53 protein-coding genes and 1 riboswitch (2 of these 54 cut by a window edge) are annotated in these 57671 nt (G+C 38.2%); of the genes, 36 read left to right on the forward strand and 17 right to left on the reverse strand.

Going from position 1 to position 57671, the window contains the following annotated elements; translation table 11 throughout:
- A protein-coding gene (locus T8I65_RS09845; protein ID WP_322300439.1) for a DEAD/DEAH box helicase crosses the window boundary here: on the forward strand, positions 1–1304 show its 3' portion. The gene continues 484 nt to the left of window position 1, outside the view; 1304 of the gene's 1788 nt are visible here — the last part of the coding sequence; its start codon lies beyond the left edge, outside the window; its stop codon occupies positions 1302–1304.
- A 75-nt stretch (positions 1305–1379) separates the two neighbouring features.
- The gene (locus T8I65_RS09850; protein WP_322300440.1) at positions 1380–2138 is read left to right on the forward strand and encodes a carboxypeptidase-like regulatory domain-containing protein; all 759 of its coding nucleotides are present in this window, start codon (positions 1380–1382) and stop codon (positions 2136–2138) included.
- On the opposite strand, the gene T8I65_RS09855 is transcribed toward T8I65_RS09850, so the two are convergent.
- On the reverse strand, positions 2135–2665 hold the full coding sequence (locus T8I65_RS09855) for an SRPBCC family protein (RefSeq protein ID WP_322300441.1): 531 nt from the start codon (positions 2663–2665) through the stop codon (positions 2135–2137). The genes T8I65_RS09850 and T8I65_RS09855 overlap by 4 nt on opposite strands.
- Positions 2666–2698: 33 nt before the next feature.
- Positions 2699–3352 carry an RNA methyltransferase gene (locus tag T8I65_RS09860; RefSeq protein ID WP_322300442.1) on the reverse strand — a complete coding sequence of 218 codons (654 nt, stop codon included), beginning with the start codon at positions 3350–3352 and terminating at the stop codon, positions 2699–2701.
- A gap of 220 nt (positions 3353–3572) precedes the next feature.
- Here T8I65_RS09860 and T8I65_RS09865 point away from each other — a divergent pair, with 220 nt between their 5' ends.
- From T8I65_RS09865 to purB, 3 genes are all read left to right on the forward strand, one after another.
- On the forward strand, positions 3573–4250 hold the full coding sequence (locus T8I65_RS09865; protein WP_322300443.1) for an NAD-dependent deacylase: 678 nt from the start codon (positions 3573–3575) through the stop codon (positions 4248–4250).
- Entirely contained in the window at positions 4250–4786 is a 537-nt protein-coding gene (locus tag T8I65_RS09870) for a hypothetical protein (RefSeq protein WP_322300444.1), read from the forward strand. The genes T8I65_RS09865 and T8I65_RS09870 overlap by 1 nt, the downstream gene beginning before the upstream one ends.
- 61 nt (positions 4787–4847) lie before the next feature.
- Positions 4848–6185 (forward strand): adenylosuccinate lyase, encoded by a 1338-nt coding sequence (gene purB / locus T8I65_RS09875; protein ID WP_322300445.1) that lies wholly within the window; start codon positions 4848–4850, stop codon positions 6183–6185.
- Positions 6186–6272: 87 nt separating this feature from the next.
- Here purB and T8I65_RS09880 read toward each other — a convergent pair whose 3' ends face one another.
- The 4 genes from T8I65_RS09880 to T8I65_RS09895 are packed head-to-tail and all read right to left on the reverse strand — an operon-like array spanning position 6273 to position 8358.
- Positions 6273–6866: a DUF4252 domain-containing protein gene (locus T8I65_RS09880; protein WP_322300446.1), complete on the reverse strand. Its 594-nt coding sequence runs from the start codon at positions 6864–6866 to the stop codon at positions 6273–6275.
- 4 nt (positions 6867–6870) lie between these two features.
- Positions 6871–7398 carry a DUF4252 domain-containing protein gene (locus T8I65_RS09885; protein WP_322300447.1) on the reverse strand — a complete coding sequence of 176 codons (528 nt, stop codon included), beginning with the start codon at positions 7396–7398 and terminating at the stop codon, positions 6871–6873.
- A gap of 11 nt (positions 7399–7409) precedes the next feature.
- Entirely contained in the window at positions 7410–7862 is a 453-nt protein-coding gene (locus tag T8I65_RS09890; RefSeq protein WP_322300448.1) for a hypothetical protein, read from the reverse strand.
- A complete protein-coding gene (locus T8I65_RS09895) occupies positions 7849–8358 on the reverse strand; it encodes a sigma-70 family RNA polymerase sigma factor (RefSeq protein ID WP_322300449.1) in 510 nt (169 codons plus the stop codon). The genes T8I65_RS09890 and T8I65_RS09895 overlap by 14 nt, the downstream gene beginning before the upstream one ends.
- Positions 8359–8493: 135 nt before the next feature.
- Between T8I65_RS09895 and T8I65_RS09900 the strand changes: the two genes are divergently transcribed.
- Positions 8494–9999, forward strand: coding sequence for a S41 family peptidase (locus tag T8I65_RS09900; RefSeq protein WP_322300450.1), 1506 nt, complete (start codon positions 8494–8496; stop codon positions 9997–9999).
- A 71-nt stretch (positions 10000–10070) separates the two neighbouring features.
- Here the strand turns inward: T8I65_RS09900 and T8I65_RS09905 are convergent, their stop codons facing one another.
- On the reverse strand, positions 10071–11147 hold the full coding sequence (locus T8I65_RS09905; RefSeq protein WP_322300451.1) for a YncE family protein: 1077 nt from the start codon (positions 11145–11147) through the stop codon (positions 10071–10073).
- A gap of 2 nt (positions 11148–11149) precedes the next feature.
- The gene (locus T8I65_RS09910; protein WP_322300452.1) at positions 11150–12979 is read right to left on the reverse strand and encodes a TonB-dependent receptor plug domain-containing protein; all 1830 of its coding nucleotides are present in this window, start codon (positions 12977–12979) and stop codon (positions 11150–11152) included.
- Between the two features lie 31 nt (positions 12980–13010).
- A riboswitch (cobalamin riboswitch) is annotated at positions 13011–13223 on the reverse strand.
- A gap of 69 nt (positions 13224–13292) precedes the next feature.
- Between T8I65_RS09910 and T8I65_RS09915 the strand changes: the two genes are divergently transcribed.
- Genes T8I65_RS09915 through T8I65_RS09955 form a run of 9 tightly spaced genes read left to right on the forward strand, consistent with a single transcriptional unit; the run spans position 13293 to position 21230 of the window.
- Positions 13293–14426 carry an ABC transporter substrate-binding protein gene (locus T8I65_RS09915; RefSeq protein WP_322300453.1) on the forward strand — a complete coding sequence of 378 codons (1134 nt, stop codon included), beginning with the start codon at positions 13293–13295 and terminating at the stop codon, positions 14424–14426.
- The gene (locus T8I65_RS09920; RefSeq protein ID WP_322300454.1) at positions 14426–15457 is read left to right on the forward strand and encodes an iron ABC transporter permease; all 1032 of its coding nucleotides are present in this window, start codon (positions 14426–14428) and stop codon (positions 15455–15457) included. The genes T8I65_RS09915 and T8I65_RS09920 overlap by 1 nt, the downstream gene beginning before the upstream one ends.
- Positions 15457–16251, forward strand: a complete 795-nt coding sequence (locus tag T8I65_RS09925; RefSeq protein ID WP_322300455.1) for an ABC transporter ATP-binding protein — start codon at positions 15457–15459, stop codon at positions 16249–16251. Before T8I65_RS09920 ends, T8I65_RS09925 begins: the two co-directional genes overlap by 1 nt.
- Before the next feature lie 58 nt (positions 16252–16309).
- Positions 16310–17707, forward strand: coding sequence for a DNA recombination protein RmuC (gene rmuC, locus T8I65_RS09930; RefSeq protein WP_322300456.1), 1398 nt, complete (start codon positions 16310–16312; stop codon positions 17705–17707).
- A 13-nt stretch (positions 17708–17720) separates the two neighbouring features.
- Positions 17721–18854, forward strand: coding sequence for a serine hydrolase (locus T8I65_RS09935; protein ID WP_322300457.1), 1134 nt, complete (start codon positions 17721–17723; stop codon positions 18852–18854).
- A 1-nt stretch (position 18855) separates the two neighbouring features.
- Positions 18856–19221, forward strand: a complete 366-nt coding sequence (locus tag T8I65_RS09940; protein WP_322300458.1) for a 6-phosphogluconate dehydrogenase — start codon at positions 18856–18858, stop codon at positions 19219–19221.
- Between the two features lies 1 nt (position 19222).
- Positions 19223–19774, forward strand: a complete 552-nt coding sequence (locus T8I65_RS09945; RefSeq protein ID WP_322300459.1) for an acyl-CoA thioesterase — start codon at positions 19223–19225, stop codon at positions 19772–19774.
- Positions 19771–20727 carry a bile acid:sodium symporter family protein gene (locus T8I65_RS09950; RefSeq protein WP_322300460.1) on the forward strand — a complete coding sequence of 319 codons (957 nt, stop codon included), beginning with the start codon at positions 19771–19773 and terminating at the stop codon, positions 20725–20727. The genes T8I65_RS09945 and T8I65_RS09950 overlap by 4 nt, the downstream gene beginning before the upstream one ends.
- A gap of 23 nt (positions 20728–20750) precedes the next feature.
- The gene (locus T8I65_RS09955) at positions 20751–21230 is read left to right on the forward strand and encodes a hypothetical protein (RefSeq protein ID WP_322300461.1); all 480 of its coding nucleotides are present in this window, start codon (positions 20751–20753) and stop codon (positions 21228–21230) included.
- Here T8I65_RS09955 and T8I65_RS09960 read toward each other — a convergent pair whose 3' ends face one another.
- From T8I65_RS09960 to rpmH, 3 genes are all read right to left on the reverse strand, one after another.
- Positions 21231–21629, reverse strand: coding sequence for a DUF423 domain-containing protein (locus T8I65_RS09960; protein WP_322300462.1), 399 nt, complete (start codon positions 21627–21629; stop codon positions 21231–21233).
- Positions 21630–21697: 68 nt separating this feature from the next.
- The gene (gene carB, locus T8I65_RS09965) at positions 21698–24550 is read right to left on the reverse strand and encodes a carbamoyl-phosphate synthase large subunit (RefSeq protein WP_322300463.1); all 2853 of its coding nucleotides are present in this window, start codon (positions 24548–24550) and stop codon (positions 21698–21700) included.
- Positions 24551–24665: 115 nt separating this feature from the next.
- Positions 24666–24824, reverse strand: a complete 159-nt coding sequence (gene rpmH / locus T8I65_RS09970) for a 50S ribosomal protein L34 (protein WP_011708966.1) — start codon at positions 24822–24824, stop codon at positions 24666–24668.
- 145 nt (positions 24825–24969) lie between these two features.
- Between rpmH and T8I65_RS09975 the strand changes: the two genes are divergently transcribed.
- Entirely contained in the window at positions 24970–25485 is a 516-nt protein-coding gene (locus tag T8I65_RS09975) for a DUF2892 domain-containing protein (RefSeq protein WP_322300464.1), read from the forward strand.
- A gap of 116 nt (positions 25486–25601) precedes the next feature.
- The gene (locus tag T8I65_RS09980) at positions 25602–26309 is read left to right on the forward strand and encodes a TlpA family protein disulfide reductase (RefSeq protein WP_322300465.1); all 708 of its coding nucleotides are present in this window, start codon (positions 25602–25604) and stop codon (positions 26307–26309) included.
- Here T8I65_RS09980 and T8I65_RS09985 read toward each other — a convergent pair.
- Together T8I65_RS09985 and T8I65_RS09990 are read right to left on the reverse strand one after the other, a co-directional pair.
- On the reverse strand, positions 26306–27268 hold the full coding sequence (locus T8I65_RS09985; protein ID WP_322300466.1) for a lytic transglycosylase domain-containing protein: 963 nt from the start codon (positions 27266–27268) through the stop codon (positions 26306–26308). The two genes, T8I65_RS09980 and T8I65_RS09985, sit on opposite strands and share 4 nt — an antisense overlap.
- 10 nt (positions 27269–27278) lie before the next feature.
- The gene (locus T8I65_RS09990; protein ID WP_322300467.1) at positions 27279–27959 is read right to left on the reverse strand and encodes an alpha/beta hydrolase; all 681 of its coding nucleotides are present in this window, start codon (positions 27957–27959) and stop codon (positions 27279–27281) included.
- Between the two features lie 110 nt (positions 27960–28069).
- Between T8I65_RS09990 and T8I65_RS09995 the strand changes: the two genes are divergently transcribed.
- Both T8I65_RS09995 and T8I65_RS10000 read left to right on the forward strand, forming a co-directional pair.
- Positions 28070–28783, forward strand: coding sequence for a pirin family protein (locus tag T8I65_RS09995; protein ID WP_322300468.1), 714 nt, complete (start codon positions 28070–28072; stop codon positions 28781–28783).
- A gap of 10 nt (positions 28784–28793) precedes the next feature.
- Complete coding sequence (locus tag T8I65_RS10000; RefSeq protein WP_322300469.1) at positions 28794–29090, forward strand: GNAT family N-acetyltransferase; 297 nt, start codon at positions 28794–28796, stop codon at positions 29088–29090.
- On the opposite strand, the gene mtaB is transcribed toward T8I65_RS10000, so the two are convergent.
- From mtaB to T8I65_RS10015, 3 genes are all read right to left on the reverse strand, one after another.
- The gene (gene mtaB, locus T8I65_RS10005; protein WP_322300470.1) at positions 29087–30415 is read right to left on the reverse strand and encodes a tRNA (N(6)-L-threonylcarbamoyladenosine(37)-C(2))-methylthiotransferase MtaB; all 1329 of its coding nucleotides are present in this window, start codon (positions 30413–30415) and stop codon (positions 29087–29089) included. The two genes, T8I65_RS10000 and mtaB, sit on opposite strands and share 4 nt — an antisense overlap.
- Positions 30416–30526: 111 nt before the next feature.
- Positions 30527–31699, reverse strand: coding sequence for a GlmU family protein (locus tag T8I65_RS10010; RefSeq protein ID WP_322300471.1), 1173 nt, complete (start codon positions 31697–31699; stop codon positions 30527–30529).
- 105 nt (positions 31700–31804) lie between these two features.
- On the reverse strand, positions 31805–32059 hold the full coding sequence (locus T8I65_RS10015) for a type B 50S ribosomal protein L31 (RefSeq protein WP_026916023.1): 255 nt from the start codon (positions 32057–32059) through the stop codon (positions 31805–31807).
- A gap of 150 nt (positions 32060–32209) precedes the next feature.
- Here T8I65_RS10015 and T8I65_RS10020 point away from each other — a divergent pair, with 150 nt between their 5' ends.
- The 7 genes from T8I65_RS10020 (at position 32210) to T8I65_RS10050 (ending at position 39202) form a co-directional block, all read left to right on the forward strand.
- Complete coding sequence (locus tag T8I65_RS10020; RefSeq protein WP_322300472.1) at positions 32210–32740, forward strand: DUF4199 domain-containing protein; 531 nt, start codon at positions 32210–32212, stop codon at positions 32738–32740.
- A 3-nt stretch (positions 32741–32743) separates the two neighbouring features.
- A complete protein-coding gene (locus T8I65_RS10025) occupies positions 32744–33703 on the forward strand; it encodes a glycosyltransferase family 2 protein (protein WP_322300473.1) in 960 nt (319 codons plus the stop codon).
- 49 nt (positions 33704–33752) lie between these two features.
- Positions 33753–35483 (forward strand): phospho-sugar mutase, encoded by a 1731-nt coding sequence (locus tag T8I65_RS10030; protein ID WP_322300474.1) that lies wholly within the window; start codon positions 33753–33755, stop codon positions 35481–35483.
- Positions 35484–35493: 10 nt separating this feature from the next.
- Positions 35494–37317: an ABC transporter ATP-binding protein gene (locus T8I65_RS10035; protein ID WP_322300475.1), complete on the forward strand. Its 1824-nt coding sequence runs from the start codon at positions 35494–35496 to the stop codon at positions 37315–37317.
- A 316-nt stretch (positions 37318–37633) separates the two neighbouring features.
- Positions 37634–38188: an RNA polymerase sigma factor gene (locus tag T8I65_RS10040; protein ID WP_322300476.1), complete on the forward strand. Its 555-nt coding sequence runs from the start codon at positions 37634–37636 to the stop codon at positions 38186–38188.
- A 31-nt stretch (positions 38189–38219) separates the two neighbouring features.
- Complete coding sequence (locus T8I65_RS10045) at positions 38220–38741, forward strand: hypothetical protein (RefSeq protein WP_322300477.1); 522 nt, start codon at positions 38220–38222, stop codon at positions 38739–38741.
- Positions 38742–38743: 2 nt separating this feature from the next.
- On the forward strand, positions 38744–39202 hold the full coding sequence (locus T8I65_RS10050; protein ID WP_322300478.1) for a hypothetical protein: 459 nt from the start codon (positions 38744–38746) through the stop codon (positions 39200–39202).
- 57 nt (positions 39203–39259) lie between these two features.
- Here the strand turns inward: T8I65_RS10050 and T8I65_RS10055 are convergent, their stop codons facing one another.
- Positions 39260–40327, reverse strand: coding sequence for a WD40/YVTN/BNR-like repeat-containing protein (locus T8I65_RS10055; RefSeq protein ID WP_322300479.1), 1068 nt, complete (start codon positions 40325–40327; stop codon positions 39260–39262).
- Between the two features lie 72 nt (positions 40328–40399).
- Here T8I65_RS10055 and T8I65_RS10060 point away from each other — a divergent pair, with 72 nt between their 5' ends.
- The 10 genes from T8I65_RS10060 to T8I65_RS10105 all read left to right on the forward strand — a co-directional run.
- Positions 40400–41614 carry an RsmB/NOP family class I SAM-dependent RNA methyltransferase gene (locus tag T8I65_RS10060; protein WP_322300480.1) on the forward strand — a complete coding sequence of 405 codons (1215 nt, stop codon included), beginning with the start codon at positions 40400–40402 and terminating at the stop codon, positions 41612–41614.
- A 130-nt stretch (positions 41615–41744) separates the two neighbouring features.
- Positions 41745–45404 carry a phosphoribosylformylglycinamidine synthase gene (gene purL / locus T8I65_RS10065; RefSeq protein ID WP_322300481.1) on the forward strand — a complete coding sequence of 1220 codons (3660 nt, stop codon included), beginning with the start codon at positions 41745–41747 and terminating at the stop codon, positions 45402–45404.
- A gap of 451 nt (positions 45405–45855) precedes the next feature.
- Positions 45856–47637, forward strand: a complete 1782-nt coding sequence (locus T8I65_RS10070) for an AMP-dependent synthetase/ligase (RefSeq protein WP_322300482.1) — start codon at positions 45856–45858, stop codon at positions 47635–47637.
- A 163-nt stretch (positions 47638–47800) separates the two neighbouring features.
- On the forward strand, positions 47801–48256 hold the full coding sequence (locus T8I65_RS10075) for a MarR family winged helix-turn-helix transcriptional regulator (RefSeq protein WP_295179317.1): 456 nt from the start codon (positions 47801–47803) through the stop codon (positions 48254–48256).
- Positions 48257–48306: 50 nt separating this feature from the next.
- A complete protein-coding gene (locus T8I65_RS10080) occupies positions 48307–50712 on the forward strand; it encodes a 3-hydroxyacyl-CoA dehydrogenase/enoyl-CoA hydratase family protein (protein WP_322300483.1) in 2406 nt (801 codons plus the stop codon).
- Between the two features lie 36 nt (positions 50713–50748).
- Positions 50749–51936: an acetyl-CoA C-acyltransferase gene (locus T8I65_RS10085; protein ID WP_322300484.1), complete on the forward strand. Its 1188-nt coding sequence runs from the start codon at positions 50749–50751 to the stop codon at positions 51934–51936.
- A gap of 111 nt (positions 51937–52047) precedes the next feature.
- Entirely contained in the window at positions 52048–53856 is a 1809-nt protein-coding gene (locus tag T8I65_RS10090) for an acyl-CoA dehydrogenase family protein (protein ID WP_322300485.1), read from the forward strand.
- A gap of 155 nt (positions 53857–54011) precedes the next feature.
- Complete coding sequence (locus T8I65_RS10095; RefSeq protein WP_322300486.1) at positions 54012–55070, forward strand: zinc metalloprotease; 1059 nt, start codon at positions 54012–54014, stop codon at positions 55068–55070.
- Between the two features lie 83 nt (positions 55071–55153).
- On the forward strand, positions 55154–56983 hold the full coding sequence (locus T8I65_RS10100) for a mechanosensitive ion channel family protein (RefSeq protein ID WP_322300487.1): 1830 nt from the start codon (positions 55154–55156) through the stop codon (positions 56981–56983).
- 80 nt (positions 56984–57063) lie between these two features.
- Positions 57064–57671: the 5' portion of a mechanosensitive ion channel family protein gene (locus T8I65_RS10105; RefSeq protein ID WP_322300488.1), read on the forward strand. 442 nt of this gene lie beyond the right edge of the window; only the first 608 of its 1050 coding nucleotides appear in the window; the start codon lies at positions 57064–57066; its stop codon lies off the right edge, out of view.

Raw genomic sequence — 57671 nt, forward strand, 5'->3', positions numbered from 1 at the left:
GATTCTATGAAGACATCAAAAGCATTCTTTCACACACTCCAAAACATAAAAAGACCTGGTTGTTTTCAGCTACCATGCCTAAGGAAGTTGCGAAGATCGCTAAGAAGTTCATGACAGATCCTGTTGAGATCACGGTAGGATCAAAAAACATGGGGACTTCTAACGTGACTCATGAATACTACCTGGTAAATCACAGAAATAGATATGATGCTTTAAAAAGACTAGCAGATGCTAATCCTGATATCTTCTCTGTAATTTTTTGTAGAACAAAAAGAGATACTCAAAAGGTTGCTGAAAAACTAATCGAAGATGGCTACAACGCTGCTGCACTGCACGGTGATCTTAGCCAGAATCAACGTGACCTGGTTATGAAGAGCTTCAGAAGCAGACAAATCCAAATGCTGGTAGCTACAGATGTTGCTGCCCGTGGAATTGATGTAGATGATATTACTCACGTAATCAACTACCAGTTGCCAGATGAAATAGAAACCTATACTCACCGTAGTGGTAGAACAGGTAGAGCCGGTAAAAGTGGTGTATCTATGGTGATCATTTCCAAAAGTGAGGTTCGTAAGATCCGTACTATTGAAAAGATTATTCAGCAGAAATTTGAAGAAAAGCAAATTCCTGATGGAAAAGAGATCTGTAAGATCCAGTTATTCCATTTAGCGAATGATATTAAGAAAACTGAGATCAATCATGATATTGATCCTTATCTTCCAAATATCAATGAAGCTCTGGAGGATTTCACTAAAGAAGAATTGATCAAAAAATTCTTTTCGGTTGAGTTTACTCGTTTTTTTAATTATTACCAGAAAGCTCCAGATCTTACTTCAGAATCTGCGGGAGGTAGACCAGAAGTTTCAGAAGGAAATACAAGATATTTCATTAATGTTGGTTCGAAAGACGGTTATGACTGGAAAAGTCTTAAAGATTTTCTTACAGGCGAACTAAACCTTGACAGGGATGATATCTTCAAAGTAGATTGTAAAGCAAGTTTTTCTTTCTTTAATACAGATGAGAAGCATGCTGATCTAATTCTCAAAACATTTACAGAATACCAGCAAAATGGTAGATATGTGAATGTAGAGATCACCAAAGATCAGAAGTCTGATGGCGGCGGTGGTCGTAGAAGAGAAAGAGGCGGTGGCGGTCGTAAAGGCGGCGGAAAAAGCTTTAACGATAAAGGCAGCTTCGGAAAAAGACGTAGTAGCTCAGATCGAGGAGACAAAAAAGGCAACCGGAAAGGAAGCCGAAACAAAAATGTCGAGAGTTCTATAAAAAGAAGAAGATCGAAAGCATAAAATAAAAGGTGCCAAACTTAGTTTAAGTTTGGCACTGTTTTTTATGAAGATTTTCTATTTTTAGGCTCGATTGCTATGAAGACTTATTTACCCCTATTATTTTTTCTAATTACAGGTATCTTATCTGCACAGGAAGTGGATATCGTTGCCGGTACGGTAATGAACGCGGCTAATGACAAGCCAATTGAAAATGTACATATTGTGAACCTTAACCAGGTTAAAGGTTCCACTACTGGTGAGGAAGGGGAATTCAAACTTCAGGCAACCGTTAATGACACTTTATATTTCTCTTACCTGGGATTTAGATCGATTAGAGTTCGAGTCACCAATGACTGGCTTAAGTACGGAAATGTAAAGGTTAAGATGACCGAGCTGGGTTTTGATCTTGAAGAAGTAACGGTTACTTCCAATAATCTAACAGGTTACCTCGAAATCGACGCTAAGAACATTCCCATATATGATAATTACCGCTATAGCATTTCTGGTTTAAATTCTGGATATGAAGGTGGTGACAAATCTCCTAATGCTGTAACAAAGGCATTACGCTCCCTTTCCAATCCTGCAGATCTTGTCTATAATATATTTGGCGCGAGACCAAAACAGATGCGGAAACTCAGGGAGATGAAGAAGGATGAAGATATTAAAGATCTCCTTCGGAATAAGTTTGATCGGGAAACCTTAATGGCTTTATTACAGGTAAACCGGGCTGAAATTGATGAGATCCTGAATAATTGTAACTATTCTGAAGATTTTATGCGTACAGCAAATGATCTGCAAATTTTAAATGCAATCAACGGGTGTTACGAAGAATACAAAGTTCTTCAGAAGAATTAGCGATTTTCTAGAATTTGTTTTAATTCCTTTAATCCCAGATCCAGGTTATTTCCCATAGCTTTTTCAGGAGAATAAAAAATACTAATGATTGTAAGCGGGAATGCAAGGTTTCCTCTGGTTCCCCATACCATCTTGGTCTTCTCACTGTCCAGTTCCTTAACACCTATATACGTAAGAGCATTGACCTTGACCGGTTTAATAAAAAGTATCTTGGTTTCAAAAACCCTACCCTGCTTGGTCTTTACTATCTTCTGTATTCCTTCTCCTACTTTATTATTACCTTTCCAGTAGAAAGAGGCACCTTCCTTACCGTCTGGTCCTTTATATTTTAATACTGCATTCGGATCACGCTGAAACAAGGGATTCCATAAAGGTTGATTTTTCAGCTGACGAACAAAACCATAGACTTCTTCTCTTGACTTATTGATCACCACAGTCCTGCTAACATCAAAGTCTTTTTTAGCCCATGCGTGCAGAAACGCGAAAAAAGTAATTAAGGCAATAATTAAGTAGAAAAACAGGGTCATTGTTCAGCTTTAGGATTTAAAAGTTACGAATATTTACTGATTACGGAAACGTTCAATAATCTCCTCTGAATTTTTAATGGTTTTCTTTGTCCATGCCATTCTGACCTCCTGCATTCGTTCTTTAGAAAACTGCCAATCTACATTAGAAACATCAAGCTTTTCCCTTAGAGACTGAAGTATGATCGCAGCAGAAACTGAAATATTAAGACTTTCAGTAAACCCGTACATAGGAATTTTAATACTTGTATCTGCCTCTCTAAGAATTTCTTCTGAAAGTCCATTTTGTTCTGTTCCAAAAAATATGGCGGAAGGTTTTGTAATATCAAAATCTGCCAGCATTGTTGAATCATTATGAGGTGTGGTGGCTACGATCTGGTAACCCTGTTGCCTTAATTCATGCAGGCATTCCCGAGAAGTATTATATCGATGCACGTCTACCCACTTCTGCGCACCCATGGCAATTTCCTTGTCGATTCGCCTGGGCAGGTTCTCTTCTATAATATGTAAGTTCTGGATCCCGAATACATCACAACTGCGAACCACTGCACTGGTGTTATGTAATTGATATACATCCTGGGCTACTACGGTAAAATGATCTGTTCTTTGATTCAGAACTTTTTCGAAGAGATCGATCCTTCGATCGGTCAACAATCCCTGTAGATGTTCAAGTAATTTCTGGTCGGTCATGGCCGTACTAAATTATAAAAACTGCGCTCTTTTTGGAGCTTTTCGCCTTCATTTATCTTTGCTACCTGAATTATTTCTGATAACACCTGATTTTCAATAATTAATAATTGAATAATTCAAAGTTAGCTGGAGTTACAGAGCAATTATCAGGATGCTTAATTAAATATTCTTTGTATTTTATAAATTGAAGCTGGCATCATCAGTCAGAAACCTAAAAAAAATGAAGAAAATAGTTGTTTTAAGCGGAGCTGGAATAAGTGCTGAAAGTGGCTTAAAAACTTTCAGAGATGAAAACGGTTTATGGGAAGGTCATGACGTTATGGAAGTTGCCTCACCAATGGCGTGGGAAAATAATCGAGAATTAGTGCTGGATTTTTATAATCAAAGGAGAAGACAACTTCTTCAAGTAGAACCGAATGCCGCTCACTATGCTCTAGTAGAGCTTGAAAAGAAATATGAAGTACAGATCATTACACAAAATGTTGATGATCTACATGAACGAGCCGGCAGCTCGAATGTTTTACATCTTCATGGAGAATTGCTAAAAGCCAGAAGTACTTTCGATGAAAACCTGGTCGTGGACTGGAGAAAAGATATTCGAAATGGAGATTTCTGCGAGCATAATAAACAACTAAGGCCTCATATTGTTTGGTTTGGTGAAGCCGTTCCAATGTTTGAAAAGGCGGTAGATCATTGTACGACGGCAGATATTCTTATCATTGTAGGTACTTCCATGCAGGTCTACCCCGCTGCCGGACTTGTTGACTTTATTCCGAAGAAATGTCCTGTATATTTTGTCGATCCCAAACCTAATATTAGTGAAAATGCATCACTTCAAATTATAAGTAAGAAGGCCGTTGAAGGTATTCCAAAGGTTGTAGCACAATTATTAGCTTAATGCAAAGAGTTGAGAAAATTCTGGAAAACACCAGTTTGAAACTTGCTTCCCGTAAGCATGCTGCAGAATTAGTACTAACTAATAATCTTTTACCACAAACCATAGAATTCATCAAGCTCCCTCAGGAATTATCAATGAAGGCATGGATGATAATTGAGATAATTGGACGTGATAATGTTGAAATACTGGGTGAATTTATTCCTGACATTGTTAATAATGGGAAAATGTATTCAGATAGCTCTTCCAAAAGATGTATTATGAAAATAATCAGTTTTCTGGTTGATTCACATTTCCATAGTAATTCTTCAATTCATTTTCATCATGCTGAAAAAAAAGAAGTTATTCGGCTTTCCTTCCAATATTTAATGAACGATGAGAAAACTGCAGTAAAAGTTTTTGCCATGCAGAATATTTATGATCTCAGAAATGAAAAAAAATGGATTGAAACTGAATTAAAAGCGCTTCTGGAAAAGAATATTTCTACCTCAACTCCGGGGTATAGATCACGGGCTTTGAAGATCCTGAGGAAATTGTAGCATCTGTTTTTTAGTCAATCAGGAAGAAGTATCTTTATGCTTTAATTTTTAAAACCAAGAAATGACATCGCTCTCTGCAGTATCTCCAATAGATGGAAGGTACAGATCCAAAACCAAGCAACTTTCAGCATACTTTAGTGAAGAAGCATTGATACGTTATCGTATCCTGGTCGAAGTAGAATATTTTATAGCACTGTACGAAGAGGGCTTACCTCAACTTCGGGATGTAAATTCCGCACACTTCCCAAAGCTAAGAGAGCTGTATCAAAATTTCACTTCGATCGATGCTCAGGCTATCAAGAAAATCGAAAAAGTGACTAATCATGATGTGAAAGCAGTAGAATATTTCTTGAAAGAGGAATTCGAAAAACTGGGAATGCAGGATTCGAAGGAATTTATTCATTTCGGTCTTACCTCACAGGATATCAACAACACGGCGATTCCGTTGAGCTTAAAGGAGGCTACGGAAGAAGTGTATCTACCAGAACTGGATGAAATTGTAAAAAAACTGGAATCCCTGGTTGAAGAATGGAAAGATATTCCACTCCTGGCCCGTACTCACGGTCAACCGGCTTCACCTACCCGACTTGGAAAAGAAATTCAGGTTTTTGTCGTTCGAATCAAAGAGCAGCTAAAATTTTTAAAAAATATTCCACACGCAGCTAAATTTGGAGGAGCAACCGGGAATTTCAACGCTCACAAAGTAGCGTACCCAAATACCGACTGGAAAGCTTTTGGACAGAATTTTGTCGAATCGAAACTGAAGCTTCACCACTCCTTCCCTACTACACAGATAGAACATTATGATCATGCGGCATCATTATTTGATGCTTTCAAACGCATTAATAATATTCTGCTGGATCTCGATCGCGATATCTGGACTTATATTTCGATGGATTACTTTAAACAGAAGATTAAAAAAGGTGAGATTGGTTCTTCAGCTATGCCACATAAAGTAAATCCTATAGATTTTGAAAATTCCGAAGGAAATCTTGGAATTGCCAATGCGATATTCGAACATCTTTCAGCAAAATTACCGGTAAGCAGACTACAACGTGATCTAACCGATAGTACAGTTCTAAGGAACATTGGAGTTCCAATGGGTCATACGATCATCGCTTTTAAATCGACTTTGAAAGGGCTTAACAAATTGCTTTTAAATGAAGATAAACTACATGCAGATCTTGAGAATAACTGGGCGGTTGCTGCTGAAGCGATTCAGACGATCCTAAGAAGAGAAGGTTATAAAAATCCTTATGAAGCTTTAAAAGGTCTTACGAGAACTAATGAAAGAATTACTAAAGAAAGTATTTCCAGATTTATAGACGAGTTGGACGTCACTGAAGAAGTTCGAACTGAGCTTTATAAGATAACACCACAGAATTACACTGGAATCTAAATTATTCATTTTAAATCATAAAAAAAGCCTCCGGACGTTCCGGAGGCTTTTTCTTTCAACTAACTAAAAAAATTACTGTTTAGTAATCTACAATGTGTCTGCAGATGTTTCCATTTCAACTTCAGTCGTATCTTTTTGCTTCGGTTTAGAATTCCCGAAGATATCGATCACTCCTTTTATTCCGCCAGTATTGATATCTTCAGATTTTAATGATCTCATCATTTCCATGATCTTTTCAGGATCCATATTTTCGCCTAATACCCGAGCAACTCCCAGTCCTTTGTCATTATCATATCCATATACAATGAGTTCATCAATAGCATCTTCCTCACCAATGAAGTAAAGCGCCGCCTTGCGATCACTACCACCATATCGCATTAATAACTGGTATTTCTCATCCTGGAAGATCTCATCCAGTTTAAGTTTTTCTTCTTCAAATTTTTGAGGATTCTCATCTTTTTCAAGAGCCAGTACATTTATTTTCTTGATAGTTTCCATGGTAGACTTTTGCTCTTCATCAAGTGCATCTGCATTGGTAAATAAGCTGGTAGGAACATCTACAGCGAGAAAGTCGGTGTCCTGCTGATTCTCTACATAATATTTCTGTAAAGATTTTTCGTTATTACAGGATACTGCAAGTAAGGTAATGGTGCTTAAGACTAATAATTTGATTGATTTCATAAGATTAAGATTTTTTGTTCGCTTTCTTTAATTCTTCGGCTCCCGGAACTTTCAGGTCTGCTGTTAATTTTGACAATTGTGAAAGATCGATCTGGCCCGTAATGCTAAGAATAATGTTCATAGGTTCCGATCCTTCTGTTCCTTCAAGAAACATAAAAAGTTCGCTTACATAATTATCGTTCTTCCCAGGTAGAGAATAAAATTTTATATTCTTGCCATCGTCATTCACTCGCATTAACTCTTCAAGACTTCCTTTAGCCAGGTAAGATTTAACATCACTTGACATTTGAGACATCACCTTAGGGTTTGATGACTTATAGATCTGGATTCTTTCGAGATTCTCTATAAGCTTCATATACTGCTGTGATTCAGGATCATTTTCACTGAGATCTACTTTAGCCAGCATTTTAAACATTTTACTGGTCATCACCATCGCATCAACTTCTTTCATATTTTCATACTTCTCGAAGTTTTGAGCCTGGGTAAACATTGGAGCTGCAGCTAACAGCAGGGCAATTACTAACTTATTCATGATTTATAGATTTAGTTTAATTCAATTATTTGATTCTTAGTTTTATTAAATTCCTGCAAGTAAACAAGGTCTGAGGTGCCTTCATTCATCATTGCTGAAACCATTTTCAAGGTTTGCTTCGTCTTTTCCAAAGCTTGCTCCTGTTCGGTAACAGAACTCATTTCCGTAGTTGTTAATGAGGGTTGTGACTGGTTGAAGTAAAAAAGACCCAAAGCAACGATAATCACCGCAGCTATTGAAGTCCATGCAAACCTGTAGTTTTTCCTTTCTAGTTCTATAGGCTCATTCTCCGTAAATGTTGTTTTAATCTGTTGTGATTGAAATTTGAAAAGCAATGCATACGCTTCCAAATGTTCAGGAATTTCTTCCTGACTAAAATATTCTCTTAATTCCCTTTCTTCGGCAAGAGTTGTCTCACCTTGCTCATACCGACTGAGTAATCTTTCTATTTTATTTAATTCCATAGTTATGTTTTTTTATCAGCTTTTCTCTTATCGCTTTCCTGGCTCTTGAAAGCGAAACGCGTATCGCTGTTTGATTCATATTTGTAATTTTAGCGATTTCATCGTAGTCATATTGTTCCACATCTCTTAGCTGAAAGATCAATTTTTGTTGTTCAGGCAAACTGTCAACAATCCTGCCCAACCATTGCATTTCATCATTTAATTCGATTTCTGTATGTAATGGTATTTGTTTGCTCTCGTAATTTTGATGTACGATTCTCAGATTATTATTCTGTTTAAGTTTCAATTGATCCAGACAGTAATTCTTAGTAACCGTCATTGCAAAAGCTTCTACATTGGCATAATGCTTGATCTTATTCTTTCGGCTCCATAGTTTTAAAATAACTTCCTGGGTAGCATCCTCGGCCGCATCTCTTGATGTGAGAAGCCTCAACGCCAATCGATATATTTTATCCTTTACAGGATTAATATGGCTCAAAAAGATGCGCTCTTGCATTGATTGATGGTTAGTTTATACTGCCTTGTTATACTTACGACGAATTGGTAACAGATTTGTTACAATAAATTTTTTATTTGCCCGTATGTGAGTATTTTTAGAAAAAATTTAGAAAAATTAATCCTTAACTATATTATGAAAATAAGTAAATACTTAATGCTTTTTGCTGTTGCAGGAAGTTTACTTACCGGTTGTTCCAGTGATGATGATGGATCTGGTGTAACTGAAAAGCCCGTAGAGCCACCAGTAACTGGTGAAACTCCTGAAGAAAATCTTGAATTGGAAATCAAAGATTTCGTTTGGAAAGGAATGAATGAGATTTATGTTTATAAAAGTCAGGTTCCTGAACTTGGAGATAATTTCTTTGCCACTCAGGATGATCTAAATGAATACCTAATGGGCTTCGATTCTCCTGAAGACCTTTTTTATGATGGTTTAGTGATCGACCAGGATCGATTTAGTTTTATTACTGATGACTATATAGCCCTTGAGAATAGTTTTGCGGGTATTTCTGAAACAACCGGTGTGGACTTTAGACTTTACAGATTTTCCGGTAGTGATGACCTTTTTGGTGTGGTTCGCTATATCATTCCTGGATCAAATGCAGAAAACGCTGATATTGAAAGAGGAGATTTATTTACCACTTTAAATGGGCAAACGCTAACCGTCGCTAATTACCGCGGATTATTAGAGGAAACGACTCTTACCTTTGGCCTTGCGACTATCGAGGATAATACTGTCACTTCAACAGGAGAAGAAGTAACTATCGATACTCAGGTATTAACAGAAAACCCGATCCTCGTTACCAATGTACTTGATGTAAATGGAACAAAGGTTGGATACATGCTTTACAATAGCTTTGTAGCCGACTTTGACGATGAAATGAACGCTGCTTTTGCAGATTTTAAAGCCGAAGGAATTACAGAATTGATTCTTGACCTACGTTACAATGGCGGTGGTCGTGTGAGTTCTGCTACCAGACTGGCCAGCATGATCACAGGACAATTTACCGGAGAGGTTTTTGCCAAGCAACAATGGAACGCAGATTATCAAAATTACTTCCTGAATAATGACCCAGATAGATTATTTAATAGATTCACTACGACTCTGGAAGGCGGAGAAGCGATCAACAGCCTGAATCTTACAAGATTGTACGCTATTGTATCCAGTTCTACGGCTTCTGCTAGTGAACTTGTGGTTAATGGGCTTGCTCCATATATTGATGTGGTAACTGTGGGAGATCAAACTGTAGGTAAATCTCAGGCATCTGTAACTTTATACGATTCAAGCAACTTTGGAAGAACTGGCGCCAATTCAGATCACACATACGCCATTCAGCCATTAGTATATGAATCTGTAAACTCCAATAACGTAGGTGTTCCGTTTGACGGAATAACTCCAGATACTGAAATTGTTGAAAGTATATCAGATCTTGGTGTTCTGGGAGAACCTTCAGATCCATTACTGAATGCTGCTTTAAATGTGATCGCTGGAAACAGAAGTATGATTTCAAGTCAGAAAGAATACTGGTATAATGAATTCAGCGAGTCTGGAGTGCAAAAGGCCACCTATCAGAAAATGTATATTGACGAATTACCTGAACTTCCAGGTCAGAATAAAAGATTGGAATTCTCTAAATAATAGAGATCTTAAATTATTAAAAAACCCAGCTCATTGAGCTGGTTTTTTTGTTTTAGATAGAGATGTAAGAATTAATTAAAATAGACTCCGTTAGGGTTAATTCCAACTTCGTAAGAGTTGAGAAGACTGCCATTAGAAGCATCATAAACAAAAACCTGCCCGTTACCAGTGAAACTCGCATTCGCTGAAGCAGCATATAACATCCCGTTTCTGGCATTAAAACCATATAAAGACTCCACATCTTCCAGTCTGAACTTTGGTCCGGAAGGAAGGTCTCCTCCACTTAAGTATTCGTAAACAGCCTTACCTACAGTAAAATAAAACCTGTCATCACTTTGTACAAGGTTACCCGGATGAATGCTCGATGTAGGGAATTCTGCAGAATTCAATACAGCATTCACATTCATATCGACTACACTAATACTTCCCGCAGTCTCTACATCTGCATAGGATGGTTTCCCTGCAGATAATACAATTAAGTTCGAACCATCAACAATCATTGAAGTTGGAACGTCTCCTACTACAATTTCAGTAGACACCTCATTTGTAGAGGTATTGATCACCGAAATGATATTATTGAAATTATATCCGCCTTTATGCGCAGTATAGATCGAACCATTATTAGCTAGTATTTTCTCCGGTCCTTCAGCAACCTCAATCGAAGAATCAAAAGAATAGTCAGATAAATTAAAAACAGCAACATAATCATCATCTGGATTGGTAGCATCTCCCCAATTACTAACGTATAGAGAATTTCCTGAAACCGTCGCAAATCGTGGATTTTGTAAGTTTTCTGAAATCTGCCCAACAGTTTCGAAAGTATTTCGATTTACGATCTCAATTGTATTGGATACATTTAAAATTACGAATGCCAGCTCTTCAGAAAGGTAAATACTTTGCGCGGTATCCCCTAATGAAGTTCCGTTCACTGAATTGAATATTTGAGACTGAACTTCTCCGGTCTCTTCATCTATAAAGGATACAGTAGAATTTCCAGAACCAAAGTTACCTTCGTTCAATACAAAAATGCCTTCTTCAAATGCTTCTTTATCCTCACCTGGAGGAATTACACAACAATCCTCATCGTCGCTACAGGAGTTCAGTAAAAAAATTAGTGCCAGCAGGCTGAAATAGTGTTTAAAATTCATGGTTAAAATTTAATAGTTAGAAAAGTTTTAAATGATCTCCCTGGCATATATCTGCCTGGAAGACTTTGGTAGTCTTTATTAAAAAGGTTATTGACATCAGCACCTATTCGAATTGCAGGTTTGGTTCTCAACTGCCGGGAAATTCCAAGATCAGCTATGATGTAAGAATCGAGCTCATAATTATTATCGGCTGAAGTGAAAATCTTCCCATTGTATAATCCCCGAGTAAATAGATTCCAATTTGAGAATGTGTACGAAGCTTGCGCAGTCGCTTTATGATAAGGAGTATAGATTAACTGATTTCCATTAGATCTATCTATAGATCTAGTATAGGCGTAATTTCCTGTAAGCTTTAAGTTTGAGGATTTAAAATCTTTCTGCCAGGTTGCAAAAAGTTCCAGACCGTAATTGTAAGCAGATTCTGTATTAACAGGTTGCCAGACTCCAGTCTCATTAGGTATCCAGCGTATAAGATTTTCAAGGTCTATATAGAAAACGGTCGCATTGAGTTCTAGCTTTTTCTTTCTGAAATCCACTCCAATTTCAGATTGCACTGAATTTTCTGGTTTCAGATCCTCGTTTCCACCTTGTAACCAGAATAGATCATTCAAGGTTGGAATGCGATAATTCTTTGAAAAGTTGAATCTTAGCAGGTAATTCTCGGTTAGTTGATATTTAGATCCTACAGAGAATAATATAGGTGATTCAAAATCTGAAGTTTCTTCGATACGAAGACTTATATCATATTGAAAATCTCTCAAGGATTGATTGTAAAGTAGTGCAACTCCTGAAGTTTCTCGTTTCTGGTCTACAATCCCTGAGCCTTCAGCATCGATTTCAGTATAGTCTGCAATCAAATTCAGAAAAGCATCTTCAAAAATTTCATACTTCAGATCATATTTTATAATTCCTGTTTCAGCTGAACCAAAGGAATGATCTAGTGAATTTCTATTCTCATAATATTTGAACTCCTCTTTTAACAACGCAAACTTAAGGCTACTGGTGAATTTTCCGAAGAAAGCCTTGTACTCCAGTAAATTCCGAAAGTTTCTATCTTCATATTTACTATTTGAATCTATGAATACAGTACCAGAAAAACCGCGATTTCCCTGATATAAATTAGAATAGAGTTTCAGTAAGTGGTCTTCTGCAAGCCAGTGCCCTATGGAGGCATTCAAAGCGATATTATCATAATCTCCATTTTCATTTTTAAAATTATCCACTGGATAATCATAATCATTCTCTGATCGTATACCGGATAAAGAGATATTCAGAGCTGTTTTGTCGCTAGAAACCTGAGCATTTGCGCTAGCCTGATAAGTATCAAAACTACCTGCACCAGCATATACAAAAACAGAACTCGTATTCTTGAATCTTAAAGAATTATTTAGATGAATGGTACCTCCAATTGCACCACTTCCGTATAGAACACTACCACCGCCTGGCCTTAGACTTATATCATCAAAAGCTTTGGAATTGATAGTATTAAAGTCGGTTTGCCCGGTGAACTGAGAGTTTATATTGATCCCATTCCATACCACAGCAGTTTGGGAAGCACCGGTGCCTCTCACAGATGCCGAAGAAACCATCCCAAAACCATTTTCTCTAAAGAAAAAAGGAGAATTAAATTTAAGAACGTTGGTCAAAGCTGGATCACTGTACTGCACGATAGAATCGGCGATCGAATGCAAATGCTGACCTGAAGAGTTACTCTTAAGTTTGCTGTCGCTGAGCTCTACCTCCTGTAACCAGCGAATGGAATCAGTTTGAGCACGAGCTGAAATACAGCAAATGCCAATAAGTATAAAAAAAATGTAGTTAGTTCTGTTCATAATCTGCCGACCTTTATCCCGAAAGTCACTCGATACTAGTCGAAATTCGGGCAGGTCTCCTGGCTTACGTACTACAATTTACCTTCCCGCCTGTTGGCAGTGGTTTGAAGAATAATTGCAGCCACCCAATCGGGCTAAGCTTACAGTTGCGGGAACAGCTCAGGCTATTGATAAAATCTCTCCTGATTCCCTTTTAATTAACGCAGAAATAAATCGACGTCAAACCAAAATTTCGAGGCAAAAATAAACAATTAAGTTTGGTAAGTCTTTCAAAAATTTAAATAATCTTACTTTTGGTGACCAAATTACATTTGTGAAGCAATTAACATTCATTATCATTTTTATAGCATTCATTTCCTGTAAGGATAATTCATCCCGGCAGGAACCTGGAAACCAGCAAGGTGAAACTATCTCCATGAAATATGCCCAGGAATTTAGCATTAAATCCTATGAAACTTATAAAATTCTGGAAGTTACAACTCCATGGCCTGGAGCTAAAGAACCTTTTAAATATCTACTCCACTCTGCTAATTCCACGATTCCCGATAGTATTGACTTTGATGAAAAACTGGAGATTCCTGTAAAAAATATTGTGGTAACCTCTACGACCCATATTCCTGCCCTCGAAGCGCTAGGTCTGGAAGATAAATTAAGCGGGTTTCCCGGAACTCGTTATATATCTTCAGAAAAAACAAGAAAACTAATCGATTCAGGCGAAGTACACGAACTTGGTCAAAATGAGAACATTAATACAGAGATTCTTATTGATCTATCACCAGATGTGGTTGTTGGATTCGCAATCGATGCTTCTAATAAAAGTCTTGAAACAATTAAAAATATCGGAATTCCCGTAATTTATAACGGAGACTGGACAGAAAAAACACCACTAGGTAAAGCTGAATGGATCAAATTTTTTGGCGTGCTGTTTGACAAAAATAAGGAAGCAGAAAAAATATTCGATGATATAGAAACTTCCTACCTCGAGGCTAAAGAATTAGCTTCCTTATCTAAAGATAAACCAGTGATCATAGCCGGTTCCATGTATAATGATAAGTGGTACATTCCTTATGGAAATAGCTGGCAGGCGCAATTTATTGACGATGCAAATGGCAATTATCTATATTCTGATACTAAAGGAGAAGGCAGTCTGGCGCTTTCTTTCGAAAGTGTACTGGAAAAAGCTGGTGACGCAGATATCTGGATAAGTTCCGGACAGTTTGAGAGTTATGCTCAACTTGCTGAGAACTCGGTTCACTACGATAAATTTAAGGTAGTACAGGATAAAGAGGTTTATACCGTGAGCTTATCAAAAGGCGCAACTGGCGGAGTTCTTTTCTATGAACTTGGTCCACAACGGCCTGATCTCATTCTAAAGGACCTGATCACAATTTTTCATCCTGATCTTCTTCAGGATCACGAAAATGTATTTTTCAAACCCCTCAACTAATGTGGAGCAGGAAAAAGTATAGTTTAACCATCGTCTTACTGGGAGTTGCGCTACTGTTCTGCCTGCTACTGAATATTAGTCTGGGATCGGTTAGCATACCCTTTTCTGAAGTAATTGCCTCTCTTACTGGTCTTGCGGTAGAAAAAGAAACCTGGAGATATATTATTGTGGAATTCAGATTACCGAAGGCGTTAACAGCGATCATCACAGGATCTGGACTGGCAGTTAGTGGTTTGCTTATGCAAACATTATTCAGGAATCCGCTAGCCGGACCATATGTTCTGGGTTTAAGCAGTGGTGCCAGCCTGGGAGTTGCCATCGTATTTATGGGATCTGCACTATTTGGTGCCGGTTTTGCCGCTATATTATTATCAAAATGGAGTCTCGTCATAGCTTCGAGTTTAGGTAGCTTACTTGTGCTACTAGCTGTTATCGTCGCATCACTGCGACTGAGAGACACTATGGCGATATTGATCATTGGCCTTATGTTTGCCAGTTTTACTGCTGCGATTGTTAGCGTTCTGGCCTACTTTAGTCCAGCTGCAGATCTACAGCAATATATATTCTGGTCCTACGGAAGTCTGGGAAACCTAAGTTGGGAAGAAGTAAGTATCCTGGCCATTTTCTGGACCGCAGGCATTCTGATAACTCTGGCTTCCATTAAAAATCTCAATTCCTTACTTCTTGGTGAACAGTACGCAAAAAGTATGGGGACTAATATTAAAAGAAACAGATTCCTGGTAATTTTGGCGACCAGCCTGCTCGCTGGCAGCATTACCGCATTCGCTGGTCCAATTGCATTCATAGGGCTGGCGGTACCGCATTTAATAAGACAGATCATCCCTTCTGCTAACCATATTATTTTGTTCCCGGCGATAATTTTTGGTGGAGCTATCTTAATGTTATTGTGTGATATTGTTTCTCAGTTACCCGGTAGTGAATTTAGTTTACCAATAAATGCCATCACTTCGCTTATTGGAGCACCCGTTGTTATTTGGCTTCTAATAAGAAAACGTAGATTTAATTTCTAATGGAGAACAAAAACTCAAATAGCATTTTAAAAACTAGCGAACTCTCCATAGGTTATTCTGTAAGATCTAAAGCTAAGATCATTGCTGAGAATATTGAATTTAAGATCGGGGCAAATGAACTTACTGCTGTTATAGGAGTAAATGGAGCTGGCAAATCTACTTTACTTAAAACATTAAGTAGATCACTTGAACCTATTAAGGGTGAAGTCATAATAAACAATAAAAGCATAAGTAATGTTAGTTCCGAAGAGCTTTCAAAACAGCTTAGCCTTGTTCTTACTGAACAGCATGTTTCAAGAAATTTAAGCGCACGCGAATTGATCGCCCTGGGTCGGCAACCATACACGAACTGGATCGGGAAACTGGATCTGGAGGATAAAGAAGCCGTGCAAAAAGCAATTGAGCTTGTCAATATTAAAGAACTCGCAAACAAAAAGTGCTATGAACTTAGTGACGGGCAGTTTCAGAAGGTCTTAATAGCCAGAGCAATTGCACAGGACACTTCTTTGATCATCCTGGATGAACCCACCACTCATCTTGACATTTACCATAAAGCCTTTATGCTGAAGTTACTAAAGCAACTTACAGAAAAAACCGGTAAGGCGATCATTTTTGCCACTCACGAGATCAACCTGGCCATACAACTATGCGATAAACTAATCATTTTAAAGGATGGCAAATCATTTACTGGTACACCGAAGGAATTGATGGCCTCTGGTGTATTTGATTCTTTATTTCCTTCTGAACTTATTACCTTCGACAGGCAATCGGCCAGCTTCAGAATAAGTAGCTAAAACCGATAAAAATCTGAAAGAATTTCCGAATTAATTAAATTTAGTAAAACCTCAATTTATGCCTGAACCAGTCTACCTGATAATTATCTGTGTATTCATTTTCACTTTAGGTTTCGCGCTTGCATACTTTTTGAAAGCTTCAAAATCAAAAGAGGTTATAAAAAACGCTGAATATCAAATTAATCAACTTAAACTTCAGATGGATGATATTAAGAGGTTTTATGACAGTCAGTTGAATGATAAAAAAATAAACATAGAACTACTCAAAAAGGAAAGCACGGAGAAGCTTCAGAAGAAGGAAGAGCAATTAGAAACTCTTAGAAATGAACGTGGAAAATTACAGATTCAACTTACACAGAAAGAAGCAGAAAACGAGCACCTGTTAGAAAAAAGTAAGACCCTTAAACTCGAAATTGAGAAGCTGCACGAAAAATTAAATGAGCAATTTGAAAATCTAGCCAATCGCATCTTCGAACACAAATCTGAAAAATTCACGGATCTAAATCAGAAGAATATTGCTGCAATTTTGAATCCGCTTGACAAAAAGCTAAAAGAATTTGAAGATAAAATTAATGATAGTAACCTGGCTTCAGTAAAGAGACATGCAGAACTTGGAGAAAAATTAAGGTTTCTAAATGAGCAAAATATCAAAATAAGTGAGGAGGCGAACAATCTCAGCAAAGCTTTAAAAGGGAACACCAAAATGCAGGGAAACTGGGGTGAAATGATCCTAGAGCGTGTTCTGGAAAAGAGCGGACTTACCAAAGGCAACGAGTATGATGTACAGCAAAGTTTTACCACAAAGGAAGGAAAACGTGTAATCCCAGATGTGGTGATCAACCTGCCGGGTGATAAAAAGATGATCGTAGATTCTAAGGTTTCCCTTAATGCTTATGAAAGATATGCGAATGCTGAAAATATCACAGAGCAGTCTGGTCATCTCAAAGATCATTTGATTGCTTTAAAACAGCGCGTTCAGGAATTAAGTAAGAAGAATTACCAGATGCTTCACCAGGAAGCAAGTCCAGACTTTGTATTGCTCTTTATCCCTATTGAAGCGGCGTTTGCGGTTGCCAGCAACGAAAACCCTAATCTTTATAACGAAGCCTTTGACCAAAACATCATTTTAGTAACTCCTACCACTCTGCTTGCGGTACTAAGAACCATCGAAAGTATGTGGCAGAATGAAAAGCAAAAGCAGAATGCGATAGAGATTGCAAACCAGGCCGGTGCTTTGTATGATTCTTTTACAAATCTTACCATAGAACTGGAAAAAGTTGGCAGACAGATTGGGACAGTTCAAAATTCATATGATGGTGCTATGAAAAAACTTACTGGAAAAGGGAATTTAATTAGAAAAGTGGAGCGTTTAAAAAAACTTGGAGCTAAAGCTTCAAAACAGATCGACCCTAAACTAATTCGTGACTCAAATTCAGAAACTTTGAACGAGAATTAAATATCTTGCAGCCATGAAATTCTGGATCAGTTCAATTTTATTCATCTTTTTATGCACCAGCCAGGCGCAGGAGATCTATTTCCCTGCAGACACACTCTGGGAATCAAAGTCACCTGAAATTTGTGATCTTAACCTGGATGCAGCAATAGACTTTGCCAGGAAAAATGAATATACTGGAGCCAGAGACCTTGAACAGGCCATTTTGAAGGGTTTTGAACGGGAACCGTTTCATAAGATCATGGGACCCGTAAAGGGACGTGGAGGCCCGGCGGGAATAATCCTGAAGAACGGCTATAAAATAGCCGAATGGGGCGACATTCAAAGAGTGGACATGACCTTTAGTGTCACCAAAAGCTTTCTTTCTACTACCGCATTGATCGCTTTACAGGAAAATATCATTCGTAATTTTAATGATAACGTATCAGGATATGTTTGGGATGGCACATTTGACGGTCCACACAACTCTCAAATTACATGGAAACACTTACTTCAGCAAAATTCTGACTGGAGTGGTGAGTTATGGGATAGCCATGACTGGGCAGACAGGCCCTCGGCAAGTGGAAATATAGATAGCTGGAGATCCCGGAAATTAAATGAACCTGGAACATTTTTTAAATATAATGATGTGCGAGTAAATGTACTCGCTTACAGCCTGTTGCAGGTCTTCAGAAAACCTTTACCTACCGTTTTAAAAGAAAATATTATGGATCCCATTGGGGCATCGCATTCCTGGCGGTGGTTTGGTTATGACAATTCCTGGACAACTATCGATGGTTATAAGATGCAATCTGTAAGCGGCGGTGGTCATTCCGGTGGCGGTATGTTCATCAATACTGAAGATATGGCCAGATTCGGATTATTATTCATGAATAATGGTGTGTGGAACGATAAAAAACTTCTTGAGAAAGATCTAATTAAGCAAGCTGTAATACCCTCTACTACCAACACCAATTATGGTTATATGTGGTGGCTGAATGCTAAAGGAGACCGACACATGGAAGGTTTGGATAAAGATCTTTTTTACGCAGCGGGATTTGGAGGTAATTTTATCATCATTGACCAGAAACAAAAATTAGTCATAGTGACCCGATGGCTTGAACCTTCCAAACTTGAAGAATTTCTTAACCTGATCTATAATAATCAATAACATGAAGAAAACACTAATATATATACTAGGCGGAATATTCATCCTCTGGCTGCTTTATTATGCATTTGTCTATTTCGTGCCATACAGCGAAGGAACCAGAAGCGGTGAGCTCATCAAATTCAGCCGTAAAGGAGTGATCACAAAGACCTGGGAAGGTGAAATAAGCCAGGGAATAAGTGGTGCTCAGATATTCAGTTTTTCTGTTCTTGATAAAAATGAAGAAGTGATTAAAGGCCTTCAGGAGTATGAAGGAGATTATGTAAAGCTTACCTACGTAGAACGCTATTCAACCTTCTTTTTCTGGGGAGACAGTAAATATTTCATTACTGAAGTAGAACAATCGCAAAGTCCACATTTTAGAAGATAATATGCAGCAAAATTACAAAAGCGTTGAAGCAAGCCAGGTAGTAATCTCGGAATTGATGCTGCCATCGCACTCCAATTTTAATGGCAAGATACATGGTGGCTATATATTATCCCTCCTTGATCAAATCGCCTTCGCATGCGCTTCCAAACATTCCAGGGCTTATTGTGTGACCGCAAGTGTGGATACCGTTGATTTCCTGAGGCCTATTGAGATCGGTGAACTGGTGACGATGAAAGCTTCTGTGAATTATGTGGGTAGAAGCTCCATGGTTATAGGGATTCGTGTGGAATCTGAAAATATTCAAACAGGTGACATCAAACATTGCAACAGCTCGTACTTTACGATGGTTGCAAAGGATAAAGATGGGAATTCCATTGAAGTTCCAGGTTTAGTCCTGAAATCTGATGATGAAATTCGGCGTTTTGCTAAAAGTATCAAACGTAAGAAAATGAAGGATTTCAGGGTTAAAGAATTTCATGAAACCGATTTTGCTTCTGAAAAATACTTGCATATCCTGGAAGATCACAAGGCTAAAATTGAGATGGATTCGTGAGATCGAACTGGTTTATCATAGCGATATTTGTTGCGATCGCAATAGCATACTTTCTTCCGCAGGGCCCGGAAATTTTACCTTTGAAAACTATCACCGATATAGGAATTGGACTTATATTCTTTTTCTACGGACTCAAATTATCGCCGGCAGAGTTTAAAGAGGGTTTGATGAATTACAAAATTCATATTATTATCCACTTAACAACTTTTGTTGTCTTCCCACTTTTATGTATCGCTTGTCTACCGCTATTTGAAAAGGGGCTACAAGCTGAATCCTGGATTGCGCTGTTCTTTCTCGGAACATTACCGTCCACCGTCTCATCATCTGTCGTAATGGTCGCATTAGCAAAAGGAAATCTTCCAGCTGCAATATTTAATGCCAGTTTATCTGGCCTTATCGGGATTTTCGCAACCCCACTTTGGCTTGGACTGGTTCTGGAAAGCACAACAGATTTTGACTTTCTGAGCGTATTACAAAAATTGATGCTGCAAATTGTAGCACCTCTACTTATTGGATTATTTCTTCAAAGGTTCCTGGGAAACTGGGCCAGAAAACATGGCAAGAAACTTAGTAATTTTGATAAGGCTACGATCATATTAATCATTTATACAAGCTTCAGCAATTCATTTTCCTCGAACATCTTTGCTGATATTAGCTGGAGCGAGATCTTGAAAATGGCAGGAATCGTTATTGTCCTTTTCTTCCTGGTTTACTACGGGACAATGTTCGCCAGCAAGGCACTAAAATTGAATACCGCCGATACCATCACTGCTCAATTCTGCGGAACAAAAAAATCATTAGTGCATGGTTCTGTAATGGTTCGGGTGATCTTTGGAAGTACAGCAAATTCAGGTTTGATACTACTTCCTATCATGCTATATCACTCCACACAACTCATCTTAATTGCATGGTTTGCTGAAAAATTTAGAAGCAGAAAATCAGATCTTCAATAATTGTCCTATTTTTATGCTGAATTATGAAAAACACTACCTACATTTTCCTTTCTCTCTGCATTTTTTTATTTGGCTGTAAATCTGAAGTACCTGAAAAAGTTGAAGAAGCTTCAGTAGAAAAACAGGAAATTGCAGCTCCAAAGACCGAAAGTATTCAGAAGATCGAATGCTACACTTACCTTGAAAACAAGGATACAATCTATATGGCTTTAAGGATTAAAGATGATTCTATTGTAGAAGGCGATCTGTCTTATTCACTGTTTGAAAAAGACCAGAACAAAGGTAATATTCGAGGAAGAATTTCCAATGATTCTCTTTTTGCCAGCTATCAATATACTTCAGAAGGAAAGGATTCAGAAAGAGAAGTATTCTTTTTGAAAAGCTCTGATGGCTTCGTTGAAGGCTTTACAGAAACTGAAGAATCTAATGGAAAAACCAGCTTCAGAAATAAAGATTTTAAGTTAAACGATAGCTACACCTTAAAGCGTACAGATTGCAGATAATCAGTTATTTAAATATACTGCGATTTCAGAAATATTCATCGTGAAAAAGATCCATCCCAGGATTAGAAACAAACCACCCAGAGGAGTAACCGGACCGAGTATTTTTAGCTTTTTATTGATCGAACTACTATACGTAAGACCATAAATACTGAAGGAAAACAGCAAGATCCCGATCATAAAAAACCAGGCGGTGAGCTGTTGTCCAGTTTGAGTAAACGGAAACACAATACCGGTAATGATCAATATGATCGCATGATACATTTGATATTTTACACCGGTTTCAAAACTCTTTAATTGATCATCATTAAAGGTTTTTTTAAGAGCGTGAGCTCCAAAGGCTCCTAAGATTACAGCGAGCACCCCCATTATTCCGCCAAAGGTTAAAACGAATTCTTTCATTTTCGACTATTAAAAAAGGCCATTCTTAACATAGAGTTCAGAATGACCTTTTGTTTCTATAAGTTTAATTACTTACTTAAGTACATTTTTCTTCTGGAATATAGATCGTAGAACTCATCGTCCTTCAAACTATCAATGAACAGGATACTTTCCCCGGTGCTTTTCATTTCAGGCCCAAGCTGCTTATTTACATTATAAAATTTATTGAATGAGAAGACAGGTTGTTTAATGGCGTAACCTTCCAGCTGAGGATTAAAGTTGAAATCCTTTACCTTCTTTTCCCCAAGCATTACTTTGGTCGCGTAATTCACGTAAGGCTCCTTATAAGCCTTCGCGATGAACGGTACAGTTCTCGAAGCTCTGGGATTCGCTTCGATAATAAATACTTTATCATCCTTGATCGCAAATTGAATATTGATCAATCCAACTGTATTAAGCGCCAGAGCGATCTTGCGAGTGTGATCCTTGATTTGCTGCATTACCAGGTCTCCCAGGTTAAATGGCGGTAATAAGGCATGAGAATCACCAGAATGTATTCCACAAGGCTCGATATGTTCCATGATCCCTATAATGTAGACATCCTCTCCATCACAGATCGCATCTGCTTCAGCCTCAATTGCTCCATCAAGGTAATGATCCAGTAGTAATTTATTGTTAGGAATTTTTCTAAGAAGGTCTACCACATGAGCTTCCAGTTCATCCTTATTTATCACGATCTTCATTCCTTGACCTCCAAGCACATAGGATGGTCTTACCAATATAGGGAAATCAAGTTCTTCAGCAAGTTTAAGGGCTTCGTCTGCATTTTCTGCAGTTCCAAAGTCTGGATAAGGAATATCGTTCTTTTGCAGTAAAGTTGAAAAACTACCTCTGTCCTCAGCAAGATCCAGGGCCTCATAACTGGTCCCCATGATCTTTATTCCGTAGCGATCAAGTTTTTCAGCAAGTTTAAGAGCCGTTTGCCCTCCAAGCTGCACTATAACTCCTTCCGGTTTTTCATGCTGAATAATGTCATAAATATGCTCCCAGAAAACAGGTTCGAAATACAACTTATCTGCCGTGTCGAAATCTGTGGAAACAGTCTCAGGATTACAATTGATCATGATAGTCTCATAACCACATTCTGCAGCAGCAAGTACACCGTGAACACAACTGTAATCAAATTCTATCCCCTGTCCTATCCTGTTTGGCCCGGAACCAAGCACTATGATCTTCTTCTTATCTGAAACTTTGCTTTCGTTATCTGTGTAGTATTCTCCATCCTTGGAACGAATTCCTTCCTCGAACGTGGAATAGTAATACGGAGTCAAAGCTTCAAATTCAGCAGCACAGGTATCTACAAGTTTATAAACCCGGTTAATCTGTAATTCTTCTCTCTTTTTATAAACTTCGCTTTCCAGGCAATCAAGCATATGTGCAATTTGCCTATCAGCAAAACCTTTCTGTTTGGCTTCTAGAAGTAGATCTTTAGGAAGGTTATCTTTATCATATTTAGTAATCTCCACTTCAAGAGCGTGAAGATCCTCATATTGTTTCAGGAACCACATGTCGATCTTGGTGATCTCGTGTATTCTACTAAGAGGTATTCCCATTTGTATGGCATCGTAAATCACAAAGACACGATCCCAGCTAGGGTTAGTTAATTTATCTATGATCTGATCATAATCCTTATAACCTTTCCCATCTGCACCCAATCCATTTCGCTTGATCTCAAGTGATTGTGTAGCTTTATGAAGAGCTTCCTGGAACGAACGTCCAATTCCCATCACTTCCCCTACAGATTTCATCTGAAGACCTAATGTGCGATCTGATCCTTCGAACTTATCAAAGTTCCAGCGAGGGATCTTAACGATCACATAATCAAGTGAAGGCTCGAATAATGCTGAAGTTGATTTAGTGATCTGGTTTTCAAGTTCATCCAGATTATAACCTAAAGCAAGTTTTGTAGCCACCTTTGCAATAGGATATCCTGTTGCTTTAGAAGCTAAAGCTGAAGATCTCGATACACGCGGATTGATCTCAATTGCTACGATATCTTCCTTTTCATCAGGACTAACTGCAAATTGCACATTACAACCTCCAGCAAAATCACCAATACTACGCATCATTTTAATAGCAAGATCACGCATTCTTTGATACGTCTTATCGCTAAGCGTCATCGCAGGAGCAACAGTGATCGAGTCTCCGGTATGGATTCCCATTGGATCCATATTTTCAATGGCACAAATAATTACTACGTTATCATTTTTATCTCGCAGTAATTCCAATTCATATTCTTTCCAGCCTAACAAAGCTTTATCAATTAACACTTCGTGAATAGGAGAAGCTTCAAGACCTCTGGAAAGCATCTCATCGAAATCCTCAGCACGGTGCACGAAACTGGCTCCACCCCCACCAAGGGTAAAGGATGCTCTAATTACTAATGGAAATCCAAATTCCTGAGCAACTTCCTTTCCTTGCAAATAAGAGGTCACCGTTTTGGCCGGAGCGACTGGCACTCCAAGTCTCCCCATTAGCTGCTTGAACTGCTCGCGATCTTCACAAATATTGATTGCATCGATATCAACACCAATAAGCTTCACATTGAAATCACTCCAAATACCTTTTTCATCTGCTTCGATACATAAATTCAGTGCAGTTTGACCACCCATAGTTGGTAGAACAGCATCGATCTCAGGATGATCCTTCAGAATTTCAATAATGGATTTTGTGGTAAGTGGTTTAAGATATACATGATCGGCCATGGAAGGGTCGGTCATGATGGTTGCAGGATTGGAATTGATAAGTATGGTTTTAATCCCGTCCTCTCGCAGAGATCTAAGAGATTGAGTACCTGAGTAATCGAACTCACAGGCCTGGCCAATGATAATTGGACCAGATCCAATGATTAAAACGCACTTGATGTTGTTGTTTTTAGGCATGATTAAGATTTGATCGTGTTGTTAGTTGTGTACTATAAAATTAAGAAGCGTCTGGGTATAAAAAAAGGCGTTACTCAAAAAGTAACACCTTTAATATTTCAATTAATGATAATCATTAATGCTTATGTCTGTTTTCAGAAGATACAGATAGTTTCTTTCTTCCTTTAGCTCTTCTTCTAGCAAGGACTTTTCTACCGTTGGCACTTGCCATACGCTCCCTAAAGCCGTGCTTATTTTTTCTTTTTCTTTTGGATGGTTGAAACGTTCTTTTCATTGTGAATATCTTTTATCTTCTAAATTCGTTTATCTGTCTTAAAAACTGCGTGCAAATATACAAAGCTTTTTATGTACTGCAAATACTAAACATAAAAAATTTTAATAGTTTTTACTACCTTTGCCGCCGGAAAACAATTTTATCTATGTTCAATAAGAATATCAAACTATTTATCGCAGGATTACTTATCGCCGTTGCTGTCTGGCAATTTATTGAAGGGGAGATTGGAAATGGAATTGCTCTAATTCTACTTTCCGGAATCTTTATTTTCCTGTATTTTAAGAATGAAATGATACTTCTGGCTTTTCTAAGACTTAGAAAACAAGATTTTCCAGGCGCGAAAAGATGGCTTGACAAGATTAAAGATCCTGAAAAGGCACTAGTGCCAAAGCAACAGGGATATTACTGGTACCTGCATGGTCTAATGGTTTCTCAAACCAATATGACCCAGGCTGAAAAGTTCTTTAAACGCGCTATCAAACTTGGACTTTCAATGGATCATGACCTTGCGATGGCAAAATTGAACCTCGCTGGAATCGCTATGACCAAAAGAAGAAAGAGAGAAGCGACAACATTACTGAGTGAAGCTAAGAAACTGGACAAACATGGAATGCTAAATGACCAGATTAGAATGATGAAAGAGCAGATGAAAAAGATCTAATTAAGAGTTTTTTAAAACCTCTTTTCTTTCAACAAATAAATTGGTATTTAAACGAGTATATTTCTGAAACGTCTTTATTCATAATACTTTTAGGGAGTAAGCTCCAAAAATAGATTATGAAAAGACTGTTACTTTTGTTAACGCTTCTTTTTATTACCTCCCATTTATTCGCCCAGCAAGATCTGGACGACAAATATTATTTCACCGAAGCACTTTTTGAGCATTTATCTGACTATAATAAGAAGGCGGATGCTGCATTTCGAGCTAATAAATATGAAAAAGCCCAGGAGCTCTTTGAAGAGTTTACTTCGGAACAGCTGGCAGGTTCTTACATGAATAATTTTAAGTTTAAGAACCTTCGAAATCGTGAAGTTGAGCTTTACGATTTTAATAAACCAACCTTTCTTATTACTTATGCCAGCTGGTGTATTCCTGCAAAAGGAGAAATTCCTGCAATTAACGAATTAGCGAAAGAATATTCTGATAGAGTAGATTTCGTGGTATTGTTCTGGGATAAGCGTGAAACTGTCAAGAAACTTTCAGATCAATTCAACTCTCAAATTTCTGTAGTATACGTGGATGAATCTGAAAATAACGGTGGTTATGTCGTGAAACAATTGAAGCATTCACTAGGGCTCCCAACTTGTTTTTTACTTTCCGAAGATAAGAGGATAACATCTATTCGTAGAAGCGTATTCTCAGGACCTGCAATTGACCTCGAAACGGCCTATCAAAAAAACTACATCGCACTAGAAACCTCTATTTCAAAAAACCTGATTCCCGAGTACGACGAAGTGTATGCTGACAATGTTAGCGTAGACTAATCTAGTTTAGGATACTGACCTGCTTCAGGGATTTCAATATAATAAGTCTTTCTTGACGAATTATTGAGATGATCATCCCTTAACCAGGGGTTATGAATTTTCAAAGTTTTATAATTGATTCCGAATTCTCTTGCAAAATCCGGGAAATTCGCTACAGCAGTATCTACTTTCACTTTATTTAGCTGAATTGGCGCGTAAAGATCTTCTTCATCGTAATCGAATCCATATTTTTTAGGATTGTTCATAATCTCCTTCAGGGCAAGAATTCTAAAAACATACCTACCAGTCTCTTCTCCTAGTAAAAGCTCATAATATTCATCAACCTTCTGTCTATCCAATTGCTTATCTACACCATACTGCCCGGCATTGTATGAAGCCGCAGCCAATGTCCAGGAACCAAAACGTGCCTTTGCTTTCTTCAGATAATCTGCAGCTACACGGGTAGATTTCTCTATGTTATAGCGCTCATCTACGTTAGCATTGATCTCTAATCCATACTCCTTCCCTGTTCCTTCAAGAATTTGCCAGAAACCCACTGCCTTAGCAGGGGACACCGCCTGAGTCAAACCACTTTCTATAACTGCAAGATATTTGAAGTCTTCAGGTATCCCTTCTTCCTGTAAAACTGGTTCTATGATTGGGAAAAACTTATTAGCTCGTTTTATAAGTAACAAAGCATTCGATTGCCAGTAGGTATTGACCAGAAGTTCTCTATCCATTCTTTCATAAACATCTGGATCTGCCAGTGGAACGGGCTCACCCGCAAAATCCAGATTTGTTGGCACAGGCAACGCCTTGATCCGGTAGTTGTTTGCAACACTACGATCTTTGATAGTGTCAGCTACTGTACTACCGGACTCAGTTGAATTTAATTCACCATCCTGCACATATGCATTAATACTTACCCCCAGGACCGTTAAAATCCCTACAAATATCAATGCGCTTTTCAATAAATTCATATGTAATTATTTAAGTTCTTTTAATCAATTCTCCGGTTTCGATAATTGCAGGTAGATTTTCGTTAAACCACCTGAATCTGTTTACAACCATAATATGCGTCCCGCCTTTAACGATGATTGCATTATCAATATTTTTTACTGGAAAAACTTCATCCTGATCACCATGAATATGAATTACCTTTTCATCAGGCTTTTCACACTTCCAGTTCACCATTTGTTTTATGGACCAGTCCAGATATTGCTTGTCTGTAATAGAAATATACTGTTTATATAATTTCGCACGTTTTTTAAGAAATGGTCCAATTGCATACTTCTCAAATTGGTCTACGTAATTCACAAGACTTGTAGGTACTATTCGAAATAAGCCTGTTCTGGCAGCGAATTTCATATGTGGAGGTAGCTCGTTCGTACATTTTACACTAGATATTATAATAAGCCTCTTCAAGTCCAGAAACTTTGCCATCTCCTGTACAATAACCCCTCCAAAAGAAACGCCTATCAATACAATGTTCTCATGTTTAATAAACTGAAGCATTCTTTTCGAATAATCTTCAAGTGATTCATCTGTCTCAGGAATTACCCACTCAAGCAAATGTGTTTCATACTTTTCCGCAGGTAAAATCAGGTTTTCAAAAATTGTTGGAGCTGCTGCCATACCCGGCATGAAGTAAACATGTATACGCTTCTGCAAACTAATCTTTTTAACATGCGAGTTACATGAAATGCACTCACAAAATCGTAAATTGAACAATCAAAATTAGCCTTTAATCTTAGACTTTCAAATCTTATAACTCATAAATAATGGATAAAATATTTCACGCTGCAGGATCTCGTGGTACCGCTAATCATGGCTGGTTGAACGCTAATTTCTCCTTTAGCTTTGCTAATTATTTCGATCCTAGTAAAACAAATTTCGGACTGCTTCGTGTACTTAATGATGACTACGTTAAATCTGGAATGGGATTTGGCACTCATCCACATAAGGATATGGAGATCATTTCAATTCCTCTCAAGGGTGCAATAAAACATAAAGATTCCATGGGCCACACTGCAGTTATTGAGCAGGGTGAAGTACAGGTAATGAGCGCCGGAACAGGTGTGGAACATAGCGAATTTAATTCCTCAAATGAAGAATTAAACATGCTCCAGATCTGGATCTTTCCGGATAAGAGTGGACATGAACCACGGTATGACCAAAAGAATTACAGCAAACAGTTAGATACTGGTGAGTTGGTTACAGTAGTAGCTCCAATGGGTCATAATGATGAAAACGCCTTGAAAATTCATCAAAACGCTTTCCTGTCAATTCAAAAGACCGAAGCTGGCAGGAATATTGAGTATAATTTAAATAACAAGACCAATGGTGTCTATATCTTTATGATAGAGGGAGATTCAGAAATTGATAATTTAAAGCTTTCAAAGCGCGATGCTGTTGGTATCTGGAATACTCCGAAGATAAATGTTGACGTTAAAAATGAATCAACGGTACTTTTTATTGAAGTACCTATGAATTAATTCTTGAAATATGAGTGTAGAAGAAATGAAGATTACAGACAATGAATTTTTGAGACAGTTTGAAACTGAAATTGATGGAGAACTCTGCATTATAGAATACTCTCAACAAGATAGAAAGATCTTCTTAACCAAGATAAAAGTATCTGAGAAAGTTCTGGACAAGCAAAATGATTTTATAGAAGCGGTTCTTTCCAGGATTAGCGAAACCAACATGAGAGTGGTTCCTACAAACCCAACCATTGCTGGTTTTATGCGGAAAAACAGAAGAAAATACAAAGATCTACTTCCTGTAGGTATTAATATTTAAACCAATTCTTCCTGTAGCATTTCGAATCTTACCAGGCCATCTTCATCGATCTCGGTAAGATTCACTTTTTTAAGTGTATTTACCATCTCTGGATTCCACGGTGCTTTAACCTTTACGTAGTTTTCTGTAAATCCGTGAATATAACCAGATTTGTTCTCTCCTTCGAATAGAACCGTTGATGTATTCCCAAGCTGACTTTCATAAAAAGCTCTGCGCTTTTTAGCAGATAAGCCTCTCAGCATTTTACTCCTTTTCTTCCTTACCTTTAACGGGACTACTCCATCCATCTCCGCTGCCGGCGTATTATCCCTTTCTGAATAAGTAAAAACATGCAGGTATGATATATTCAATTCCTGAAGAAAATTATAGGTCTCCAGAAAATGCTCATCAGTTTCACCTGGAAAGCCAACAATTACATCTACGCCAATACAGGCATCTGGCATGACTGACCTGATCTTATTCACACGATCTACATATAGATCACTAAGATAGCGCCTGCGCATACGCTTCAGCATATCGTCACTTCCACTTTGAAGTGGAATGTGAAAATGAGGAACAAAAGTTTTACTTGAAGCTACAAAATCGATCGTTTCATTTTTCAGCAGGTTGGGTTCTATAGAAGAAATTCGAAGTCTTTCAATCCCTTCAACTTCATCCAGTGCCTGTACGAGCTCAAGAAAAGTATGTTCATGCTTTTTATTTCCGAATTCACCTTTCCCGTAGTCTCCAATATTCACTCCCGTGAGAACGATCTCTTTGATTCCCTGTTCTGAAATTTCCGAAGCATTTTGAAGAACATTTTCAAGACGGTCGCTTCTGGAAATACCTCTGGCCAAAGGGATGGTGCAATACGTACATTTATAATCACATCCATCCTGAACTTTCAAAAAAGCGCGAGTACGATCACCTATAGAATAAGAACCCACGTAGAAATCGGCTTCATCGATCTCGCAGCTATGAACTTCACCATGATCATTCTTGGTGAGGTCGTTAAGGTAGTCTGTAATTTTGAATTTTTCAGTGGCACCCAGGACAAGATCCACACCATCTACCGCGGCTAGTTCTTCTGGTTTCAATTGAGCATAGCAACCAACTGCAATAAGGAAAGCATCTTCATTAGCTTTCTGAGCATGCTTGACAATGGTTTTGAATCGTTTATCTGCATTTTCAGTAACAGAACAGGTGTTGATCACGTATATATCTGCCGCTTCTTCAAACTCCACCCTCTGGAATCCTTCATTCTCAAAAGATCTAGCGATCGTGGAAGTTTCAGAAAAATTCAGCTTACAGCCAAGGGTATAAAATGCTACTTTTTTTGCGCTCATGATCAATTCGTCTATTCCTGTAATTCGGGCTGCAAAGATACCAACTTAAAGTGTTTCTAAAAAATCAATTATCAAGCTGAAAATCAAATGCTCAACTCTGGTTTATAGAGTTTAATCCCGTCGCCATTTAGCGGAATAATCGAAAATATGCTCCATAATCTTTTCATCGACTGCGGTGAGCTCTACTCCCCGTCGTTGCATTACCAGTCTGGCGGTCTCAAAAACCTTAGTAAGTTTGTATGTTGTTGTTCCTGCACTTCCACCCCAACTATAAGAAGGAATAAAGTTTCTAGGGAAACCACTTCCAAAAATATTAGCACTCACTCCAACTACAGTCCCGGTATTAAACATGGTATTGATCCCACATTTACTGTGATCTCCCATTATAAGTCCGCAGAATTGCAACCCGGTATCCGCAAATCTTGCTGTCTCATAATCCCATAAACGAACGGCGGCATAATTATTCTTAAGATTGCTGTTATTGGAATCGGCACCTATATTACACCACTCGCCAAGTACAGAATTCCCTAAAAAGCCATCATGTCCTTTATTAGAATTCTGAAACAACACAGAGTTACTAATCTCACCACCCGCTTTACATGAAGGCCCGATGGTAGTTGCGCCATAAATTTTAGCACCCATCTTGATCGTTGCAGATTCCCCTAAAGCGAAAGGGCCTTTAATCAGCGATCCTTCCATAACTGTAGCATTTTTACCAATATAAATGGGACCATCACTGGCATTTAAGGAACAGTTCTCCACGCTGGCTCCTTCCTCAATAAAAATGTTTTCTGAAACCTTGGTATAATTAGAAGAATCTATCATCTGAGAAGTTCTTCCTTTGGTTAAATGATCAAAATCTAACTGAATAGCTTCAGCATTTTTAGAGAAGATATCCCAGGTATGAGCAACAACAAAAGGCTTTCTGGATGATTCTTTAAGCTGAAGATCTTCAGGAGATGGTTCAGAATTACCTTCAAACTTATATGCTATTAAGATGTCTTCAAAAACTAATTTTTCGCCATGCTGAAGTGCTGAAATTTCCTGCAGTAATTTGTCATCCGGTAAAACAGAAGCATTGATAAAAATATTTGAACCTTCTAATTTCAATGGCCACTTTTCTGAAAGATATTCTTCAGTTTTAGTTGAAGTAATCAAATTCAATCGTTGCTCCCATTTTTCTCGGATGGTTAGTATCCCTATTCGTAGATCAGCTACTGGTCTGGTGAATGTAAATGGTAATAGATTATTTCGGAAAGTACCGTCAAATAGAATATAGTTCATATCGAATGCTTTGATTCAGCAAAAATAAAGTTTCCAGTGAAACGGACTGCTGCTAAAATGAAAAAGCCGCTAAAAGCGGCTTTATATGTCGAAAATTCGGAAGAATTACTTCTTCTTAAATTTTGAGTATTTGTTCTTGAACTTGTCAATTCTACCTGCAGTATCCAGTAATTTGGTCTGTCCAGTATAGTATGGGTGAGAAGTTCTGGAAATTTCCAGTTTTACTAACGGGTATTCAGTTCCGTCAACTTCAATAGTTTCTTTTGTTTTTGCTGTAGATTTAGTTAAAAACACGTCTTCGTTAGACATATCTTTAAATGCTACTAATCTATAATTTTCCGGATGGATTCCCTGCTTCATCGCTTTGATCTTTTAATTTTCGAGGTGCAAATTTAACTAATTACTACTTACGAACAAATAAAATTGAAAAAAGTTTTTATTTATTATTGAGTGTAACGTTTCCTTATATTTGTTAACTAACTGCTAAACTAATCAAACTTTAATTGAACAATGGAAACTCCAGCTAAAAAAATTTCTTCATCCTATGGTTTATACTTAGGATTATCTTTAATTCTAATTGCAGTACTAGCTTACGCCTTTGATCTGAGTTTATTTACTAAATGGTGGTTTGGGATATCAATGCTAGTATTTGTCATCATTATGGCATGTATGTCAACTAATAAAGCTAAAAAAGTTAGCACAAACTTATTCAGTTTTAAAGATGCATATGGCGCTTACTTCTTAACAGTCTTTATTGGAACATTCATTTCCCTAGTATTTGGAATTATTTTATTTAATGTAATAGATTCGGATGCTGCTAGAACTTTGAATGAACTTACCATTGAATCAACTGTAAAGATGATGGAAGGTTTTGGTTCTCCGGAATCTCAAATCAACGAAACGGTTAAACAATTACAAGAAACTAATCAATTCTCCATCATGAACCAATTGAAAGGTTACGGCTTTCAACTAATTATGTATGCGGTAATAGGATTAATCGTAGCTTTGATCTTTAGAGAGAAAGATAAGACAAACGCATAGTTCATGCAGATATCGGTAGTTATACCATTACTCAACGAAGAGCAATCTTTGGTTGAATTATATAATTGGATCGCAAAAGTATTGCGATCCAATTCCTTTTCTTATGAGATCATCTTTATTGATGATGGCAGCACAGATGGTTCCTGGAAGACAATTGAATCACTTTCTGAAGCCGATGATCGTGTAAAAGGTATACGTTTTAATAGGAATTACGGGAAATCCCAGGCTTTGCATGCTGGTTTTATCGAAGCCCAGGGTGATGTGGTCATCACTATGGATGCCGATCTTCAGGACAATCCTGATGAAATTCCAGAATTATACGCCCTTATCAAGGAGCAGAAATACGACCTTGTTTCGGGATGGAAAAAGAAGCGCTATGATAATGTGATCACCAAAAACCTTCCTTCCAAACTATTTAATGCTGCTGCCAGAAAAACTTCCGGAGTAAAATTAAATGATTTCAATTGCGGACTCAAAGCTTACCGAAAAGAAGTGATAAAAAACATCGATGTCTACGGTGAAATGCATCGATACATTCCTGTACTTGCGAAAAATGCCGGTTACAGTAAGATCACCGAAAAGGAAGTTAAACACCAGGCTCGCAAATATGGTAACACAAAATTTGGCGCCAGTAGATTTATTAATGGTTTCCTGGACTTAATCAGTATTTGGTTTCTTTCCAAATTTGGACGCAGACCTATGCATCTATTTGGAGCTCTGGGTGTTCTAATGTTTATCATCGGTTTTGTCTCGGCCTTTCTTATTGGTGTTTCCAAGCTCTATAAATTGTATCATGGCCTACCTAACGTACTGGTAACTCAGAATCCCTGGTTCTATATTTCACTTGCAGTGATGATTATAGGCACACAATTTTTTCTTGCTGGTTTTCTGGGAGAGCTTATTCTTCGTTCAAAGCGTGAGAAAGAGCGCTACCTGATACGAAAAACCACCAGTAATATTTAGTACCTTTCTCGTATTAATCATTATTTTTGTTTAGTAAAACCAACTAATTATGGCAACAAATAAACCTGAAATTCTTCAGAAGGCACAGGCGTGGCTTACTGATATCTTTGATGCAGACACTAAAACCGAGATCAATCGACTTATAAATGATGATCCGGGTGAGCTGGAAGAAAGCTTTTATAAAAATGCTGAATTTGGTACAGGTGGAATGCGTGGTGTTATGGGCGTTGGTACAAATCGTATCAACAAATATACCTTAGGTAAAAATACTCAGGGACTTTCAGATTATTTGAAAAAATCTTTTCCAGGAGAGCAGGTTAAAGTAGCTATTGCTTACGATTGCAGACATAATAGTAATACATTAGCCAAAGTTGTAGCTGATGTCTTTTCAGCGAACGATATCAAAGTTTATCTCTTTTCTGATCTACGACCGACTCCTGAGTTATCTTTTGCAGTTAAAGAATTAGATTGTCACTGCGGAATCGTGCTTACCGCAAGCCATAATCCACCAGAATACAATGGTTATAAGGTTTACTGGCAGGACGGTGGACAATTGGTTCCACCACAGGATAAAGAAGTGATCGAAACTATCAATAATCTTGACTATACTGAAGTTAAATTTGAAGCGAACGAATCATTGATCGAAAAGATCGACCAAAAGGTTGACGATTCATTTGCAAAAGCTTCCGTAGAAAATGGAAGTTTTGATACTTCAGCTACCGCAAAGAGCAATCTTAAAGTAGTATTTACTTCTCTCCACGGAACTTCTATTACGATGGTTCCTGAAGTTCTGGAAAAGGCAGGATTCAGTAATGTCCATATTGTTGAGGAACAGCGTAAACCAGATGGTAATTTTCCAACAGTGAAATCACCAAACCCGGAAGAACCTGAAGCATTAAAAATGGCTTTGGAAAAGGCTGAAGAAATCGATGCTGATATTGTTATAGGAACAGACCCGGATTGTGACAGACTTGGAGTTGCCGTTCGCGATTTGGATGGTAAAATGGTACTTCTTAATGGAAATCAAACCATGTTGGTGATGACCTGGTTTCTTCTGGAGGAATGGAAAAAACAGGATAAGATCAAAGGATCAGAGTTTGTTGCTTCTACCATAGTTTCCACTCCAATGATGAAGAATTTAACCGAATCATACGGAGTCGAATATAAAGAAGTTCTTACAGGATTTAAATGGATCGCAAAACTCATCAAGGACCACCCGGAAATGAATTTCGTTGGTGGTGGAGAAGAGAGTTTTGGTTATATGGTTGGTGATTTTGTGAGAGATAAAGATGCGGTAACCGCTACCCTACTTGCCTGTGAGATCGCAGCAAAAATGAAAGCAGAAGGGAAGTCATTTTATCAGAAACTTCTTGAGCTTTATACTGAGCATGGTCTTTTTCGCGAAGAACTTATATCCCTTGTAAAAAAAGGGATTCAGGGAGAGCAGGAGATCAAGCAAATGCTGGTAGATCTTAGAGAAAATCCATGGGAAGAGATCGATGGAGAAAAAGTGGTATTAGTGGAAGACTACCACGCCTCTACTGCTAGAAATGTATTAGAACGAAATGAGTCTGTTATCGATATTCCTAAATCCAATGTTCTCATATATTATACTGAAAATGGAACGAAGATCGCGGCAAGACCAAGTGGTACAGAGCCAAAGATCAAATTCTACATCAGTGTAAATTCACAATTGGATGATATACAGAATTACGATACTGAAAATCAGAAATTAAGTGATAAGATTGCCCGAATCAAAGACGAATTAAAACTGGGCTAAATTTCTTTAAATGACCTATTTTAGAAAGATCATGATGTTCGCAATGCCGTACAGGAAGTTTGCGTTCCTCAATATTATATGTAATATTTTCTATGCGATTTTTAGCACTTTATCCTTTATTGCGCTAATACCTGTGATCCAGGTACTTTTCGATAAAACAAAAAGAGTTGCTGAGAAACCAGTTTATACTGGAATTTCAAATGCTAAGGATTATTTTTCAGATTACTTTAATTACGAAGTCACGCAGAGAGTGAACGAGGATGAAGTTGCTGCACTTGTATTTATCTGCGGAATTGTGGTTCTCCTCTTTTTTCTTAAAAACTTGTTCGGTTACCTTAGTTCATTCTTTCTTACATTTCTTCGCAATGGCGTACTTCGTGACCTTCGTGATGCGATGTATAAAAAGATACTTGCCTTGCCAGTATCCTATTTTTCAGAAAAAAGAAAAGGTGATACGATTTCACGAATCACTGCCGATGTAAACGAGGTTCAGACTTCGTTTCTTTCCATTCTGGAACTCATTGTACGAGAACCGCTCACCATATTATTTACAATTCTGGCAATGCTGGTTATGAGTGTACAGTTAACACTCTTCGTTTTTATATTTCTACCAATTGCTGGTTTCATCATAAGTTTAATAGGAAAACAATTAAAGCGAAAGTCGAATCTGGCTCAGGAGGAAAACGGTCATTTTCTTAGCATTGTTGAGGAGACACTTTCCAGTTTAAAAATTGTAAAAGGTTTTAATGCGGAGAGTAAGTTTTACGATAGGTTTCAGCAAAGCACTAATAGACTCAAGGAAATCCTGAATAGTCTTATAAACAGGCAGAACCTCGCATCACCAACCAGTGAATTCCTGGGAATCTTTGTTATTGTAGTTATTCTATGGTTTGGTGGTAACATGGTTCTTGTCGAAGAATCTCTGGATGCAGCAACTTTTATAGCCTTTCTGGGATTAGCTTACAATATCCTGACACCAGCAAAACAAATTTCTAAAGCTACTTACAGCGTTAAGAAAGGTGATGCGGCAGCAGAAAGGATTTTGCAGGTTCTCGAAACACCTCCCACCATTACAGACCATCCAGATGCAATTGATAAGAAAGATTTCGAAACAGGCATAGAGATCTCAAATGTGGATTTCGCCTATGAAGATGATAAGGTATTAAAACAGTTCTCAATCTCTGTCAACAAAGGTGAAACTGTCGCCCTTGTAGGACAATCTGGATCTGGAAAATCTACTATTGCAAATTTGATCACCAGGTTCTATGATGTAAATGCTGGAACTATTAAGATTGACGGAATCGATATCAGGAAAATGAAGAAATCTGATCTTCGTGATCTACTTGGTCTGGTTACCCAGGATTCAATATTATTTAATGATAGCATTCGGAATAATATAGCACTGGGTAAAGATGATGCTACAGATGTAGAGATTATTGATGCTTTAAAAATTGCCAACGCCTGGGAATTCGTGAAAGAACTTCCCAAACAGCTGGATACAAATATTGGAGATAGCGGAAATAAATTGAGTGGTGGCCAGAAGCAACGTTTATCTATCGCTAGAGCTGTACTTAAAAACCCACCAGTTATGATACTTGATGAAGCCACTTCTGCCCTGGATACTGAAAGTGAAAAACTGGTTCAGAAAGCTTTGGAGAATATGATGAAGAACCGAACCTCTATCGTGATCGCGCACAGATTATCTACGATACAGAATGCAGACAAGATTGTCGTGATGCAAAAAGGTGAAATTGTGGAACAGGGAAAACATCAGGAATTGATCGACGCCAATGGAACCTATAAAAAATTGGTTGCCATGCAGTCTTTCGAATGATTTTATGAAGTAACAACATAAAAAAAAGGATGACTACATAGGTATCATCCTTTTTTTAATTATTATTCTCACTTGGGGCAGCAAGAATAATGCGATATAATTCAATTTTTAAGGGGCAAAAAAAGGATTAAATCTTTTAACTGTTGTAAATATACGTTAAAATGCATATCAACCAAATTTATTTTGCTTTTAATCCGTAAATACTTCCTTTCGTCCGAATATTTAGTTGTTTTGTAAGTTAATCTTTACAAGCTTTTATTTCAATCTCCGTTTTGACCGATGATCGAATTGAATATCTTTGCATTGAACGTCCATTATGTCCAACACACCAGAAGCTGAACAGGATCTTATCCTAAGATTGCAGAAGCAATCAACTTCCCAGGAAGCTTTCATGGAATTGATCACGCTTTATAAAGAGCGTTTGTACTGGCATATCCGGAATATTGCAAAAAGTCATGATGATACAGACGATATTTTGCAGAATACCTTCATAAAGATCTTCAGAAATATTGATAAATTTAAAGGAGATAGCAAACTGTACAGCTGGATGTACCGTATCGCGACTAACGAAGCGATCACATTTATCAATAAAAAAGCCCGACGCCTAAAGATCACTTCTGAAGAGTTACAGGATCAAATTATCGATAATCTTGAAAGTGACGTATATTTTGAAGGAAGTGAAATACAATTGAAATTACAAAAAGCCATCGCCACGCTTCCGCAGAAACAACAACAGGTCTTTAATATGAAATATTTCGAAGAACTGAAATATAGAGAAATGGCAGAGATTTTGAGTACTAGTGAAGGAGCCTTGAAAGCTTCGTATCACATTGCGACCAAGAAGATCGAAGAATTTTTAAAGTCGAATTAAACCATTACTAAAAAACCAAGTCATAAGTACGATGAAAACCGATAATTTTAAACATAAGAACAATTCTGGATTTAAAGTCCCGGAAACTTATTTCCAGGATCTTGAACATAGTCTTATGAATAAAATTTCTCACGAAAAAGAACTACCTGCGATCGAAAGTTCAGGTTTTACTACGCCAGATAATTATTTCGATGAGCTTGAAGATAGTATCCTGTCAAAAACTTTTACTCCTGAAACCAAAGTTGTACCGTTATTCAAAAAAGAATACTGGCTATATGCCTCAGCCATCGCTGCAATCCTGGTCATCATGCTTGGCAATTTCTTTCCTTCTAACCAAACTAATGATCTTGGATGGGATGATATTGAGGTTACAGCATTAGAAAATTACATTTACGATAGTTACGAAATGGGAAGTATCGATCTTAATAGTGTTGAATATTCAGATTTGATAACTCAAGGTGACCTGGAAGCTGACTTTACCGAAATTGATACTGAGGCAGCTTTCGAATATATTGATGAGAACGTTGAAGATCCATCTTATATAATGGACTAATTATGAAAAAATACCTACTTATAATTCTATTTCTTTTGCCAGCAAATATTTTACTGGCACAGGAAAAAAGTGAAGACCGGGAAGCACAGCATAAGAGGATTAAAGCTTTAAAAGTGGCTTTTATTACTCAGGAACTTGAACTTACCGATAAACTGGCTCAGGAATTCTGGCCAATTTATAATGAATACGAACGAAAGAAGCGAAAACTTCATGAACGTGAGCATATTGAACTGGAAGATGTAAATTGCTATAATGAGGACCAGGCAGAAGATCTTCTAAATGAATTCCTTTCTGTTGAAAACGAAGAATACAAGATCAAGAAACAACTCTTTAAAGACTTGAAGCAGATCATTACAGCGAAAGACATTATTAAATTACATAAACTCGAGGATGAATTTCATAAAAAGCTCATTAGAGAATACAGAGCGAAAAAAGGAAATAATAAATCGAGTGACGAATAATATTGGTTAAGTATTTGGTTAGAATGAAACGGCCCGGCTTTAAAAGTCGGGCTTTTTTTATTTAAATCTAAGCTTAGCTACTCTTCCACTTCCAGCAGCATATGCAGTAGAATCATTGATGAATCTAATCGTGAAAAATCCTTCATCACTCAATTCTGACCAGGTTACTCCACTATCCTTGCTATAATTGATGCCTTCAAAACCTACGGCAACTAATTCTTTCCCAGCACCACCGGGAACGAATCTAACCGAACTTCTATAGCCGGGCTCCTGCCCTTCTGCAACTAAATTCCAGGTTTTACCACCGTCTGTTGTGATCGCTTTGTTTCTTTTATTTTCTTTAGACTTGGTATAATCTCCACCAATAATGAATCCAATTTCAGAATTAAAAAAATCTACACTATACCCTCCTGATGTGGCAGTACCCTGAGTAAGTGGGGTATCAAAAATCTCCCAATTATTTCCTTTATCTGAAGAGTATAAAATTCTCGATTTCATTCCGCCTGTTAGAATCCAGGTTTCATCCTTATAAATTGCAATATTTGAATTACTGGCTGCAAAAGCTGCTTCACCCTCGGCTGCCTCGGGTAGCTGTGCACAGTCAAGTTTTTCCCAGCTTTTCCCCGCATCTCTCGTGATTATAATGGAAATACAGCCATCAGTAGGATCGCCCATCGCAATTCCTTCTGTATCATTCCAGAAAGTCATGGAATCATAGAACGCTTTCTCATCATCTTCTTTGTAGACCAGTTCTAACTGGCCATCATTACCAGTTTTGTATAAAAGCGCCGGACTTCCTACCCCAAGCATAAAGAAGTCGTTCGATGTGCTGGCAATAGCACGAAACTCAGGATAAATACTATCGTAAGCCTGAGTATTCGTCTTCCAGGTTCTGGTCGCTGCATTATACAAACCGTAAGTTCCCTTATTAGCTGCAAAGGCCAGATTCTCACCTATCACCTGGATAGCCCGTATGCTCAATGAATCATCTTTAAGTATATTTTCGATGTGGACGTCAGTAAAGGTTTCACGCTTACTTGTAGAAACTGAATCATCAGCTTCCGCCTTATTATCATTTTTGCAACCTGCAGTAAGGACTAATAGAAGAAGTACCAGTTTTTTCATAAAATAGATTTGATCCAAATATAGATTTTTCCGAATCAAAAAAACGTAACTTTGCCGGCTTAAAGAAGAATTATGCGCCTACACAGAAATCTCGTTTTTGCAACTATTGATGCTCTTGCTGAAATTTTCAACGATGGAAAATATGCCGACAAGGTAATTGAAAAGACGCTAAAGCGTGATAAAAGATGGGGATCAAGAGATCGCAGTTTCATTGCTGAAACCACTTACGATATTGTTCGTTGGAAAAGATTATATGCTGAAATTGCTGAAGTAAAAGAACCATTTTCCAGAGAAGACCTGTTTAGGATCTTTGCTGTCTGGTGTGTACTTAGAGGCGTTAAGATTCCGGAATGGCCACAATTCGATGGAACTCCGGTGCGACGAATTAAAGGGAAATTTGACGAACTAAGCAGAACTCGAAAATTCAGAGAATCTGTGCCAGACTGGCTGGACGAACTTGGTGTGGAAGAGTTAGGTGAAAAGATATGGACACAGGAATTGAGCGCTTTAAATACACAAGCTCCGGTAGTCCTGAGAGCCAATAGCCTAAAAACTGATCCTGATAAACTGGCTGGTACTCTACTGGAAGAAGGTATAGAAACCAATAAAGTAAGAAATTATCCTGAGGCACTGGAGCTAAAGGTGCGTTCTAACATTTTTAGAACTAAGGCCTTCCAGGATGGTCTTTTTGAAGTTCAGGATGCAAATTCACAGAGAGTGGCAGCGTTTCTTGACGTACAACCAGGAATGAGAGTTGTAGATACCTGCGCAGGCGCAGGTGGGAAAACCCTTCACTTGGCGGCACTTATGGAGAATAAAGGCCAGATCATTGCGCTGGATATTTATGGAAATAAGTTGAAAGAATTAAAACGACGTGCAAAACGAGCTGGCGCTCATAACGTGGAAACCAGAAGTATTGAGACCACGAAAGTGATTAAAAAATTATATAATTCGGCAGACAGGGTTCTAATCGATGCTCCATGTAGCGGACTTGGAGTTCTTAGTAGAAATCCAGATGCGAAATGGAAACTACAACCAGAGTTTCTGGAAAAGATCAACCATACTCAGGCTGAGGTCCTTCAGCAATATTCCAAGATCTTGAAAAAAGGTGGAAAAATGGTGTATGCAACCTGTTCCATACTACCTTCGGAAAATGATAAACAGGTTCAGAAGTTTCTAAAGACGGAAGAAGGGAAAGAATTCCGTTTGCTAAGAGAAAAGAAGATTCTATCCAGCGAAAGTGGCTATGATGGATTCTATATGGCGCTGCTGGAAAAACAGGCTTAGAAATCGGTATACTTCCGAAGCATCAAAATTTGTCCTTATATAGATATGATATTGACAAGTTTTAATTTCATGAATTGAAGGCAAAAAAGTAAATTTGTGTCCTGTTCAAAACAACACAAACACAACTTACATGATCCTTTTCTTCGGAAATCAAACTACCAAGGTTTTTGCGGTTGAAACGCACTCCAACCTTTCTGCACAGTCTATTTCAAAACTAAACTGGCTTTTTGGAAATACTCTTCAAATAAATAAATCTGCTCTGGCAGATTTTTTTGTTGGTCCACGTGCCGCAATGATCACTCCCTGGAGTACGAATGCTGTCGAGATCACTCAGAACATGGGAATTACCGGAATTATTAGAATCGAGGAATTTCTGAAAGTTGATGAACATTTTTCTGATTTTGATCCAATGTTATCTCAGAAATACAAGCAACTCGATCAGGAGATCTTTGATATTCATGTTGAGCCTAAGCCAATTATAGAGATAGATGATATCGCTGCCTATAATAAACAGGAAGGTTTAGCATTGAATGCTGAAGAAGTTAAATACCTGGAAGATCTTTCAGTAAAACTGGATCGAAAACTTACAGATTCTGAAGTTTTTGGTTTTTCCCAGGTGAACTCAGAACATTGCAGACACAAGATCTTTAATGGAACTTTTGTTATTGATGGCGAGGAAAAACCTGTATCTCTTTTTAAACTGATAAGAAAAACTTCCGAAGAGAACCCAAACGAGATCGTTTCAGCATATAAGGATAACGTCGCATTTATAAACGGACCTGTTGTTGAACAGTTCGCTCCCAAAGCTCCCGATGTTCCGGAATATTATGAAATAAAGAACTTCGAATCTGTTATTTCCATTAAAGCTGAAACTCATAATTTCCCTACGACCGTAGAACCATTTAATGGAGCAGCAACTGGTAGTGGTGGAGAAATTAGGGACAGGCTTGCTGGTGGTAAAGGTTCGCTTCCTTTGGCGGGAACTTCAGTCTATATGACCTCTTACTCCAGACTTGAGGAAGATCGACCATGGGAGAAAGGCATGAAAAAGCGTGAATGGTTGTACCAAACTCCAATGGACATCTTAATAAAAGCATCTAATGGTGCTTCAGATTTTGGTAACAAATTTGGTCAGCCCCTAATTTCAGGATCTGTACTTACCTTCGAACATATGGAACACGAACGTTCTCTGGGTTACGATAAAGTGATCATGCTTGCTGGTGGAATTGGCTACGGAAAAAAGGACCAGGCATTAAAGGATATTCCTCAGGAAAATGACAAGATCGTCGTTCTTGGTGGTGAAAACTATAGAATTGGAATGGGTGGCGCTGCTGTTTCCTCAGCAGATACTGGTGCATTTAGCAGTGGTATAGAACTAAATGCCATACAGCGTTCTAATCCGGAAATGCAGAAAAGAGCTGCTAATGCCGTTCGTGGAATGGTAGAAAGCGAGCACAATCCCATAGTTTCCATTCATGATCATGGCGCTGGTGGTCACTTGAACTGTTTAAGTGAGCTGGTAGAAGAAAAAGGTGGAAAGATAGATCTTGATAGTTTACCTGTTGGAGATCCAACCCTTTCTGCCAAGGAGATCATTGGTAATGAATCCCAGGAAAGGATGGGTCTGGTTATTGGCGAGAAAGACCTCGATACATTAAGACGAGTTGCAGATCGTGAGCGTTCTCCAATGTTTGAAGTTGGTAATGTGACCGGTGATTATAAATTTACCTTTGAAGGCATGAAATCTGGCGATAAACCAATGGATCTTGCTCTGGCAGATATGTTTGGAAGTTCACCCAGGACGATCATGGAAGACAGGACGGTTACTCGCGATTATGAAAAACTCAGTTATCAACAAGAAAAAATTCACGAGTATTTACAACAGGTCCTGCAACTAGAAGCGGTTGCCTGTAAAGATTGGCTTACTAATAAAGTGGATCGTTGTGTTTCGGGACGCGTTGCTAAACAGCAAACTGCAGGACCTTTACAGCTGCCATTAAACAATTGCGGAGTAATGGCTTTGGATTACAAAGGCAATGAAGGAGTTGCCACCTCAATTGGACACTCCCCTATTTCTGCATTAATCGATCCTGTAGCTGGCTCTCGTAATTCTATTGCAGAGGCGTTATCTAATATCATCTGGGCTCCTTTAGAAAAAGGACTTAAATCTATATCACTTTCCGCCAACTGGATGTGGCCCTGTAATAACGAAGGTGAAGATGCAAGACTTTATGAAGCGGTAAAAGGAATTTCAGATTTTGCTATTTCTCTGGGTATTAATGTCCCAACCGGAAAGGATTCGCTATCCATGAAACAGAAATACAAAGATGGTGATGTTCTCTCGCCAGGTACGGTGATTATTTCTGCTGCAGGACATTGTGATAATATTAAATCGGTTGTAGAACCGGTACTAAAAAAGAATGCAGGGAGCATTTATTATATCAATCTTTCCGGAGATGATTATAAACTGGGAGGATCCACTTTCGCGCAAATTCTGAATAAAGTTGGCGATGAAGCTCCTACCGTAAAGAATGATGAGCGTTTCAGCAAAATCTTTAATGCCGTACAATCCATGATCAAGAGCGATATGATCGCAGCGGGTCACGATGTTGCCTCAGGTGGATTGATCACAACCTTGCTTGAGATGTGTTTTGCAGATATTGATCTGGGTGCAAATCTTGACCTGAGTGCACTAGGCGAAAAAGATATTATCAAGTTGTTCTTTAATGAAAACTGCGGAATAGTATTCCAGGCTAAAGATGATACTGCGGAAACTTTTATGAAGGAACTTGAAATAGACTATCATAAGATTGGAACTGCGACTGAAGGTACAGCGCTAAATATCAAGGTTGGTGATGATGCTTTCCATTTTCATATTCCTGAATTAAGAGACACCTGGTACAAAACCAGTTTTCTTTTGGATGAGCGTCAAAGCGGGATCGATAAAGCAATTGAACGATTCAATAACTATAAGAAGCAACCACTGGAATTTAAATTTCCAGAACATTTTACCGGAAAGTTACCTGAAATGGATACTAAGAAACCGCGAATAAAGGCAGCGATCATTCGTGAAAAAGGTTCTAATTCTGAAAGGGAAATGGCCCGGGCTATGTACCTTGCTGGTTTTGATGTGAAAGATGTGCACATGACCGATCTGATCACCGGAAGAGAAACCCTTGAAGACATACAATTTATTGCAGCAGTTGGGGGATTCTCAAATTCAGATGTTCTTGGTAGTGCAAAAGGATGGGCTGGCGCATTCTTATATAATGAAAAAGCAAAGGCTGCACTGGAAAATTTCTTCCGTAGAGAAGATACACTAAGCCTTGGAGTTTGCAATGGATGTCAGCTGTTTATTGAGCTAGGACTTATTAATGCGGAACATGAGCAAAAACCGAAAATGCTGCATAATGAATCGCAGAAGTTTGAATGTAATTTTACTTCCGTAGAAATTCCACAAAACAATTCTGTTATGCTTTCCACATTATCGGGAAGTAAGCTAGGGATATGGGCCGCACATGGTGAAGGTAAATTCAGTTTCCCGTACGAGGAAAACCGCTATAACATCGTGGGTAAATATTCTTATGAAGGCTACCCGGCAAATCCAAATGGTTCACATTATAACGCTGCTGCACTTACAGATTCAAGCGGTAGACACCTGGTAATGATGCCACATATGGAGCGATCTACTTTCCAATGGAACTGGGCACATTATCCGGATGGCCGCAAAGATGAAGTGTCACCGTGGCTGGAAGGCTTTGTGAATGCCAGAAAATGGCTAGAGAAATAAAATATAAAAAGGAACCAATCGGTTCCTTTTTTCTTTTCAATACGGTAGCACAATTCTATGTTAGAGTCACTTTTCGCATACTATAAAACCCAATAACTTCTTTCGGATTTTTAAATTGAGTATCCAGAAATAGATAATCCTATTTCAGATTGAATCGACAAATGCGCTGATGTATTCAAAAAAGAGATCAACAAATTGGTTTTAACTGAAATATTCAAGTTTTTTTTGGTTGGAAAAGCTTTGAATATTTAGTGATCGCATAGCGATTTATGAAGTCGAATTTAGATTGATACTGAAGAGTTTAAGGAATTATTAACAGATTTTAGAAATAGAATTTTTAAGTCAGATTTTAGTAAATACTCAAACAATAAGATTTTTTTTTATCATATTTGATTTGAATGAGCTCTGAAAATTGCTATTTTGCAAGGTATATCTAAAATCTTTCCTTTTCATGAACGACATTAAACGTCTATTTGACTTTCCTTACTATCAATTAGAAAATCATCCACTGGATGTTGCTTTTGCTACTAAATATGATGGAAAATGGGAAACTGTTTCGACTCAGCAATATATTGATAAGGCGAATGCAATTAGTCGGGGACTTCTTCGACTTGGCGTGAAACCGAATGATAAAATTGCAGTTATCTCCACTAATAATAGAACTGAGTGGAATATTATGGACATTGGAATACTTCAGATCGGAGCTCAAAATGTTCCAATCTACCCTACCATTTCCGAAGAAGATTATGAATATGTTTTGAATCATAGTGGAGCTACTTACTGCTTTGTTTCAGATGAAGAGATCCTTGAAAAATTAAACAGTATTAAAGCCACGACCAGCCTGCTGGAAGTTTATAGTTTTGACGAGATCACTGGCTGTAAGAATTGGAAAGAATTACTAAAATCTGGAGAGGATAAGGCTAACCAGGATGAAGTAGATAAGCTTAAGAAAGCAGTTACAGAAGATGATCTGGCTACATTAATATATACTTCCGGAACCACAGGAAGACCAAAAGGCGTCATGTTAACTCATAAGAATATCGTAAGTGACGTGCTAGGAAGTGCGCCTCGTGTTCCCTTCGATACCGGAACTTACGTAGGTTTAAGTTTCCTACCAGTTTGCCATATCTTTGAGCGAATGATCCTCTATCTATACCAGTATTATTCAGTATCGGTATATTTTGCTGAATCTATCGAAAAGATAAGTGATAACCTGAAAGAGGTAAAACCACATGTAATAACTGCCGTTCCGAGATTGCTGGAAAAAGTATATGATAAGATCATCGCTAAAGGAACTGCCCTTGGCGGTGTAAAACAAAAATTATTCTACTGGGCTGTAGAGCTTGGACTGGAATATGAGCCATATGGACAAAACGGCTGGTGGTACGAAACAAAATTAAAACTTGCCCGTAAACTAATATTTTCTAAGTGGAAAGAAGGTTTGGGTGGAAATATAGACCTGATCGTTTCTGGAAGTGCAGCATTGCAACCAAGACTCGCAAGAGTTTTCGCTGCTGCTGAAATTCCCGTAATGGAAGGTTATGGTCTAACAGAGACATCACCAGTAATCGCGGTGAATGACGAACGCAATGGAGGTTTCAGAATTGGTACTGTTGGAAAAGTGCTGGATAATGTAGAAGTCAAAATTGCTGAAGACGGAGAAATCCTGACTAAAGGGCCTAACGTTATGAAAGGTTATTATAAGGATGAAGAAAAAACCAGAGAAGTAATTAATTCTGAAGGTTTCTTCCATACGGGAGATATTGGAGAGATCGATAAAGATGGTTTCCTCAAGATCACAGATCGTAAGAAAGAGATGTTCAAAACATCTGGAGGGAAATATGTTGCACCGCAGCTTATCGAAAATACCATGAAGCAATCAAGATTTATTGAGCAGATCATGGTGGTTGGAGATGGAGAGAAAATGCCGGCAGCTTTGATCCAGCCTAATTACGAATTTATTACAGAATGGGCGCAGAGAAAGAATATCGATCTTGGCGCGGGTGATCCTGCAGACATATCACGTAACAATTTGGTGCGTGAACGCATACAGGAAGAAGTAGATTTCTACAATCAGAAATTCGGAAAATGGGAAAGAGTTAAGACATTTGAATTAACCCCAGATCCATGGACGATAGAAGATGAGCACCTTACTCCTACTATGAAGTTAAAACGACGTAATATTCGTGACCGGTACCAGGATCTTTATGAAAAACTCTACGGTAGATTCTAATCTATCATTAAGAATATGCTAATAAAAGCTCCCCAACTACCGGGGAGTTTTTTGGTTTTAGGAATTTAAATAACATTAAAACAAGATATTAGTATTTTTAAAGACATTTTATTATGCATGCATAATATTTTTCCCTAACTTTGGAATCAATCCAAAATCCCCCATGAAGGAGAAAACCATAGATTATGTTTTACGTGCCACCTGGATGGCGGTTTCTAAAATGTATAATGAAGAAGCAGGTAAGGCTGGAAGTACGATGGCTACAGGTTTTGCCTTATTGAGTATAGATCCGGAAGATGGAACCCCATCAACCTCTTTGGGTCCCAAAATGGGGATGGAAGCCACCAGCCTTTCGAGAATTTTGAAAACTATGGAAGAAAAAGGTTTAATAGAAAGAAAACGCAATCCACATGATGGACGTAGCGTTCTTATCTACTTGACAGATTTCGGAAAGGAAATGCGCGATTATTCTAAGAGAGTGGTTTTGAGGTTCGATGAGTCTGTAAAGGAAAATGTGAGCGATAAGGATCTTAAAACTTTTATACAGGTAGCAAATACGATCACTGGTCTTATTAGTGAAAAGAAAATATATACTGAAGAAATTAGTGTAAAACAATAATAAACCAGGCCTGAACAGGTTTGGTTTTTTTGAACCATAAAAATCAAATAATGAAAAGAAGGATTAATAAAGTTGCAGTTATTGGGTCCGGTATAATGGGAAGTGGTATTGCATGTCACTTTGCAAATATTGGAGTGGAAGTACTTCTACTTGATATCGTTCCCCGTGAGCTCAATGAAAAAGAACAGAAAAAAGGCCTTAGCCTTGATGACAAGGTCGTTAGAAATAGGATCGTAAATGATGCTTTAACGGCTTCAGTAAAATCCAAACCATCTCCAATTTATCACAAGGACTTCGTTAACCGAATTACTACTGGAAATCTGGAAGATGATATTTCAAAAGTTTCTGAAGTGGACTGGATCATTGAGGTTGTAGTAGAACGACTGGACATTAAAAAACAGGTCTTTGAAAACCTGGAAAAGCACAGAAAACCAGGAACTCTTATTACTTCAAATACTTCAGGTATTCCTATCAATTTCATGACCGATGGAAGATCTGATGATTTTAAAAAGCATTTCTGTGGAACTCACTTCTTTAATCCACCAAGATATTTAAGATTATTTGAGATCATTCCAGGAAAAGAAACTTCTTCTGAAGTTCTGGAATTCCTAAAAATGTATGGTGAAAAATTCCTTGGGAAAAATGCTGTATTAGCGAAAGATACTCCTGCCTTTATTGGGAATAGAATTGGTATCTTCTCTATTATGAGCTTATTCCACACCGTAAAGGATATGGGAATGACCATTGAAGAGGTTGATAAGCTTACTGGTCCGGTGATAGGACGTCAGAAGTCGGCAACCTTTAGAACAGTAGACGTTGTTGGTTTAGATACTTTAGTACATGTTGCGAACGGACTTCATGAGAATGTTCCAAATGATGAGCAGCATGATCTCTTCGCTTTGCCAGACTTTATCGACACTATGATGGAGAAAAAGTGGCTGGGAAGCAAAACTGGTCAGGGTTTCTATAAAAAGATTAAAAATAAAGATGGTTCAAGTGAGATCAAATCTCTGGATCTTGATACCATGGAATATAGAGACCGTAAGAGTGCATCTTTCGCAACTCTTGAAATGACCAAGTCTATTGATAATGTAGCAGATCGTTTCGAAGTGTTGATCAAAGGAAAAGATAAAGCGGGAGATTTTTACAGAAAGAATTTCTCAGCACTATTCGCTTATGTGTCGAATCGTATTCCTGAAATTTCAGACGGGTTATACAAGATCGATGATGCCATGAAAGCTGGTTTTGGATGGGAACATGGACCATTCCAGATCTGGGACGCAATTGGTGTTGAAAAGGGTATTGAAATGATGAAAGCTGAAGGTTATGAACCTGCAGCCTGGGTAAGTGAAATGCTGGAAAATGGAAGTAAGAGCTTCTACACTGTAAAAGATGGTAATACCTACTATTATGACATTGAGGATAAGAAGCAAACTAAGGTTCCTGGTCAGGATTCATTTATAATTCTTGATAATATTCGAGAATCTAAAGAAGTTTTCAAGAACAGCGGAGTGGTAGTGGAAGATCTTGGCGACGGAATCCTTAATGTTGAATTCAGAAGTAAAATGAATTCTATTGGAGGTGATGTTCTTGACGGACTCAACAAAGCCATAGATATTGCTGAAAAAGATTATCAAGGTCTTGTAGTTGCGAATGATGGAAAGAACTTTTCTGTAGGAGCAAATATTGGGATGATTTTCATGATGGCTGTAGAGCAGGAATATGAAGAATTGAACATGGCGATCAAGTATTTTCAGGATACCATGATGAGAATGCGCTACTCCTCTATTCCAACAGTAGCTGCACCGCATGGAATGACGTTGGGTGGTGGTTGTGAACTTTCACTTCATGCCGATAAAGTTGTCGCTGCAGCAGAAACCTATACTGGACTTGTAGAATTTGGTGTTGGAGTAATACCTGGCGGTGGTGGAACCAAAGAGATGACACTGCGTGCTTCTGATACTTATGAGAAGGATGATGTCGAATTAAACCGACTAAGAGAAAACTTCTTGGCCATTGGAATGGCAAAAGTATCTACTTCAGCATATGAAGCATTTGATCTAAATATTCTTCAAAAGGGAAAAGATATAGTAGTGATCAATCCAGACAGACAATTGGCGATCGCCAAGAAACATGCGCTGTTAATGGCAGAAAACGGTTACACCATGCCTATCAAACGTACAGATATAAAGGTACTAGGGAAGCAGGCACTTGGAGCATTTATGGTTGGAACAGACCAGATGGCTGCAGGGAAATACATTAGCGAACATGATCACAAGATCGCAAACAAACTGGCATATGTTATGGCCGGTGGAGATTTATCATCCAGCCAGATGGTGAGCGAACAATATTTACTTGACCTTGAAAGAGAAGCATTCCTATCCTTAACCGGGGAGAGAAAAACGCTGGAACGCCTTCAGCATATGTTGAAAAAAGGAAAACCTTTAAGAAACTAAGCGGGAAGTGAAGTTCTAACAATAAAAAAGTATAAAATGAAAACAGCATATATAGTTAAAGCATACAGAACAGCAGTTGGGAAAGCTCCCAGAGGTGTTTTTAGATTTAAAAGACCTGATGAACTTGCTGCAGAAACCATCCAGTATATGATGGATAAGTTACCAGATTTTGACAAGACTCGTATTGATGATGTCATGGTTGGTAATGCTATGCCAGAAGCAGAACAGGGTTTGAACGTAGGTAGATTGATCTCATTAATGGGATTAAAGATCGAAGATGTTCCGGGTATGACCGTAAATAGATACTGTGCTTCAGGATTGGAGACGATCTCCATTGCAACTGCTAAGATCCAGATGGGAATGGCAGATTGTGTGATCGCAGGTGGTGCGGAAAGCATGAGTTATATTCCTATGGGAGGTTATAAGCCAGTTCCAAATTACGAAGTTGCCAAAAATGGTAATGAAGATTATTACTGGGGAATGGGTCTTACTGCGGAAGCGGTAGCGAACAAATACAATGTATCCAGGGAAGATCAGGATCAATTTGCATACGATTCCCACCAGAAAGCTATTAAAGCGCAGCAGGAAGATCGTTTTCAAGATCAGATAGTTCCAATTACTATCGATGAGACTTATGTTGAAGATGGTAAAAAGAAAACGAGGTCTTATACAGTAAACAAAGATGAAGGTCCTAGAAAAGATACTTCAGTTGAAGTTCTGAATAAATTACGACCTGTTTTTGCTGATGGTGGAAGTGTTACTGCAGGTAACTCATCGCAAATGAGTGATGGTGCGGCCTTCGTAATGGTTATGAGTGAAGAAAGGGTTAAAGAACTAAATCTCGAGCCAATAGCAAGAATGGTAAGTTATTCTGCAGTAGGTGTAGAGCCTAGAATTATGGGTATTGGACCGGTTCATGCTATTCCGAAGGCTTTAAAACAAGCTGGCTTGAAACAGGATGACCTTGAGCTTATCGAATTGAACGAGGCATTTGCTTCGCAGTCACTTGCTGTAATTCGGGAACTTGGTCTGGATAAAGAAAAACTAAATGTGAATGGTGGCGCGATCTCGATGGGACACCCACTGGGATGTACAGGAGCAAAACTTTCAGTCCAGATATTTGACGAAATGCGTAAGCGTGATCTTAAGAACAAGCATTGTATGGTAACAATGTGCGTTGGAACCGGACAGGGAGCTGCCGGAGTTTTCGAATTTTTAAACTAAACCTGAGATTTTAGATCTTAGATATGAGACTAACAAACTATAAATAATATAAATTAATTGAGATACTAAGTCTAAAATCTTACATCTCAATACTAATATCTTAATATAAAAATGAGTACAGATACAACTAAAAAAGATCTTCTTCGCGGTGGTCAGTTTCTTGTAAAGGAGACTAAATGTGAAGACGTTTTCACGCCGGAAGATTTTAATGAGGAACAGAAAATGATGCGCGATTCCGTTCAGGAATTTGTAGAGCGCGAGATCTGGCCTCATAAAGAAGAATTCGAAAAGAAAAATTATGCTCTTACTGAAGAGGTAATGCGTAAAGCTGGAGAATTAGGATTTCTAGGTGTTGCGGTACCTGAAGAGTATGATGGTTTAGGAATGGGCTTCGTTTCTACGATGCTTGTTTGTGACTATATTTCTGGTGCTACAGGTTCTGTGGCTACTGCTTTCGGAGCGCATACTGGGATTGGAACGATGCCAATCACCTTATATGGCAATGAAGAACAGAAGAAAAAATACGTACCAAAATTGGCGACCGGTGAATGGTTTGGAGCTTACTGTCTTACAGAACCAGGTGCGGGAAGTGATGCCAACTCTGGAAAAACAAAGGCTGTCCTTTCTGAAGATGGTAAATATTATAGCATTAGTGGACAGAAAATGTGGATCTCCAATGCTGGTTTTGCAGATGTATTCATTGTTTTTACACGAATTGAAGATGACAAGAACATTACCGGTTTTATCGTAGAAAACGAAGAAGGTAATGGGATTAGCTTTGGAGAGGAAGAAAAGAAATTAGGGATTCACTCCTCCTCTACCCGCCAGGTATTCTTTAATGAAACCAAGGTGCCAGTAGAAAATATGCTTTCAGACCGTGGAAATGGTTTTAAGATCGCGATGAACGCTTTAAACGTAGGTCGTATAAAACTTGCTGCAGCTTCTTTAGATGCACAGCGTCGAGTAACAGATCTTTCAGTTAAATACGCAAATGACAGAGTTCAGTTCAATACGCCTATTGCGAAATTCGGAGCTATAAAATCCAAGCTTGCAGAGATGGCTACTTCAGCATACGTTGGAGAAGCAGCGTCTTACCGTGCGGCTAAAAATATCGAAGACCGAATAAATATCAGACTGGAAGAAGGAAGCTCACATGCAGATGCTGAACTTAAAGGGGTTGAGGAATACGCGATCGAATGTTCTATTCTGAAGGTTGCATGTTCAGAAGATGTTCAGAATTGTGCTGATGAAGGTATCCAGGTATTTGGTGGAATGGGATTCTCTGCAGATACTCCAATGGAGTCTGCCTGGAGAGATGCGAGAATTGCTCGAATCTATGAAGGAACCAACGAAATCAACAGAATGTTATCTGTAGGAATGCTGGTTAAGAAAGCGATGAAAGGACATGTAGACCTACTAGGCCCAGCAACGAAAGTAGCAGATGAGCTTACAGGAATTCCTTCCATGGACAAACCAGACTATTCTGAACTGTTCGCTGAAGAGAAGGAAATGATCGGTAAACTGAAAAAGGTATTTCTGATGGTTGCAGGTAGCGCCGTTCAGAAATTTGGTCCACAATTGGAAGAGCATCAACAATTATTATTGGCTGCAGCAGATATTTTAATTGAAGTTTATATGGCTGAATCTGGTATTCTTAGAGCAGAGAAAAATGCAAAGAGATTTGGAGTAGATACTCAGAAGGAACAGATCGCCATGGCTAAACTTTATCTTTATCATGCAGTAGATACTGTGAATACTAAGGCGAAAGAGGGAATTGCTTCTTTTGCTGAAGGAGATGAGCAACGTATGATGCTTATGGGACTGAAGAGATACACAAAGTATACGAACCTGCCAAATATTGTGGCACTTCGAAATACGATCGCAGAGAAATTAACTTCTGAAAACAAATACTGTTTTTAGATACATTCTTTTGAACTGAGAAAAACCACCTAATCGGGTGGTTTTTTTATTTTTATACTAATTGTTTCAATAATGTTACAATTTCATTTAGATATCGTTAATTGTTTCTAAATATTTAGATATATTGGCTCTAAATCAAACAATAACTTAACATTATGAAAAAAGTTTTTCTCGGAATGGCAGCTATGGCCTTCCTATTTGCTTCTTGTGAGCAAGATCCTACAGAAAACAATGTTGACCAGGAAGTAGCACAGGTAGACATGAGTGATTTTTATCTTTACACAGATGCTGAGGTAGACGGCAAAAAGACTGAAGATGATAAAACGAAATGTTACTCTATGAGAAACTTGAATCGTTTACTAAACGAGAATCCAGGTTTACACAAGAAAATGTACGATGTAGAACAGAATACTCGATCTATTCTGGCTAAGAATGGAAACGGCAAAGGTAAACCAGGATCTGGTGATGGTGGAGGAACTACTGAGCCACCAGTAGGTGATAATCTAGGAATTGTAAATATTCCTGTTGTGGTTCATGTTATTTACAGTAACTCTCAGCAGAATATTTCTGATGCTCAGATCAATTCTCAGATTGCTGTGCTGAATGATGACTTTAGAGCTTCCAATAATGATGCAGGTAATGTTCCTAGTGAATTTGCTGGATTAGTTGCAGATTCAGAAATCAGTTTTACTCTTGCAGGAGTAAACAGATACAGTGATTCAAGATCTGAATGGGGAACAAGCGATGCTATGAAATATGCATATCCTCCAACCTCCCCTTCTAATACTTTAAACATCTGGATTTGTAACATTGGTGGTGGTATCCTTGGGTATGCACAATTCCCTGGTGGACCATCTGCAACTGATGGTGTAGTAATTTCTCCTCAGTACTTTGGAACAACTGGATATGTTTCAGCACCATTTAACAAAGGTAGAACCGCTACTCACGAAGTAGGACATTACCTAAACCTACGTCACATCTGGGGTGATGGAAGATGTAGACAGGATGACTTCGTAGCAGATACTCCTTCTTCTGATGGACCTAACTACAGCTGTCCTTCTTACCCTACTGTTAACTGTAGATCTACAGATATGACTATGAACTACATGGATTATACAAACGATGCATGTATGTACATGTTCTCTGAAGGCCAGAAAGCTCGTATGAGAACAGTTTTTGCTAGTGGAGGACCAAGAACTGGTTTCGTAAACTAAAACCATAATTATAACCACATAAAGCCACCATTAAGGTGGCTTTTTTCGTTTACCAGCCTGCCATTCTTTTTTAAAATCGAAAATTGAGTATCTTAGTTGACCGACCAAAGAAATCACTCATGAATCGCTTCCTACGCCATATATGGCTATATTTTTCCATCCTATTTTTACAGCAAACTACCTTTGCTTACCAACAGGAACCAGAAGACACCAAATCTCAAAACCAGGAATTGCCCAGTAAAGCAACGGTCCTTAACGACTCAGCTGCTGTTGCTACTAATGATATTGGTGAATATGCAGATGCCTACTACCAGACAGATCAATGGAATGACGGAATTGGCTTCCCTCCTAATACAATAAACCTTCAATCTCCCCAGGCCGCTTTAGAACATTTTATAGTACAGGCCAGAAACGATAATTACGAAGAAGCACTGTATGCAATGAATTTTAATTTGTTGCCAGATAATATTTCTAAGGCAGATGCAGCGATACTTGCTGAAAAACTACATTTTGTTCTTGAACAACGAATTTCAATTGGGTGGGATGGTCTTCCTGATCGTCCCGATGGACAAATTGATGTGAGTACCTCAACAAACAAGGCTGTAGCTGGAAAACCCAGAAGAAGTCTATTATTTGGTACTACAACACTGGATGATCGTGATATAACTTTTAGAGTACAACGTGTAAAGTATAAAGATGAGCATCCTGTCTGGCTAATTTCATCACAAACTGTTGAAAATACCGAACCGCTTTACGCGGCTTACGGTCCAAGAAAACTGGATAGGATGATTCCTGAATGGATTAGTTTTGAGGTCTTGGGAATACCAATATGGAAGGTTGTAGGAACCCTGCTACTTATTTTAATCTGTTATTTAATAGCCAAAGGCATTAGCGCCATCATTAGAAAAGCATTTTCAGGTGTGGACCGCTACTGGATTCGGAATATTGCCTATAGATTAGCCTCACCAGCAGGAGCCGCTATAGGAATTTTAGCTTTCTATTTATTACTTAATCACCTGATTTCATTTACCGGATCTCTCGCTAAAGGTATTTACACTTTTATTCTAATTGTGCTTATATCAATTTTCACCTGGTTGATCATGCGAATCATTGATTATGTCATGGACTTTTTTGCTGTGGAAAAAGTAGGCGACGTGAGAACCGAGGAAGATAGCAAAGCGAAAAGCTTGATGACCTATATCTCTGTAGGTAGAAGAATATTTATTTTCATAATCGTAATTATTGGTGCATCCGTAATTTTCTCTCAATTTCCATCTCTTGAGAAACTTGGAATATCTTTAATGGCTTCCGCAGGAATCGCCACGGTGGTAGTTGGTATTGCAGCTCAAAGTACGCTTGGTAATATTATCGCCGGGGTTCAAATTGCACTTACTCGTCCCGCTAAAATTGGTGATGCAGTCATTATTGAAGGTGAATATGGTTTTGTGGAAGACATCACATTTACTTATATGGTTGTTAATACCTTCAAATTAAGAAGATTGGTCATACCTCTTTCTGATGTTATTACTGAAAGTTTTGAGAATCTTTCTATGTCTAACCCACAGAATATTATGGAGATCGAATTATTTGTAGACCACCGGGTAGACGTTCAAAAAGTACGTGAGAAGTTTACAGAATTACTGAAAGCTTCAGATAACTGGGATGGTGATGAGGATAGATCGCCACTGGTTGAAGCTTCAGGCATGGATCATAATTACCTTAAATTGCGCTGCCTGGTAAGTGCAAAGGATTTTCCAACTGCATGGACGCTACATTGCGAGCTTAGAGAAAATATCGTGCGTTACATCAGTGAACTGGAAGATGGAATTTATTTAAAACGGGAGCGCGTTGTACTGGACGGAAAATATTCAGAAGATGAGAAACAAGATAATAAATTAGATGAACAAGGCTAAAACGTTGTAGGTTAATCTTCTGTAAACCTAAAGCAACTATGCGTCCAAAATTTTAATTTTAGAATATCTAAATCTACATCATGCTCGAATTTGAAAAAAACGGACTAGTTTACCTCGTTTCTGCTCTTATCATTTTAATGGTAAGTTTCGGTCTTGCATTTTATATCATCAGGAAGCTTGGTAAAAATCCAACGAATATACTTCCGGTTAATTTCGCTTATAAGATTCGGCTGCCTTTATTAATTTTTCTGGCCTCCATAATTGCCAGAATTGCGATCATTAGTAAAATTTTTAGGTTTGAAGCAACCTATGAAATTGTTGGCCACCTTAGTACAGTGGGTATCATTTTAAGTGTTGCCTGGTTTCTGATCTTACTGTTCAGAGTAGTTAAAAAGAGAATGCTCAAGAAGTACGATATGGCTAGTGATGATAATCTCAAAGCCCGGAAGGTTTACACCCAGTATATGATCCTTGAAAATATTGTTATTTTCATTATTGTAATACTTGCCGTTGGAATTGCTTTGATGAGCTTTGAAAGTATACGCTCTGTTGGAATTAGTGTATTGACCTCAGCAGGTATTGCTGGAATCATTATAGGTCTGGCTGCGCAAAAAGCAATTGCTACTTTACTTGCAGGCATACAGATCGCTATCACACAGCCTATCCGTTTGGATGATGTAGTGATTGT

Origin of the sequence: Christiangramia sp. OXR-203 (assembly GCF_034372165.1) — a bacterium.
GTDB lineage: Bacteria > Bacteroidota > Bacteroidia > Flavobacteriales > Flavobacteriaceae > Christiangramia.

Coding starts and splice junctions, on each gene's coding strand:
- T8I65_RS09880 (WP_322300446.1), bottom strand. CDS start 6,866: ATGAAATCAATCAAATTATTAGTCTTAAGCACCATTACCTTACTTGCA.
- T8I65_RS10085 (WP_322300484.1), top strand. CDS start 50,749: ATGAAAACAGCATATATAGTTAAAGCATACAGAACAGCAGTTGGGAAA.
- T8I65_RS09885 (WP_322300447.1), bottom strand. CDS start 7,398: ATGAATAAGTTAGTAATTGCCCTGCTGTTAGCTGCAGCTCCAATGTTT.
- T8I65_RS09960 (WP_322300462.1), bottom strand. CDS start 21,629: ATGAAAGAATTCGTTTTAACCTTTGGCGGAATAATGGGGGTGCTCGCT.
- T8I65_RS10030 (WP_322300474.1), top strand. CDS start 33,753: ATGGCAACAAATAAACCTGAAATTCTTCAGAAGGCACAGGCGTGGCTT.
- T8I65_RS09935 (WP_322300457.1), top strand. CDS start 17,721: ATGAAATTCTGGATCAGTTCAATTTTATTCATCTTTTTATGCACCAGC.
- T8I65_RS09855 (WP_322300441.1), bottom strand. CDS start 2,665: ATGACCCTGTTTTTCTACTTAATTATTGCCTTAATTACTTTTTTCGCG.
- purB (WP_322300445.1), top strand. CDS start 4,848: ATGACATCGCTCTCTGCAGTATCTCCAATAGATGGAAGGTACAGATCC.
- T8I65_RS09925 (WP_322300455.1), top strand. CDS start 15,457: ATGGAGAACAAAAACTCAAATAGCATTTTAAAAACTAGCGAACTCTCC.
- mtaB (WP_322300470.1), bottom strand. CDS start 30,415: ATGAGCGCAAAAAAAGTAGCATTTTATACCCTTGGCTGTAAGCTGAAT.
- T8I65_RS10060 (WP_322300480.1), top strand. CDS start 40,400: ATGCGCCTACACAGAAATCTCGTTTTTGCAACTATTGATGCTCTTGCT.
- T8I65_RS09860 (WP_322300442.1), bottom strand. CDS start 3,352: ATGACCGACCAGAAATTACTTGAACATCTACAGGGATTGTTGACCGAT.
- T8I65_RS10010 (WP_322300471.1), bottom strand. CDS start 31,699: ATGAACTATATTCTATTTGACGGTACTTTCCGAAATAATCTATTACCA.
- T8I65_RS09850 (WP_322300440.1), top strand. CDS start 1,380: ATGAAGACTTATTTACCCCTATTATTTTTTCTAATTACAGGTATCTTA.
- T8I65_RS10075 (WP_295179317.1), top strand. CDS start 47,801: ATGAAGGAGAAAACCATAGATTATGTTTTACGTGCCACCTGGATGGCG.
- T8I65_RS09995 (WP_322300468.1), top strand. CDS start 28,070: ATGGATAAAATATTTCACGCTGCAGGATCTCGTGGTACCGCTAATCAT.
- T8I65_RS10000 (WP_322300469.1), top strand. CDS start 28,794: ATGAGTGTAGAAGAAATGAAGATTACAGACAATGAATTTTTGAGACAG.
- T8I65_RS09945 (WP_322300459.1), top strand. CDS start 19,223: ATGCAGCAAAATTACAAAAGCGTTGAAGCAAGCCAGGTAGTAATCTCG.
- T8I65_RS10070 (WP_322300482.1), top strand. CDS start 45,856: ATGAACGACATTAAACGTCTATTTGACTTTCCTTACTATCAATTAGAA.
- T8I65_RS10090 (WP_322300485.1), top strand. CDS start 52,048: ATGAGTACAGATACAACTAAAAAAGATCTTCTTCGCGGTGGTCAGTTT.
- T8I65_RS09865 (WP_322300443.1), top strand. CDS start 3,573: ATGAAGAAAATAGTTGTTTTAAGCGGAGCTGGAATAAGTGCTGAAAGT.
- T8I65_RS10025 (WP_322300473.1), top strand. CDS start 32,744: ATGCAGATATCGGTAGTTATACCATTACTCAACGAAGAGCAATCTTTG.
- purL (WP_322300481.1), top strand. CDS start 41,745: ATGATCCTTTTCTTCGGAAATCAAACTACCAAGGTTTTTGCGGTTGAA.
- T8I65_RS10020 (WP_322300472.1), top strand. CDS start 32,210: ATGGAAACTCCAGCTAAAAAAATTTCTTCATCCTATGGTTTATACTTA.
- T8I65_RS10015 (WP_026916023.1), bottom strand. CDS start 32,059: ATGAAGCAGGGAATCCATCCGGAAAATTATAGATTAGTAGCATTTAAA.
- T8I65_RS09985 (WP_322300466.1), bottom strand. CDS start 27,268: ATGAATTTATTGAAAAGCGCATTGATATTTGTAGGGATTTTAACGGTC.
- T8I65_RS10080 (WP_322300483.1), top strand. CDS start 48,307: ATGAAAAGAAGGATTAATAAAGTTGCAGTTATTGGGTCCGGTATAATG.
- T8I65_RS09895 (WP_322300449.1), bottom strand. CDS start 8,358: ATGCAAGAGCGCATCTTTTTGAGCCATATTAATCCTGTAAAGGATAAA.
- T8I65_RS09890 (WP_322300448.1), bottom strand. CDS start 7,862: ATGGAATTAAATAAAATAGAAAGATTACTCAGTCGGTATGAGCAAGGT.
- T8I65_RS10050 (WP_322300478.1), top strand. CDS start 38,744: ATGAAAAAATACCTACTTATAATTCTATTTCTTTTGCCAGCAAATATT.
- T8I65_RS09870 (WP_322300444.1), top strand. CDS start 4,250: ATGCAAAGAGTTGAGAAAATTCTGGAAAACACCAGTTTGAAACTTGCT.
- T8I65_RS09905 (WP_322300451.1), bottom strand. CDS start 11,147: ATGAATTTTAAACACTATTTCAGCCTGCTGGCACTAATTTTTTTACTG.
- T8I65_RS10045 (WP_322300477.1), top strand. CDS start 38,220: ATGAAAACCGATAATTTTAAACATAAGAACAATTCTGGATTTAAAGTC.
- T8I65_RS10095 (WP_322300486.1), top strand. CDS start 54,012: ATGAAAAAAGTTTTTCTCGGAATGGCAGCTATGGCCTTCCTATTTGCT.
- T8I65_RS09920 (WP_322300454.1), top strand. CDS start 14,426: ATGTGGAGCAGGAAAAAGTATAGTTTAACCATCGTCTTACTGGGAGTT.
- carB (WP_322300463.1), bottom strand. CDS start 24,550: ATGCCTAAAAACAACAACATCAAGTGCGTTTTAATCATTGGATCTGGT.
- T8I65_RS10055 (WP_322300479.1), bottom strand. CDS start 40,327: ATGAAAAAACTGGTACTTCTTCTATTAGTCCTTACTGCAGGTTGCAAA.
- rmuC (WP_322300456.1), top strand. CDS start 16,310: ATGCCTGAACCAGTCTACCTGATAATTATCTGTGTATTCATTTTCACT.
- T8I65_RS09910 (WP_322300452.1), bottom strand. CDS start 12,979: ATGAACAGAACTAACTACATTTTTTTTATACTTATTGGCATTTGCTGT.
- T8I65_RS09940 (WP_322300458.1), top strand. CDS start 18,856: ATGAAGAAAACACTAATATATATACTAGGCGGAATATTCATCCTCTGG.
- T8I65_RS10035 (WP_322300475.1), top strand. CDS start 35,494: ATGACCTATTTTAGAAAGATCATGATGTTCGCAATGCCGTACAGGAAG.
- T8I65_RS09980 (WP_322300465.1), top strand. CDS start 25,602: ATGAAAAGACTGTTACTTTTGTTAACGCTTCTTTTTATTACCTCCCAT.
- T8I65_RS09900 (WP_322300450.1), top strand. CDS start 8,494: ATGAAAATAAGTAAATACTTAATGCTTTTTGCTGTTGCAGGAAGTTTA.
- T8I65_RS10040 (WP_322300476.1), top strand. CDS start 37,634: ATGTCCAACACACCAGAAGCTGAACAGGATCTTATCCTAAGATTGCAG.
- rpmH (WP_011708966.1), bottom strand. CDS start 24,824: ATGAAAAGAACGTTTCAACCATCCAAAAGAAAAAGAAAAAATAAGCAC.
- T8I65_RS09955 (WP_322300461.1), top strand. CDS start 20,751: ATGAAAAACACTACCTACATTTTCCTTTCTCTCTGCATTTTTTTATTT.
- T8I65_RS09975 (WP_322300464.1), top strand. CDS start 24,970: ATGTTCAATAAGAATATCAAACTATTTATCGCAGGATTACTTATCGCC.